Annotated in this window: 50 protein-coding genes (2 of these 50 cut by a window edge); 18 read left to right on the top strand and 32 right to left on the bottom strand. The window is 61.2% G+C overall.

Going from position 1 to position 57,671, the window contains the following annotated elements:
• The 8 genes from ACTJJ7_RS10275 to ACTJJ7_RS10310 all read right to left on the bottom strand — a co-directional run.
• Nucleotides 1-1,359, bottom strand: partial view of a hypothetical protein gene (locus tag ACTJJ7_RS10275; RefSeq protein ID WP_440966929.1) — the 5' portion only. The gene continues 885 nt to the left of window position 1, outside the view; the window shows 1,359 of its 2,244 coding nt (coding positions 1-1,359); its start codon is at nucleotides 1,357-1,359; its stop codon lies off the left edge, out of view.
• Between the two features lie 11 nt (nucleotides 1,360-1,370).
• Nucleotides 1,371-2,159 (bottom strand): hypothetical protein, encoded by a 789-nt coding sequence (locus ACTJJ7_RS10280; RefSeq protein WP_440966931.1) that lies wholly within the window; start codon nucleotides 2,157-2,159, stop codon nucleotides 1,371-1,373.
• A 21-nt stretch (nucleotides 2,160-2,180) separates the two neighbouring features.
• On the bottom strand, nucleotides 2,181-3,443 hold the full coding sequence (locus ACTJJ7_RS10285; protein WP_440967128.1) for a glycosyltransferase family 4 protein: 1,263 nt from the start codon (nucleotides 3,441-3,443) through the stop codon (nucleotides 2,181-2,183).
• Entirely contained in the window at nucleotides 3,440-4,282 is an 843-nt protein-coding gene (locus ACTJJ7_RS10290) for a class I SAM-dependent methyltransferase (RefSeq protein WP_245421145.1), read from the bottom strand. Before ACTJJ7_RS10290 ends, ACTJJ7_RS10285 begins: the two co-directional genes overlap by 4 nt.
• Nucleotides 4,279-6,540: a glycosyltransferase family 2 protein gene (locus tag ACTJJ7_RS10295; protein ID WP_105735097.1), complete on the bottom strand. Its 2,262-nt coding sequence runs from the start codon at nucleotides 6,538-6,540 to the stop codon at nucleotides 4,279-4,281. Before ACTJJ7_RS10295 ends, ACTJJ7_RS10290 begins: the two co-directional genes overlap by 4 nt.
• Nucleotides 6,541-6,616: 76 nt before the next feature.
• Entirely contained in the window at nucleotides 6,617-7,330 is a 714-nt protein-coding gene (locus tag ACTJJ7_RS10300) for a calcium-binding protein (protein WP_105735098.1), read from the bottom strand.
• Nucleotides 7,331-7,621: 291 nt separating this feature from the next.
• Entirely contained in the window at nucleotides 7,622-9,040 is a 1,419-nt protein-coding gene (locus ACTJJ7_RS10305) for an HlyD family type I secretion periplasmic adaptor subunit (RefSeq protein WP_130272184.1), read from the bottom strand.
• Nucleotides 9,037-10,806, bottom strand: a complete 1,770-nt coding sequence (locus tag ACTJJ7_RS10310; protein WP_130272185.1) for a type I secretion system permease/ATPase — start codon at nucleotides 10,804-10,806, stop codon at nucleotides 9,037-9,039. The genes ACTJJ7_RS10305 and ACTJJ7_RS10310 overlap by 4 nt, the downstream gene beginning before the upstream one ends.
• A gap of 199 nt (nucleotides 10,807-11,005) precedes the next feature.
• Here ACTJJ7_RS10310 and ACTJJ7_RS10315 point away from each other — a divergent pair, with 199 nt between their 5' ends.
• From ACTJJ7_RS10315 to ACTJJ7_RS10355, 9 genes are all read left to right on the top strand, one after another.
• Nucleotides 11,006-11,575 (top strand): MarR family transcriptional regulator, encoded by a 570-nt coding sequence (locus ACTJJ7_RS10315; protein WP_105735372.1) that lies wholly within the window; start codon nucleotides 11,006-11,008, stop codon nucleotides 11,573-11,575.
• A gap of 41 nt (nucleotides 11,576-11,616) precedes the next feature.
• Nucleotides 11,617-12,837: a glycosyltransferase family 4 protein gene (locus tag ACTJJ7_RS10320; protein WP_105735101.1), complete on the top strand. Its 1,221-nt coding sequence runs from the start codon at nucleotides 11,617-11,619 to the stop codon at nucleotides 12,835-12,837.
• A 263-nt stretch (nucleotides 12,838-13,100) separates the two neighbouring features.
• The gene (locus ACTJJ7_RS10325) at nucleotides 13,101-14,606 is read left to right on the top strand and encodes a DUF6212 domain-containing protein (RefSeq protein ID WP_440966934.1); all 1,506 of its coding nucleotides are present in this window, start codon (nucleotides 13,101-13,103) and stop codon (nucleotides 14,604-14,606) included.
• The gene (locus tag ACTJJ7_RS10330; protein WP_440966936.1) at nucleotides 14,596-17,283 is read left to right on the top strand and encodes a glycosyltransferase; all 2,688 of its coding nucleotides are present in this window, start codon (nucleotides 14,596-14,598) and stop codon (nucleotides 17,281-17,283) included. The genes ACTJJ7_RS10325 and ACTJJ7_RS10330 overlap by 11 nt, the downstream gene beginning before the upstream one ends.
• Before the next feature lie 28 nt (nucleotides 17,284-17,311).
• On the top strand, nucleotides 17,312-18,487 hold the full coding sequence (locus tag ACTJJ7_RS10335; RefSeq protein WP_440966937.1) for a polysaccharide pyruvyl transferase family protein: 1,176 nt from the start codon (nucleotides 17,312-17,314) through the stop codon (nucleotides 18,485-18,487).
• 46 nt (nucleotides 18,488-18,533) lie between these two features.
• Nucleotides 18,534-19,709 (top strand): polysaccharide pyruvyl transferase family protein, encoded by a 1,176-nt coding sequence (locus tag ACTJJ7_RS10340; RefSeq protein ID WP_105735103.1) that lies wholly within the window; start codon nucleotides 18,534-18,536, stop codon nucleotides 19,707-19,709.
• Nucleotides 19,710-19,771: 62 nt separating this feature from the next.
• Nucleotides 19,772-20,860, top strand: coding sequence for a glycoside hydrolase (locus ACTJJ7_RS10345; RefSeq protein ID WP_440966938.1), 1,089 nt, complete (start codon nucleotides 19,772-19,774; stop codon nucleotides 20,858-20,860).
• Nucleotides 20,857-22,041, top strand: coding sequence for an SGNH/GDSL hydrolase family protein (locus ACTJJ7_RS10350; RefSeq protein WP_440966939.1), 1,185 nt, complete (start codon nucleotides 20,857-20,859; stop codon nucleotides 22,039-22,041). The genes ACTJJ7_RS10345 and ACTJJ7_RS10350 overlap by 4 nt, the downstream gene beginning before the upstream one ends.
• A 73-nt stretch (nucleotides 22,042-22,114) precedes the next feature.
• Nucleotides 22,115-23,332 (top strand): adenylate/guanylate cyclase domain-containing protein, encoded by a 1,218-nt coding sequence (locus tag ACTJJ7_RS10355; protein ID WP_130272188.1) that lies wholly within the window; start codon nucleotides 22,115-22,117, stop codon nucleotides 23,330-23,332.
• A gap of 62 nt (nucleotides 23,333-23,394) precedes the next feature.
• Here ACTJJ7_RS10355 and ACTJJ7_RS10360 read toward each other — a convergent pair whose 3' ends face one another.
• From ACTJJ7_RS10360 to ACTJJ7_RS10380, 5 genes are all read right to left on the bottom strand, one after another.
• Entirely contained in the window at nucleotides 23,395-23,538 is a 144-nt protein-coding gene (locus tag ACTJJ7_RS10360) for a hypothetical protein (protein ID WP_158531308.1), read from the bottom strand.
• A gap of 155 nt (nucleotides 23,539-23,693) precedes the next feature.
• Nucleotides 23,694-24,530, bottom strand: coding sequence for an oxidoreductase (locus tag ACTJJ7_RS10365; protein ID WP_440966941.1), 837 nt, complete (start codon nucleotides 24,528-24,530; stop codon nucleotides 23,694-23,696).
• Between the two features lie 176 nt (nucleotides 24,531-24,706).
• The gene (locus ACTJJ7_RS10370; protein WP_440966943.1) at nucleotides 24,707-25,489 is read right to left on the bottom strand and encodes an SDR family oxidoreductase; all 783 of its coding nucleotides are present in this window, start codon (nucleotides 25,487-25,489) and stop codon (nucleotides 24,707-24,709) included.
• Between the two features lie 26 nt (nucleotides 25,490-25,515).
• Nucleotides 25,516-26,709, bottom strand: a complete 1,194-nt coding sequence (locus tag ACTJJ7_RS10375) for an aminotransferase class V-fold PLP-dependent enzyme (RefSeq protein WP_440966945.1) — start codon at nucleotides 26,707-26,709, stop codon at nucleotides 25,516-25,518.
• A 2-nt stretch (nucleotides 26,710-26,711) separates the two neighbouring features.
• Nucleotides 26,712-27,182 carry a RidA family protein gene (locus tag ACTJJ7_RS10380; RefSeq protein ID WP_440966947.1) on the bottom strand — a complete coding sequence of 157 codons (471 nt, stop codon included), beginning with the start codon at nucleotides 27,180-27,182 and terminating at the stop codon, nucleotides 26,712-26,714.
• Nucleotides 27,183-27,325: 143 nt separating this feature from the next.
• Here ACTJJ7_RS10380 and gcvA point away from each other — a divergent pair, with 143 nt between their 5' ends.
• Together gcvA and ACTJJ7_RS10390 are read left to right on the top strand one after the other, a co-directional pair.
• The gene (gcvA, locus tag ACTJJ7_RS10385) at nucleotides 27,326-28,255 is read left to right on the top strand and encodes a transcriptional regulator GcvA (protein ID WP_440966949.1); all 930 of its coding nucleotides are present in this window, start codon (nucleotides 27,326-27,328) and stop codon (nucleotides 28,253-28,255) included.
• Nucleotides 28,245-28,979, top strand: a complete 735-nt coding sequence (locus ACTJJ7_RS10390; RefSeq protein ID WP_440966951.1) for a glutathione S-transferase — start codon at nucleotides 28,245-28,247, stop codon at nucleotides 28,977-28,979. Before gcvA ends, ACTJJ7_RS10390 begins: the two co-directional genes overlap by 11 nt.
• Here ACTJJ7_RS10390 and ACTJJ7_RS10395 read toward each other — a convergent pair.
• From ACTJJ7_RS10395 to ACTJJ7_RS10450, 12 genes are all read right to left on the bottom strand, one after another.
• Entirely contained in the window at nucleotides 28,964-29,911 is a 948-nt protein-coding gene (locus tag ACTJJ7_RS10395) for an NAD(P)-dependent oxidoreductase (protein WP_440966953.1), read from the bottom strand. The two genes, ACTJJ7_RS10390 and ACTJJ7_RS10395, sit on opposite strands and share 16 nt — an antisense overlap.
• Nucleotides 29,883-32,537: a nitrate reductase gene (locus tag ACTJJ7_RS10400; RefSeq protein ID WP_440966955.1), complete on the bottom strand. Its 2,655-nt coding sequence runs from the start codon at nucleotides 32,535-32,537 to the stop codon at nucleotides 29,883-29,885. Before ACTJJ7_RS10400 ends, ACTJJ7_RS10395 begins: the two co-directional genes overlap by 29 nt.
• 6 nt (nucleotides 32,538-32,543) lie before the next feature.
• Nucleotides 32,544-32,873 (bottom strand): nitrite reductase small subunit NirD, encoded by a 330-nt coding sequence (nirD, locus tag ACTJJ7_RS10405; RefSeq protein WP_105735112.1) that lies wholly within the window; start codon nucleotides 32,871-32,873, stop codon nucleotides 32,544-32,546.
• Nucleotides 32,874-32,877: 4 nt separating this feature from the next.
• Nucleotides 32,878-35,343: a nitrite reductase large subunit NirB gene (gene nirB / locus ACTJJ7_RS10410; RefSeq protein ID WP_440966957.1), complete on the bottom strand. Its 2,466-nt coding sequence runs from the start codon at nucleotides 35,341-35,343 to the stop codon at nucleotides 32,878-32,880.
• Nucleotide 35,344: 1 nt separating this feature from the next.
• A complete protein-coding gene (locus ACTJJ7_RS10415; RefSeq protein ID WP_130272197.1) occupies nucleotides 35,345-36,142 on the bottom strand; it encodes an ABC transporter ATP-binding protein in 798 nt (265 codons plus the stop codon).
• A 10-nt stretch (nucleotides 36,143-36,152) separates the two neighbouring features.
• Complete coding sequence (gene ntrB, locus ACTJJ7_RS10420) at nucleotides 36,153-37,043, bottom strand: nitrate ABC transporter permease (RefSeq protein ID WP_440966959.1); 891 nt, start codon at nucleotides 37,041-37,043, stop codon at nucleotides 36,153-36,155.
• Nucleotides 37,044-37,053: 10 nt separating this feature from the next.
• The gene (locus ACTJJ7_RS10425; RefSeq protein WP_440966961.1) at nucleotides 37,054-38,352 is read right to left on the bottom strand and encodes a CmpA/NrtA family ABC transporter substrate-binding protein; all 1,299 of its coding nucleotides are present in this window, start codon (nucleotides 38,350-38,352) and stop codon (nucleotides 37,054-37,056) included.
• Between the two features lie 348 nt (nucleotides 38,353-38,700).
• Entirely contained in the window at nucleotides 38,701-39,975 is a 1,275-nt protein-coding gene (locus tag ACTJJ7_RS10430; RefSeq protein WP_440967131.1) for a CmpA/NrtA family ABC transporter substrate-binding protein, read from the bottom strand.
• Nucleotides 39,976-40,005: 30 nt separating this feature from the next.
• The gene (locus ACTJJ7_RS10435; RefSeq protein WP_105735117.1) at nucleotides 40,006-40,593 is read right to left on the bottom strand and encodes an ANTAR domain-containing response regulator; all 588 of its coding nucleotides are present in this window, start codon (nucleotides 40,591-40,593) and stop codon (nucleotides 40,006-40,008) included.
• Nucleotides 40,594-40,704: 111 nt separating this feature from the next.
• Entirely contained in the window at nucleotides 40,705-41,793 is a 1,089-nt protein-coding gene (locus ACTJJ7_RS10440) for a M24 family metallopeptidase (RefSeq protein ID WP_440966963.1), read from the bottom strand.
• 74 nt (nucleotides 41,794-41,867) lie between these two features.
• Nucleotides 41,868-43,457, bottom strand: coding sequence for an ABC transporter substrate-binding protein (locus tag ACTJJ7_RS10445; protein WP_130272200.1), 1,590 nt, complete (start codon nucleotides 43,455-43,457; stop codon nucleotides 41,868-41,870).
• A 51-nt stretch (nucleotides 43,458-43,508) separates the two neighbouring features.
• Nucleotides 43,509-44,090, bottom strand: coding sequence for a helix-turn-helix domain-containing protein (locus ACTJJ7_RS10450; RefSeq protein ID WP_440966966.1), 582 nt, complete (start codon nucleotides 44,088-44,090; stop codon nucleotides 43,509-43,511).
• A gap of 184 nt (nucleotides 44,091-44,274) precedes the next feature.
• Here ACTJJ7_RS10450 and ACTJJ7_RS10455 point away from each other — a divergent pair, with 184 nt between their 5' ends.
• Genes ACTJJ7_RS10455 through ACTJJ7_RS10475 form a run of 5 tightly spaced genes read left to right on the top strand, consistent with a single transcriptional unit; the run spans nucleotide 44,275 to nucleotide 48,372 of the window.
• Complete coding sequence (locus ACTJJ7_RS10455) at nucleotides 44,275-45,363, top strand: ABC transporter permease (protein WP_440966968.1); 1,089 nt, start codon at nucleotides 44,275-44,277, stop codon at nucleotides 45,361-45,363.
• Nucleotides 45,364-45,381: 18 nt separating this feature from the next.
• A complete protein-coding gene (locus tag ACTJJ7_RS10460; protein ID WP_425350484.1) occupies nucleotides 45,382-46,278 on the top strand; it encodes an ABC transporter permease in 897 nt (298 codons plus the stop codon).
• Nucleotides 46,275-47,111, top strand: a complete 837-nt coding sequence (locus ACTJJ7_RS10465; RefSeq protein WP_440966969.1) for an ABC transporter ATP-binding protein — start codon at nucleotides 46,275-46,277, stop codon at nucleotides 47,109-47,111. The genes ACTJJ7_RS10460 and ACTJJ7_RS10465 overlap by 4 nt, the downstream gene beginning before the upstream one ends.
• Entirely contained in the window at nucleotides 47,108-47,848 is a 741-nt protein-coding gene (locus ACTJJ7_RS10470; protein ID WP_440966971.1) for an ABC transporter ATP-binding protein, read from the top strand. The genes ACTJJ7_RS10465 and ACTJJ7_RS10470 overlap by 4 nt, the downstream gene beginning before the upstream one ends.
• A gap of 23 nt (nucleotides 47,849-47,871) precedes the next feature.
• Nucleotides 47,872-48,372 carry a GAF domain-containing protein gene (locus tag ACTJJ7_RS10475; RefSeq protein WP_105735386.1) on the top strand — a complete coding sequence of 167 codons (501 nt, stop codon included), beginning with the start codon at nucleotides 47,872-47,874 and terminating at the stop codon, nucleotides 48,370-48,372.
• A 23-nt stretch (nucleotides 48,373-48,395) separates the two neighbouring features.
• On the opposite strand, the gene ACTJJ7_RS10480 is transcribed toward ACTJJ7_RS10475, so the two are convergent.
• The 7 genes from ACTJJ7_RS10480 to ACTJJ7_RS10510 are packed head-to-tail and all read right to left on the bottom strand — an operon-like array spanning nucleotide 48,396 to nucleotide 55,978.
• Nucleotides 48,396-48,794, bottom strand: a complete 399-nt coding sequence (locus ACTJJ7_RS10480) for a RidA family protein (RefSeq protein ID WP_440966973.1) — start codon at nucleotides 48,792-48,794, stop codon at nucleotides 48,396-48,398.
• A 29-nt stretch (nucleotides 48,795-48,823) separates the two neighbouring features.
• On the bottom strand, nucleotides 48,824-50,449 hold the full coding sequence (locus ACTJJ7_RS10485) for an AMP-binding protein (RefSeq protein ID WP_440966975.1): 1,626 nt from the start codon (nucleotides 50,447-50,449) through the stop codon (nucleotides 48,824-48,826).
• A gap of 5 nt (nucleotides 50,450-50,454) precedes the next feature.
• Complete coding sequence (locus ACTJJ7_RS10490) at nucleotides 50,455-51,609, bottom strand: acyl-CoA dehydrogenase family protein (RefSeq protein WP_440966977.1); 1,155 nt, start codon at nucleotides 51,607-51,609, stop codon at nucleotides 50,455-50,457.
• Between the two features lies 1 nt (nucleotide 51,610).
• A complete protein-coding gene (locus ACTJJ7_RS10495) occupies nucleotides 51,611-52,423 on the bottom strand; it encodes an enoyl-CoA hydratase family protein (RefSeq protein ID WP_440966979.1) in 813 nt (270 codons plus the stop codon).
• On the bottom strand, nucleotides 52,416-52,919 hold the full coding sequence (locus tag ACTJJ7_RS10500) for a MarR family winged helix-turn-helix transcriptional regulator (protein WP_105735128.1): 504 nt from the start codon (nucleotides 52,917-52,919) through the stop codon (nucleotides 52,416-52,418). Before ACTJJ7_RS10500 ends, ACTJJ7_RS10495 begins: the two co-directional genes overlap by 8 nt.
• Complete coding sequence (locus ACTJJ7_RS10505) at nucleotides 52,916-53,680, bottom strand: SDR family NAD(P)-dependent oxidoreductase (RefSeq protein WP_440966981.1); 765 nt, start codon at nucleotides 53,678-53,680, stop codon at nucleotides 52,916-52,918. The genes ACTJJ7_RS10500 and ACTJJ7_RS10505 overlap by 4 nt, the downstream gene beginning before the upstream one ends.
• A complete protein-coding gene (locus ACTJJ7_RS10510) occupies nucleotides 53,681-55,978 on the bottom strand; it encodes a bifunctional salicylyl-CoA 5-hydroxylase/oxidoreductase (RefSeq protein ID WP_440966983.1) in 2,298 nt (765 codons plus the stop codon).
• Between the two features lie 137 nt (nucleotides 55,979-56,115).
• Here ACTJJ7_RS10510 and ACTJJ7_RS10515 point away from each other — a divergent pair, with 137 nt between their 5' ends.
• On the top strand, nucleotides 56,116-56,880 hold the full coding sequence (locus tag ACTJJ7_RS10515) for an enoyl-CoA hydratase-related protein (RefSeq protein WP_105735131.1): 765 nt from the start codon (nucleotides 56,116-56,118) through the stop codon (nucleotides 56,878-56,880).
• 1 nt (nucleotide 56,881) lies between these two features.
• On the top strand, nucleotides 56,882-57,671 hold the 5' portion of the coding sequence (locus ACTJJ7_RS10520; RefSeq protein WP_440966985.1) for a 3-hydroxyacyl-CoA dehydrogenase NAD-binding domain-containing protein. 629 nt of this gene lie beyond the right edge of the window; only the first 790 of its 1,419 coding nucleotides appear in the window; it begins with the start codon at nucleotides 56,882-56,884; its stop codon lies beyond the right edge, outside the window.

Genomic DNA, 57,671 nt, shown 5'->3' on the forward strand with positions numbered 1-57,671 from the left:
GTCAACGATGTGGCGCAGCGCCCAGGCGTTCGGATCGATGGCCCGAATCTGCCGGACAACCGCGTCGCGCGATGTGATCCGGGTCGGCGTCAAGGGCATGAAGGCTCGCCGGGAATCGCTCAGCTCCAATTCGATATAGAAGGGTGCCGTGCTGTCGCCCGCAAGCTCCGGGGCGAAGGCGACGAAGCCATGCGCATGGCGATTGGGGTCCAGCCCGGCATTGAATGGCGGCTGGTTGTCGAACTCCCGCGTCACATCCGCCCGGTCCACCCGGGTCCAGTTGCCGTCCAGCTGGATTTCGCCGCGATGGCGGCGCAGCTTGACCGACTGCACGTGATTATCGGGGTCGAGCAGCCAGCCGGAGACAAGCAGACCGCTGCCTTCGACACGAAACACATTGTCGATGCCCATGCGGACCGGAAAGGGAAGACTGGATATGGTTTCCGTGCCGTCGAAGCGGTTGGCGGCTGAACGCAGGCGAAGCAGAATCTCGGTCGAACTGCGCATGTTGGGCAGAATGGCCCGGACGTGGTTCGGGGTTTCCCGCGACCCGGCAAGCAGGCGGCGGTCATAAACCTCGATGAACCGCCAGCCGCGCCGGCCGCGAAACAACAGGCGCTCGATGTCATTGGGCGAAATGGGCTCGTTCGCCAGCAGCAGCCCGGCAAAACCGGATGCCTGCTCGCTCACATCGGGGCGTGCGAAAACGCCGATGGCGCATTCGGCGAGGGATGGCGTGCGGCCGCTGATCAACAGCCGCGTGACGGAGGGTGTCAGGTCCTGTGCCCAGCCCTGCACGAAAATCTCGCCCTCGTCGCTGCCGCCGATCAGCTCGATAACGCCATCGGAGCGCGCACCGGCCTGCAGCAGGATGGTAATGGCCGAAAGTTTCTTGCGGCTGATGGGACCGGAAATCAGCCCTTCGACCAGCCCGTCGATCGCACCCGGCAAATGCGCTCCGGCAAGATCGGCAATCATGGCCGCCAGATCGCCGATGGCGGCGGCACGCGCGGCAAACGAATAGCGGGATACCTTTGCCTTGTGCTGAAACATGATGGTCTTCAGCTGCACGCGGCGCAGCACGTTCGTCGGCACGATTGCGACAAATCCGTGCGTGCCGGCTGGCGACGGTGCCTTCAGCGGCCAATTGATGAAGGTCGCTTTGACGCTCATGGCGGGATCGCCGTTGAGAAAGACCGTGAGCTGTTCCGGCGTATGGCCGCCGATGCCCATGATGAGCACCAGCGTATCCTCGACCGGGCAGCCGACAACCATTTCGCCTTCCATGACAATGGAATTGCGCTCCGGTGCCTTGGCGGTCTTGGGGATAGGCAGCAGTTTTTTGTCGTCGCGAGTCATCTAGGCCGCCCTCAACGCAGAACCCCGACGGCCATGAGTGCACCCGCGGCAAACCCCACCAGGACGAACAGCAGCAGAAACAGCGGTCTGGCATCGCCGCCGGCGCGCTTGTGCAGAAGCTCCAGACGCTTCTCCAGTCCCGCCACGACACCGTCCATCCGCATCAGATGCACGTCGAGTTCCGTCATGCGCTGATTGAGGTCGCCGCGCAGCCCTTCGATCGAACCGGCGACACCGCCGAGATCGCCCGGCGTTGCCCCGCCCGTACCATCGATGGTGGCGGCGGGCCGCTGCAGCGAACGCTGGCTGACCTGCAGCTGCCGCTGGGCTGCCATCAGCATGTCGAGCTTGTCGAGAATGCGGGTCATCGGCGCGGCAATGAGCGCTTCGGCCGCCTGCTCATCCGGCTTCGGCACGCGCAAGGACTGCTCCACGCCCGCGCCGCTGATGGCCACGACAACCAGTTCACCGGCGCGCGCCGATGCAAACTGCGGCAACATCACGTCAAAGGCATGAATGCCGTCGCCGACGCCGTTGCGCTTGAGGTCAGGGCGTTCCTTGTCGGCCACCGCCTCGGCAATCGGCTTGCCATCCAGCAGGACCCGAATGGTCAGCCTTGCGCCCGGCGCCTGCGGATCGAAGGCCCAGCCATAGAGCCGGCCGGCATCGACGGCATCCACGCGGCCCTTCAGGAGTTCGCCGCGCACCGCCTCGGTTTTGGCAGGTCTGGCATTGTCCTGTTCCGGGATCGTGGTCGGCTTCACGGAGCCCTGCGTCGGTACTTTGGTCACTATGGACATGGAAGAGTCCTTTCTGATTGATCAGGCAGCCTCGACACGGTCAAGCCGCAGCGTCTCGATCAGATCGAGATACCGTCCGGCTGTCGTGTCGATGGTGTCGGGGTGGCGTGCCCCAAGGGAAAGATGCGCGCGCAGATCGGCATCTTCGGCGATACGCCGCATGGCAGCTGCCAGTGCCAGCGGATCGTTCGGGGGGACGGTCAGGCCATTGACGCCATTCTCGATCATTTCGGCCATACCGCCAATATTGCTGGTGATGACGGGACACTCCTGGCCCTGCGCCTCCTGAATCACCAGCGGCGCGTTCTCCCACCAGATTGACGGCATGATCGCACAATCGACGGCCGCAATGTGATTGCCGATATCCTCGCGCCGATAGGCACCGCGCCTCTGCACAAACGGTGCGGTTTCGGCAAAGAGCCTGTCAATATCGGCGACAAAGGTTTCACTCTGGAACGGCGCGGCACCATGGACACGCAGCTCGAAATCAAAGCCTTCGGCGATGAGCTGTTTCGCCGCCTCCAGAAGGACGATCGTGCCCTTCCACGGGTTGAGATTGCCGAAATAACCGAAGACCGGCTTGCTGCGGGCCGGCGCAGCGGGCTTCGTCACCAGCGCCCGCGCGGGCTGCCCGTTGGGGATGACATGGATCAGTTCTGCGGCAATCCCCCAATCCACATAGCGCTGCTTGAGAAATTCACTGGGGGAGACGAAGGCATCCACCACGCTTAGAAGCGATTTGAGATGACGTTCGCGCAAAACGAACTTGTCGAGTGCGATGTCCTTGAAACAGCTGTGGCAGCGGTCCGGACTGGCGCCATAGCAGAGTTCCTTGCCGCTTGTGCGCACCATCAGGCCATCGTGATGGCAGATGGGGTAATAATCGTGCAGGGTGAGGACAATGCGGCATTCCGGCAAGGTCTGGCGGACAATATGCGGGAATTCCGCGCCCAGCAGCAGCAGATGATGCAGGTGGACAACATCCGGCTTGAAATCCCTCAGCAGTTCGACAATGTCGGGGACAATGCCGTAGAGATCGACCTGACTCATGAAGAACCGGTCGAAATGGCCGGACCACAGCAGGATTTCATCGCCCTTGTCGCCGATGCTCTGAAAGCTCGTGCCAGGTCTGGCTTCCCGGTGAATGTGATTGGTCGCGCCGAGAAACAGGGCTTCACATCCCGCCCGCTGATAGGCGCGGAAAAGATCATGCGCGAAGATTTCCGTGCCGCCGGGATGCAGGGACGGATGATTGTGGGCCGCAACGAGAACACGGGCCATTATCTGTCGCCTCCGGGACCGGCAATGAAAACGTCCTGATAATGATCGGCGGCAACACCGCGCCAGTGCCCGAGCGACTTGCTGAAAACCTGCAGCCCGGCCCGCGCCAGCGCGCGATCCAGAAACCCGTCGTCGAAGCCGACCGCGGCGAGGGGCGGCAGTTCCGGCACGAACCAGCACGGCCCCTCATCATAGCGCTGGAAACCCAGGCGCCTGTCGCGCTTGCCCAGCGGATTGTCGGCAGCCGTCTTGTCGACCACGAACGCCGTCATGAACAGGCGCCCGCCGGGCGCAAGCACCCGCGCCACTTCCCGCAGGTAGACGCTGACTTCCTCGTCGGGAAGATGCGTGACAACGGAGGTCATGATGACGAAATCGAACTGCTTGTCCTCGAAGGGCAAGCGGAGCGTGAGACCGTCGATCGCCCCCTTCGGATTGTACAGGGAATGGGCAATATCCATGTAGCGGAATTCGAAATTCGGATAGACCGGCGTGATCTTCTGCTGGCACCAGTTGATGCCGCCGGACACCGGATCGATGCCGCAATAGCTGCCCTTGGCCGGATCGATATATTGCGTGAGCGGCACCGCCATGCGGCCGATGCCGCTGCCGATATCGAGCACGCGGCTGTCCGGCCGCAATCCGCCCTTGCGGATGAAATGGCCGAGAAACTCCGAGCCAACCGCCTGGAAATCGCCATCGCCGACAAACACGCTGTCCGGATCGGGACAGGGCAGGAACCGGTTGCGCCGGACGGCTTCCATCAGCCAGTCGACATACTCGTCGTGCACGGGGCTGATCGGCTCGGCCTGGGCGTTCTTGAGTGCGATAACTTCGGTCAAGCAGCGCTCCTTTCAGACTTTGCCGCGATGAAGGGCGCAACCGTGTCTTGCGCCGCTTCATCACGGTACGTCGTCATCAATTCCGTTATGTCGTCGTTCCAGCGCTGGGTGTGCAGCCATGAATTGTACTGGCTTGCCAGCCCCCGCATGTAATCGGCACTGCGGCGGATGGACCGCCGCTCGAAGTGATAGAGGGACACATCAGGCGCATAGGCGATGTGGAAGCCGATCTGACGAATTTTCAGGCACAGGTCGCTGTCTTCGTAGTCGCCGATAATGTAGTCCTCGGTAAAACCGCCGACGAGATCGTAGATGTCCTTGCGTGTCACCAGGCAGGCTCCGGTCACTCCCGGCACGGTGCGGGGGACCCGCGCCGGCGCATAGGCGCCCGGCATGCCTTTGTAGAAATGATGGTTGAGCCAGATACCTTTCTGGTCGCGGGCAAAGTAAAGCCCGGCGTGCTGCAGCGAACCATCCTCGAACAACAGGCGCGGTCCGATGGCACCCAGCTTCTTCTGGTCGAGCAGCGGCTGCGTCAGGGCCTGGAGCCAGCCATTGGCACAGGGCACCACATCGGAATTGAGCATGACCAGCATGGTCCCGTTGGCGAAACCCGCCCCGGCATTGCAGGCACGGGCATAGCCGCTGTTGCGGTTCATCGTCACCAGCCGGAAGGGCAGGCCGTGCAGGATGTGCAGCCCGCCCAGCATATGCTCCGTATCGTCCTGGATTTCCGGGGAATCGAGCACAAAGATCAGCTCGGCATTGGCAACGAGCCACGGATCGGTGGCCATCGCCGAAAACTGGAAGCGCAGGAAATCCAGGTTGCGATAGAGCGGAATGACAATCGACACGGCAGGCGCAGCGGGCAGGGCGCCATATTCCTTGGTGTCGGCCACCTTCACCGTCTTGCCGAGCCTGTGTTCGACCTCCTGCAGGGCAGGGGCGAGAATATTCTCGAAGACCTGATCGCGCGCGTGCTGCGGCGGCACCGCCCGCAGAATGCGGTTGCGCTGGGCGGATGCTTCGAATGGCTGCAACGGCGGCACCAGTGCGGCCGTTGCGCCGGACGCCAGCCGCATCTGGAAACGCGGCTGCAGCAGGGGGCCAAGGTTTTTGCTCTGGGGAAGCCAGGCGACAAAACCCGTTACATCCGCGCCGAATCCGTCTTCCCGTTCCCCTGTCTTGCCGGGAAACTTGTAGAAATTGGGCTGCAGCGGCAAAGCCCCGCTGCTGCCGGAAAGATATTCAACGCCCGACAGCATGGCGGAGGGATCGTGGCTCCAGCCGCCCACCAGCAGGCCGCCCTGAAGCGCGAGGGCAAGATCGATCTCGGCAGCCGGATGCGTTGCGGATTTTGCGATCTGGCGCACCGTCAATGGTGCGCGCGTCTGCATGTCGATGGCCGTGGCAAGCCCGGGGCCGGTCGCCTGCGCCATTTCCCGGATGAGAAACTCGCGCAGATCCATGTCCCCATGGCGCTTCGCCCACCACTTTTCAAAATCGGCGGGCTGGCCGTCCCCATCGGAGAGCCTGCGCACCGCAACGCCGTTCCTGCCGGAAAAGACCAGATGCAAGGACTGCGGCAGCGGACGGAGAGATTCAACCAGAAGGTGACACGGTTGCCCGCCGCGTTTCGACTGGGTTCCCATGACAAGCCGTGTCGGCAGGATCGTCACCGCGCTTGGACTGATGGCATAGATCGTGGTGATTTCGCCCAGGACCGGATCAATCGCCGTTTCCAGCAAATATTGACCGTCGATGGGTTGGCCGCACAGGCGCGCCGGGCGCGGCTCGGGTGCCAGCGCCAGCATGATTTCACGCGCTGCGCTGGCAAAGATCTGGTTTTGCGAAAGCCGGAACGTACTGCGCCACGTGCTCAGCACATTGTTGAGCAGCTTGATGTGCCCGGCAGCCGACAGATTGGCGACGGCGCTGTTGACGTCAAAGGATGCCAGCTCATCGGCGGGATACAGGATGGTCTGCGCCGTTGGCCCGAGCGATCCGGCAGACAGGGTCAGGCTCACGGGTTCATCCTTGGTGCGCATGGCCCAAAGAATGCGCTGGCCGCCGGTTTCGAGCGGAATGTTGAGGCTGACAAGGGGAACCAGCTGTTCCGGTGCCTCAAGCGTGCATTTTGTCGAGGCTCGTATCGTACCGGGGATGTCCCAGATCACGACAGCGACATCACCACACAGGCGCGAGATGGAAATATTCTCCGTATCGCCCGCAATATCCGTCGAATGGTCGAGGTTCAACACGTTGCCCTTTCATTCACAGCGGAAAGAAAAACGTGCCCGGCCGGAAAGCTGGGCACGCCAATTTTTGTAAAAATCAATGAACGACGAAGTACTGGTCGGGATGTGCCTGCACATCGTCGTAGCTGGTGTTTACGAGGGTGACGCTGTCGCCATGGCCGAGATCGACCACGACATTATTGCCAACCTGCGTAACACGATCGGCCAGATCCTCGGGAGAATGGATTTGGAGACCGTTGATATCCTTGGAAATCTGAAGGATGTCTTCACCAGGAGTAAAGTCCAGGATGACGTCGTTGCCGCCGCCGCCGCTGAAGTGGAAGATATCGTTGCCGGCACCGCCTGAGAGGATGTCGTTGCCAGCACCGCCGTCGAGATAGTCATTACCGGCACCGCCCTGAAGGACGTCATTGCCGGCACCGCCGAACAGAATGTCATTGCCATTTCCGCCCTGCAGAATGTCATTGCCAGCGTCGCCGAACAGAATATCGTTTCCGTCGCCGCCGCTCAGGATGTCATTGCCTGTGCCGCCGTGAAGGATGTCATCGCCTTCACCGCCATACAGGGTGTCATTGCCTTGATCGCCGAAAAGGATGTCATTACCCGTACCGCCGAACAGGGTGTCGTTACCGTGTCCACCGAAAAGGATGTCATTGCCCTCATCGCCGAAGATTATGTCGTTTCCGTTTCCGCCAAAGACGAGATCATCACCACCATGGGCGTGGATGAAATCGTCAAAACGCGAGCCAAACAAAACGTCGTCGTAGGCGCCGCCTTCTAAAGTGGCCATCTGCTTCTCCTTCTGTCTGCTTTGAGTTTCGATCAGCCGGACACGTTCCAGCCATCGATGCTTTGACGATTGTGCGCTGCACCAAATCGAAATGCAACCTAGACTAAGAGTATAAATGTGGCATTCGCGAGTAACAAATTATTACTGAAATGTATTACTCAACATTTTGGAAAAAGACTCTAATTTATATTTACCTATACAATAATTCATCAATAGTTGTTCTTTGATTGTAATTTATTTCAAAATTTGAAATATTGGTCAAAACCCTTTGTTTAAGGGAATTTATTCCAATTAATCCTCTCTGAATGCTCGATTTAAGCTGTCCGATATTGGCGAAATAATATAATCGATCGCCTTGCGCGCCTTGTGGACGATGATGACCTCGGCGGGCATTCCGGGATAAAGTTTGACCGACGGATTGGCCGCCAGCGACTTCGGCATGATTTCCGCGCGGGCAACGAAATAGGCGGTGTCGGTCTTTTCATCCAGCACCTGGTCAGCCGCGATATAGCTGATCTTGCCATCCAGCGGCGTCAGCGAACGCTGATTGTATGCCGTCAGGCGGATTTGCGCCTGTGATCCCATGGAAACGCTGTCCACATCGCGCGGGCTGATTTTCATTTCCACCACCAGGGGTTCGTTTTCAGGCACGATGTCCATCAGCGCCTCGCCGGCGGCCACGACGCCGCCTGGCGTCCTCAGGCGGATATTGGCGACGACGCCCGCCTGCGGCGATTTGATTTCCACGCGGCGCATGACATCCTTGGCTGCGACAATCCGCTCTTCCGTATCCGCAAGATCGGTCTGGTTGGTGGTAATCTCGCCGGCAATTTCGGATTGCAGGTCGCTTTCGATACCGATCAAGGCAAACTCCGCGCCGGCCTTGGCCTGCTCGGCCTTTGCCTTGTCTCCGGCATATTGACCGCGATTGCCCGCCAGCTCGCTCAGCTTGGTATCGATTTCGGTCAGTTTGGATTTTTGGGCAAACCCCTTGGCAACCAGCCCGGCGATGGCATTGCGCTGTTCGGTGATCAGCTCGATCTGCCGGTCCGTCGCGGCGACCTGCGCCGCGGATGATTTGGCCTGTTCGGTATATTGCTCGATGGTCTTCTTCTGCACGTCCGTGCGGCTCATTTTCTGCGCCGAGCGCTTCTGGAAGAATATGCGCTCCGCCTTGACCGCATTCTCGCCAGCCGCGTCACCGGGCCCGCCGAAATGCTCTGGGAACGTGATTTCCGCTGCCCCTGCCTGCTCGGCACGCAACCGGGCAAGCTTGGCGATCAGCCCCGTTCGGCGGGACTGCAGCGACTGCAATTCCGCCCGGGCTTTCGTATCGTCGAGCCGGATCAGGGGCTGCCCGACCTTGACCTCGTCGCCTTCCTGCACGAGCAGGCGATCGAGGATGCCGCCCTCCAGATGGCTGATCGTCTTGCGTTTCGAATCGACGATGACCGTGCCCAGGGCGACAGCCGCACTTCCCAATTCGGCGGAATAGGCCCAGCCGAAAAAGCCGCCGAACGCGATGGCGATCGTCGTGATCCCGGCAATGATAAGCCGGCGCAGCGGCGACTTTGCATCCTCATTCTCAAGATCGATGACCCATTCCGGGCGCACCGTTCCGAATTTGGTCAGGGCCTGCCTTTCACCCGATTCAGCGCGCGGCGCCAGCAGCTGGGTGAAACGTTTGGGAACAATCGATTTGCCGGTCATGATCCTGTCGCTCCCATTTTGGGACCTGTGGGTGTGATGGAAGCCACGACGTCGGTGCGCGGGCCAAACTGGGTGATTCGGCCGTTTTCCAGCACGAGCAGCTTGTCGGCCACCTGCATGATGGTCGGGCGATGTGCGATCATGACGACGATGGCGCCATCATCGCGCGCCTGCTCGATGGCGCGCATCAGGGCCCTTTCGCCGACGGCGTCGAGATTGGCATTGGGCTCGTCCAGCACGATCAGGCGAGGGCGGTTGTAGAGGCAGCGCGCGAGACCGATCCGCTGGCGCTGGCCGCCGGACAGTGTCAGACGGCCATCACCGACCGGCGTGTCGTAGCCCAGGGGCAGACGGCCGACCATCTCATGCACATCGGCAAGACGCGCTGCCTCCAGAACACGGTGCGGGTCGCTTTCGCCCATCCGGGCGATATTGTCCTTGATGGTGCCGTCGAGCAGGGCCACCGACTGGGGCAGATAGCCGGCGATTTCACCGAACGAGCTGCGCTCCCACAGATAAACGTTGTTGCCGTCGAGAAAGACCCCGCCCGAGGTTGGTTTGACGATACCGATCATCAGCCGCGCCAGCGTCGATTTGCCCGCCGCAGACGGTCCGACAATGCCAAGCACCTCCCCCGGCGAAAGGGAAAATGAAATGCCCTTGATGATCGGCATTTCGACGCCCGGAGCCGCGTAGACAAGCTTGTCGATGATCAGATCGCCATGCGGACGCGGCGTCGGCATGGTCTGGCGGACGGCGAGATTCTGCGCAAGCAGGGCCTGGATCCGCTGCCAGTTTCCGATGGCGTTGACCCATTGGCGCCATGTCTCCACCACGTGATCGAACGGTGCGAGAAGACGGCCGACGATGATGGTCGTGGCAATCATCGCACCGGCGGTGATTTCCTGCTGCATGGCCAGGTACGTCCCGGCACCCAGGGCGCCAATCTGGATCATGAACCGCAAGGTGCGGGCGATGGTCCCCATGGCCCGGCTGCGCATGCCGCCCGCATCCATCAGGTCCAGAGCGTTCATCTGCGCCGTGCGCCAGCGCCGCGCCAATGCGGGCAGCATGCCCATGGCCTCGATCACTTCCGCATGGCGCAACGTGCTGCCGATTTTCGAGACGGCCTCGATGTTCGCCTGATTCGCATCCTTCACCAGGCTGCGCGTCAAAATGTCCGTGATGACACCGCAGGCGACCAGCACGATGACCGAGACAACGCCGATAATGCCGAAAACCGGATGGAGAAGGAAAAGCACAGTGAGAAAGATCGGGGACCAGGCAGCATCCAGCGGCGCACTGACGGCCGATGAGGTGAGGAATGTCCGCAGTTCCGTCAGATCGCGCAGCGCCTGGGTGGCTTTGGGCAGCCCCTGATCCACCGACGCCTGAACCGCGGCTGTCAGAATCGGCAGATTGAGCCGGCGCACAAGCGCGCTGCCCATGGCCTGAAACGACAAGGCGCGGATGAATTCGAGAATGCCGAAAACGATCAGGGCACCCGCCGCCAGGATGCTCAGCATGACCAGCGTGTCCATGCTCCGGCTGTTCAAAACCCTGTCATGCACCTGAAGCATATACAGGGGTACCGTGAGCTGCAGCAGATTGATGCAGGCACTCAGCAGAACCGCATAAAGGAGGCCCGACAAGAACACCCGACGCGCACGGAGAATGAGGGCCCGAGGTGCCGGAACCGCATGCGCCGTCGCATTTTTTCCAACATTGCTCTTGCCATTTGCATGGTTTTGACGAGTATCACTCATGTGTAATCTGCCTTGGAAATGACACAGCTGCCCGTTAGCCCGATTGAACTTGGTCTATCGCAATAGACTAGTAAAGTAATACCGTGCAGAATGTGACAGAAAAAAGTTCATATGGTGGGGAAAAAGCAAAGGAGACCTTGGAATATACTTGTAACTTACTTCAAATTTTGAAGTAAAATTGATGATGGAGACAAAGATGATACAGAAACTTCTACACGAAGGAGTGGAAGTCGAAACATCTATTGACGGTTATGATGCCGCCGATTTTCCTGAAATTACAGCGGAAAAACAGGGACATAGACATCCAGTTCATACCGTTGTGGTGACACACTTCGAGCTGGCCAGAATGATTGAGAGAGTAAATCGCCGGTTCGCGAGCCTGCTGAGGAGCGAGCTGACGAAGCTGGGGATTGAAGACGTTGGCCCGGCCCAGGCGATGGTTCTCCTGGCCATTGGCGACGTCGAACTTTCAGTTGGAGAACTCTTGGACCGGGGTCATTATATCGGCTCCAATATCTCCTACTACCTGAAGCAGCTCGCCGATGGGGGATACATCGACAGGGTTGCCTCCCAGCGCGACAAGCGGTCCGCAAGGATCCGCTTGACTGACAAGGGCGAACAGCTTTGCGCCAATCTGCGCAATGCTGGCGGCGCGTACAACCGCGTGCTCGCCCGGGATGATGACGATCTTCGCAATCTGGAAATCGCATTCCAGACATTGCACAGGCTCGAACTGGTTTGGGGCAATGCCGCTCGTTACGGCATCTGAGCCCCTGTCAATTCGTGTTCTGATGTCTGGAAAGGACTGACATGCATGTGGCTTTCGTTCACAGGCGCGGCCTGGGGCAATTCGCGGCCCTTGCCGAACATCTTGCAGCAAGCGGGCATGATGTCAGCCTTATCTGTGAAACAGTGGACCGGCGCCTCCCATCGGTCCGCGTGATCAGACACAGAATGGAACCTGGCCCTCGGGCGGACAGCCAGATGGCCAGGTATCTCGGCATTCCCGACCACCACGTACGGATCGGGCACCGGGTTGCTGAAACACTCGATTCCATGACCCGTCAGGGCGAACGCCCCGACATTGTCATCGGCCATATCGGCTGGGGCAGCATGATGTTCGTCAAGGATGTCCTGCCGCAGGTTCCGGCCCTCGGCTATTGCGAATTCTTCTATCGGGCCGAAGGCGCCGATGTCGGGTTTGCGCCGGATGACAATCCGGACGCCGAAACCCGCAAAAGATTAAGGCTGCGCAACATTGCGCAGCTGATCTCCCTTGAGGCGATGAACGGCGGCATCAGCCCGACCCTCTGGCAGAAGAGCCTCTATCCGGCTGCCGCACAGAAACGCATTGCCGTCTGCCACGAAGGCGTCGATACCCGGATTTTCCGTCCCGACGCGAATGCATCGCTGAAACTGCCTGACGGGCGCATTCTCAAGGCAGGCGATCCGCCAATCATCACCTTTGTTGCCCGTGACCTCGAGCCCTATCGCGGCTTCCCGCAGGCACTCGAAGCAGCGGCAAAGGTCATCCGGAAAAATGACGACGCTCTGTTCATCTTTGTCGGCGGCGACGGGGTAAGCTATGGCACGCCGCCGCCCGGTGGGGGCTCGTGGAAGGACGCACTGCTTTCCAAATATGATTTGCCGCCCGACAGGATCTTGTTTCCAGGAGCGATTTCACACGATCTCCTGCGCCAGCTCTATCAGATATCGACCGCGCACATCTACCTGACCTATCCCTTTGTGCTGTCCTGGTCCGTCATCGAGGCCATGGCATGTGGCGCGCTGGTGATCGGCTCGGACACCAAGCCGGTTCAGGAAATCATCCGCTCGGGCCAAAATGGCTTGCTTGTTCCCTTCTATGATACGGACGCGCTCGCCGGCACCATTCTGCGCGTGCTTTCCGGGCCGAATGATTTCATGCCGCTGCGTGCGGCAGCACGCCGCACAATCGAGCACCGTTTCCGGCTTTCCGATTGTCTTGCGCGGCAAAAATCTCTGATCGACGCGGTTTTGAGAGCCGCATAAGCGCACCACCCCAGCACTTCAATTCCCCCCGCACCGCGGGCCTACTCCGGCGCAATCCGCGGGAAATGCTGGGGTTTTACCTCACTATCAAAAGTATAAATAAAATAATTCGATTTTTGAAACAATTATAATCTATATCTGTATTACATTTTACTATAGATCGAGAAGATATTCTGTTGACATTACTCGGTTGATATTTTCTCATGATGGGAGACGCGGTTCCCATCCGCACAATCGACCAACTGCACTGCCAAAGACACGGGATGTCCATTTTGAACACATTACTGCCCGCAGCCGTTCATCGACAGCCTCGCCGAAGCCGCTATGCCGTTGCTTCCAGCCATGACCAGCCGCTGCTCGAATCCTCGCCCCTGGCCGATTTCATTGTTTTCGTTGAACCGGACGCGGATCAGCTCCGGCTGCTCAATGCCTTTCCGCTGATCGGCGTGGCCGTATCGGATGAGGGGGCGGCGGAACTGCAGAATGCCTTGAAGCGCATCTACCGGTTCAGGACCGTTCCCGAAGTGCCGGTTGTCCGCCTGGATGCATCGACGCTTGCCACGCAGGCCGCGCTTGTCGCGCAAGTGCTCGAATGCGGGCTGGATCGCCTCACCAGCCACGTGACCAAGGTGCACAGCGAGCTTGTCATGCTGCGGCGCGAGCGGGAAACGCTCTTCGAAAACTACCGCGCCATCGAAAATGCCTTTCACGCCAGGAACTGGGATGCCGTGACCGAGGTTTTCGGGCACACACCCTGCATCGACCCGAAGGATGAGGGCTTTGCCAATCTGTTGCGGGAATCGGAAATCGAGCAGCTTTTCCCGGTATCGAGCTATGCGGTGTCCGGCTTTGCGCTGCATTTCCGCGGCCTGCCATCGGGGCGGTCCGGCCAGCTGATCGTCACGCTCGATTACGTTGAAAACGGCGAAGGCGTGGCGGAATGGCTCATCCCCTATGCCAGCGTGGTTGCGGGCTGGAACTTCTTCTCCCTGCCCAAGGCCTGCGACGGCGGCCACCGCACGCTGCGGCTTCGGGTCTCGGCAACAGGCGGCATCCCGCCGGAGCTTTCGCTTGGCAACGCCATCACCAATGAACGCTATGCGGCCAGGGCACGCATACCGCATGCCGATCTCGACATGCGCCCATTGGCGTTTCGCGTCTTTACGGGCCTGCCGGGGGTACGCCCGACCTCTCTGAGCAACGTCTTCGTGCCGACATCGCTGATCGCTGGACGGCGCGTCGAAGATTACCGCCTGCCGGTGGAAATGCTGCGCAGCGTCGCCAATGTTTCGGTCCATACCGTCGAGCCCGATTTCCCCACCGTGCGTTTTCTTGAGCATGAAGACGCCATTGTCTGCCATCCCCTCAGCGAGGGCATAACGGCCGGTGCGATCCGCCGTGTCGTATCACCCGGGACGGTACGCATCTCGGCACGCGCCATCATCGATCATCCCGAGGGCCAGCCCGGCGCGGTCGGCTTCCTGCTGACAAACCTGTCGGCGGATATCAAGGGCGAGGTCGGCGCATTGGGCCGCGCCACGGAAAAGCGGCCGGCAGCGCTGTTCAGCGGCTGGACCGACATCACCGCGGCACAGCCCGTGGACATCAATTTCATGCTCGACACGGCAACCACCCGCGCCATGGACCTCGTCGTTCTCAGCAAGGCGACCACCGGTTCGGTCGACTTCTCCTGGCTCAAGGTGTTCAACTTCAGGCTTGTCAAGCATATCGAGGCGCGCCCGGCCCAGGAGATGGCCAATGCCCGATAAATCGCAGGACCTGATCGCCATCGCCATGCCGCTTTACGGCCATGCGGCCCTCGTTCCCGAGGCGCTGGAATCGGCACTGGCATCGATAACGAAATTCCGTGTTGCCATCATTGTCTCGGTCGATGGCGATCCGCGCCATGAGGTGTTCGATCAATTGGCGCTCTATGCGGCCGCCCATCCCGCCATACACGTGATCTTCGGCGCGAATGCCGGACCGGGCGGCGCGCGCAACCGGGCGATCGAATACATTCTCGAAGAATTACCCGAAGCAAAGGCAGTATATTTTCTGGATGCCGACAATCGCGTCCAACCCTATACTGTCGATACACTTTACCGCCGTCTTGCCGCCGGCAAGGCCGGGTGGATTTATACCAACATCGATACATTCTCGGTGAACTGGCGCGCCCATTACGGCGACAGCTATTCGCGGCTGATCCACTGCATCACGGACAATATCTGCGACACGGGATCGATGATTGCGATCGACGTCTTCAAAAGCGGCGTGCGCTTCGACGAAGACCGCCAGAATGGCTTCGAGGACTGGGAATTCTGGTTGTCGGCAATCGAGGCCGGTTTTGCCGGGCAGCCATGCCACGACACCGGCTTCGAATACCGCCTGCGCGCGGAAAGCCGCTTCAAGGAAGCCAACCGCGACCGGTCATCATCGATCAACTTCCTGCGTAAACGGCATAAGGCCCTGTTCCGGCGCCCGACCCTGGTCGGCTTCGAACATGAGGAATGCCCCCGCTACGCACTGATCCGGACAGGCGAGGGGACGCTCAGCACCTTCACCGATCCCACCCGTACACCGGGTGAGATCGGCTTTGACGACGCCATCCGCGCCTATTGGGGCAGCGTCGGCGAACCCGACAATTTCCACTTCCCGCCGTTTGTTGCCGCATGCAGCAACGAAACCTTGAAGTTGTTGAACCGGTCACGGCTGTTTCCGAACATTCTCTGCCATCTCGAGCGCCTGGCGGAAAAGTCCAATATCGTCTTCGTCGAGTTCGGCAATGTGGATTCGGAGCGGCGCATCGAGTCCGAGATCATGCCATCCGGCACGCATCAAGGACCGGCCGACCTGATCTTCGTTTCCACCAAGCTCATCCAGAACGTCATCGACAACGATGCACTCGACTGGTTTTCGTCCATCGGCAGCCAGCAGCTCTGGCCGACATCGTCACGCCTGAAAGTCCGCTTTCCGTTCCCCAAGGCACGCCAGCGCCGCTCGCTGGCACGGCCGGAGCAGGCCCTCCTCAATCTCGTCACGGCCATTGCAACCAGCCCGCTCAAGCAGACGGCATCCACGCGCTGGACATGGCGCCCGCGCCGCCTGCCTGCCCTGTCGGACATGTATCAGGTCTTGAGGAAGGAACTGGGCGGATCGCCGGTGCTTCCGCTCGCCCACAACACCGCCGGGAAGAAGACGGCGGCCGTGCTCGTTCCCAATGCTTCGTTCGGCGGCGCCGAGAAGGTTGCCTATGCGGCGGGCCGTGAATTGAAACAGGAAGGGTTTGAAACCCATCTGTTCGTGCTCGGTTCAAGCCGCATGGATGTGCTCGATGAATTCGACCAGGCCTTCGACTACATCCATTTCTGGAAGGACGGCATACCGGCCTGGGGAGACACCAACCGTTTCCTTGGCCAGGATTTCATCACCGAAGATCATCCGCTCGACTGGGAAGGGCTGCGCGGACAGCTCTCCGGCTTCGATCTGATCGTCAACAACCACGTCATGGCCGCCCATCCGCTGATGGGGAAGCTTCGCTCGGAAGGCACGCGCACTGCCTGCTACCTCCATGTCGTGGATGAAACCGTCTTCCGCCGCCGCGCCGGTCAGCCCTATGCCGCCATTGCATTCGAACATGCCTATGACGCGTTTCTCACCTGTTCCGAGCAGCTGAAAACTTACCTGCATAGCTTCGGCGTACCGTTTGAGAAAATCTTTGCCGTCCCGAACGCCGCCAGCTTTTCCATCGATGCAAAGCTGCGCACCCAGGTCACCGGCGCCCGCAAGACGCAGCAGCCGGATGAACCGCTGCGCATCCTCTACATGGGGCGCCTGGACCGGCAGAAGGGCATTGACCGCTTGCACGATGCCATCATCAAACTGCGCGAGCGCGGCATCGCCTTCGAAGCCCAGGCCATCGGCGGCGAGATTCTCTCCGACGATCCGAGTTCCTCATGGATGGCGCGCCTCAAGGAGGCCGGTGTCCGCGTTTCGCCGCCGGTTTTCAGCGGCAAGGATATCGCAACCCAGCTCGCCTGGGCCGACGTGCTGCTGATGCCGTCACGCTGGGAAGGGGCGCCATTGATGATTGCCGAGGCGCAGCAGCTTGGTTGCGTTCCCGTGGCAACCGCCGTCGGTGCGGTCGATGAGCTGATCGTCCATGGCCAGGACGGCATCCTGATCAAGAATGGCAATGATGCGCAGATCGTGTCGGATATCGCCCGGCTGCTCACCATCCTTGCCCAGGACCGCGCGGCACTTGCCCGCACCGCGCAGGGCGCGCTTGCCACCGCTGCCGGGCGTTCCTGGACGTCCTCCTTTGCCAGCTTCATTCACTGGAGCAACACCATCGAACCGGCTGTTCCTCTCGAGCGGAATGCCGGTGCGCCGGAAATCACCCCAGAATTCGATGCCACCGCCGTGCTTCCCGGTCGTGCAGTCGCGTGACGATCACCAGAAAGGTTTTGTGACCCCCATGAGCCCCAGAATTCTCCTTACAGGCATCCCAGGCCACGTAACACGCCTCATCCAGCGCGCTGAAGACGCCCGTGTGTTTTACTCGGAGAAACAACCGCAGCCGGAAAGCAAGGATGCTTACCTGCGTGAACTCAAGAACATCAGCAACACGGGCAATTATCTGATCGGGGAGGGCGCCTTGCGCGCATTGTCGCCGGATGCCACCCATATTCCGTTCTGGCATCTCTACAATGCCGTCAACAATGGCACCGGCCTTGATTCCATCAACAAGCAGTTTGATATCTGCGTGTTCACCTGCGCCAACCTCCTGCGCAAAAGCCTGTCGGCCGATGCGGAAGCACAGGTCCTGTCCAAGCTCGACATGCCCGTGGTCATGCTGGGCATCGGCATTCAGAACCGCCCGGACCTTGAAGAGTCCTTGCCGGAAGGCACCCAGTGCCTGCTGCAGGTACTGAAGGAAAAGGAACATTATTTCCTCACCCGCGGCGATGAAACCGCCTCCTATCTCAAGGACCAGGGCTTTTCGTTCGTGCGGCCCGTCGGCTGCCCGTCGATGTATTTCATGCCCGCCAATGTGCGCAAGGCCATTCGCCGCCTGCCCGATGTGAAGGTGGGCGAGGGGCGAACCGTGTTCACCGGCTATATGGGCGCCGCGCTGGATACGATCGGCGACATGAATGCGCTGTCGTCGGATGACGGCCGGTCGGCCTATGTCATCCAGGACGAGCCCCTGCATTTCGACATGCAGGTCGAGCCCAACGAGGATGGCCGCGTCTACGATTCAACCTCGGGCGAGATGATCGGCGACCTCACGTTCAAGGGCTCCGGCGAACTGAAGAAAAAGATCAAGGTTCACACATTTTTCGACACCAACCAGTGGCGGGCCTGGACGTCCTCGATGGACTTCTCGTTCGGCCGGCGGTTTCACGGCAACATCATTGCGCTCCAGTCCGGGGTGCCGAGCCTGATCGTTGCCGTCGACGACCGCATGCGCGAAATGCTGAACTTTTCCGGATTGCCGAAAGTCGAGGCCAATGACCTCAATTCTGCAAATGACCGCTCGGCTTTCATCTCCGACCATCTGGCGCAGATGAACATTCCGCAGGTCATCGAAAAATACTCTGACCGTGAACGCAGCTTCCGCTCGGTCCTGACCGAGATCGGCATCGGATAACTCCCATATCCGGTGCGCCGGAAGCTCCAACCCAAGATGGACGAACATGCGAATAATGATCACAGGCATCCCATCATATCTGATGCGGACCGTCGAAAGCGTTTCCGGGGCAACGGTCAAGCACCGTCCCTATTTCGAGAACATCCGCACGAAGAAGGATGTCATCGACCAGGTCAAGCGGATTGCCAATACTGGCAATTATCTCATCGGTGAAGGCGCCGCCAACAGCGTGCGCGGCCACGACGTCACCTATATTCCATTCTGGCACCTGGCCAACAGCATCCATTCGCCCGAAACCTATGCACGGCTGAACGAGAGCTTTGATCTGTGCCTGTTCGCATCGGCCAACCTGCTTCGGCCCGGCTATGCCGCGGCGACGGAATCCCATGTGTTCGAGCGTCTCAACATGCCGATCGTCATCATGGGCATCGGCATCCAGAAGAAGGAAAATTTGAAAGCCGAACTGCCGGAAGGCACGCAGCGCTTTCTCAACGTCTTGAAGAAAAAGGAAACCTTCTTCCTCACCCGCGGGCACTTCACGGCAGAATTCCTGAAAGCCGAGGGCATGAAATATGTGCGCCCGACCGGCTGTCCCTCGCTCTATTACGATCCGGCCCAGATGAAGCGCTCGCTCAGCCGCCTCGCCGATCCGGGTCTGGCGGACTCGCAGAAGATCGCCTTTGGCGGTTATCTCGGCAGCGTTCCCGACACCATCGTCGATGCCCATGCGCTCCTGCACAAGGACAGCACGGCAAGCTACGTCATCCAGGACGAGGTCATCGTCTACAACATGAACATGGTGGGCGACGAAGGCAGCGAAGCCTATGATCCGGCGGCCAGCCGCATCACCGCGGCCACCGAGTACAAGCATGCGGAGAAATGGCAGCGCAAGCGCGACTATCTCGTATTCTTTGACACGCATAAGTGGCGCAGCTGGGTCTCCGGCCAGGATTTCTGCTTTGGCCGCCGGTTCCATGGCTCCATCATCGGCATGCAGTCGGGCATTCCGGCGCTGATGATCGCCGTCGACGACCGGATGCGCGAAATGCTCGACTTTGTCGGTTTCCCCCATATCGAGGCATCGGTATGGAACCGCGAGCCGCAAAAGAAGGCTTTCTTGCAGGATTTCCTGTCGAAGATCGACGTTCCCGCCGCCATTCACCGCTATTCCGACTGCGAGGCCAATTTCAACGCCGCGTTGAAAGATATTGGAATCCGGTGACCGGTGTTTGTCCCGGCGTCCACCTTATGAGGAGGCATGAAACCATGGGTTGGAAAGTGCAAATGCGTAAGTTGGCCGCCGGCGCTGCCGGTATCATTGCAGCAATGGCTGTCGGTGCCCTGCCAGCCCATGCGGCTGGCGATACGCGCTTTGGCGTCAACCGGGTCAATCTGGCCTGGCTTTCGCCCGCCGAACGGGAGAAGGTTCTTGATCTCATGGTCAAGAACGGCGTCGTTGCGGTGCGGTTGTCGCTGACCAAACCGATCGACCAGAGCATTGATGCGGTGCGCGTCGCCCACGCCAAGGGCCTCGCCATCCTTCTGGAAATATCGCTCAACAATCCGGCGTTCTACCCCGAAGGCACGAAACCCCGTCCCGGTCTTGGCCGGATATGGGACATGTACCGGCTTTCCGATATTTCGCCGGATCAGTTCCGTTCCGTCGTCGGCGACGCCCTGCGCAAGATCGATGCGCTCAAGATTCCGCTTGTGGCCGTGGAGGCCGGAAACGAGATCAACTGGGGCGCCTATAATGGCGATCTCGAAGTGAAGACAAAGGCCAAAAGCCGTACCGCCCGCTCGCTGGCGGATCTCGACAACTTGCCGGCCGTCGAGCAGGGCGCGGCCCGCTACGTCCAGCTTGCCGCGGTGGTCCGTAAGGAATTGCAATCAACCCAATACAGCCGCACCGCCAAGGTCGTTTCGGCGGGACTGTCCGATATCCCCGTGGCCGACGCCGACCGGCGCGGCATCGACAGCATCGATCCCGCAAGCTTTACCAATCTCATGCGCAAGCATGGGCTGGACAAGGTTGTGGATGGCTACGGCATCCATATCTATCCCGGCAGCAACGGCACGGCGGCGGCCCGCGCGGCGCATGTCAGCCAGGCGCTGTCCATCTGCCGCTCGGAGCCGGACGGCAAACCCTGCTGGATCACCGAATGGGGCTTTTCCAACACCTCGACCACATGCCCGGCCAATGACGGCTCGCGCGAACAGCTGGTCGAAGCGGCGCGCAGCCGCTTCGCCGAACTGATGGGAACGGGCCGCGTGGCGGCCGCCTACTACTTCGATTGGGATGCAAAGGGATATGGGGTCTGGCGCTGCGGGGGACTTTCTCCGGCGGGCCGGGCAGCAGTGGTGACACCATGAAACTGAAAACCGTTATCATCGGCGGCTCCAACACCGTCATGCTGCCCGGCTACCTGCCGTCGCTTCTGGCAACCATGGCCCGGCGCGGCATCGACCTCGACATTGCCGCGGACCTCGCCGTGGGCGGGACGACCAGCGCCTTCGGCCTCTACCAGCTCAAGACCTATGAAGCGCTTGCCGATTGCGATCTGCTGCTGATCGAGTACGCACTCAATGATGCTTTCGTCTATGGCGACGAGCGGCGGCCTTTTCGCCACTGGGCACGGTTTTATGAGGGGATCATCCGTTATGCTCGTGAGCAGAACCCCAACCTGCGCATCGCCACCCTTGTCTTCGGCGCCCGCAACGGCTCCTTCCTCAGCGCCGTGCCATCCATCGATGCGGGGATCAATTACATCTCGCAGTGGTACGGCACCATCTGCGTCGACGTTTCGCGCCACCTGATGCAGCGGCTGGGCCGCGATGTGGTCGGCCACCCCAGCTTCTATTCCGATCAGGGGCATTATGCCCGGCCGGTCGCAACGACCATCGTTGCCAACCTCATTGCCGATGAACTGGAACCGGCATTGCTGCGCCCGCACAAGGCGGCTGCCCTGCAACCGCCCATCGACCCCGATCATTTTGCCGGCGCGCGCGCACTCGACGGCGTACAACTGGGCAAAAGGCTTGGACGATTGCCGGTCGAGTACAGCAACCGGCGTTTCTCCGTCTCGGCCCTTGATCTTGGCCGCGACCGTTTGAAATTCGAGGTGGACAAGGGGCAGCTCCTGGCCATGGCCTATGTCTGCGAGCCGCGCATTCCGCCGCTCGATGTGCACATGGGCGAAGAGACGCACCGCGCGGCCCTGCTCAAGGGCGGCGTGCGCGACGGCACCTACAAATTTCTGGTGTCGATGCTGAGCTTCGAATTCCTCTACGGCGTGACGCTCCTGCAGACCCAGCCATCCCTCGCGCTCACGCTCGGGGGCGGCGGCGAAGGCGGTGAACACAAGCTGCATGTGCCCAAGGACAGCATCCGGCATGAAACATTCCCGGCCGAACCGGCGCTGCCGATCAGCGGCATTCTCTTCACCGGCAACCTGAAGGTCTGCGCCATCGAGAAGGCCGGAAGCGCGGTCAACGGTTCTGCCGCTGCCGCACAACCGGTGACCACAGTGGAAGTGCCAGCGCCAAGCGCCTGACGTCCGGCTGCTGCCATCTTTGTCAAACGGCGCGGACGTGATACCCGTTCAGACGGACAAGTGAGCGGGAATCATGACCGAAGCCGACATAGTTGCGATTGAAGAATGGCTCGATGCACAAGGACTGGCCGGCGCCAGCGAAACCGAGCTGCTGAACGGTTTCTGCGTGCGGTGCTGCGGGCTTGGCATGACACTTGAGCGTGCCCTGACCTTTGTCGATACGCTGCATCCCATTTACGAGGGCAGGGCATTCCACTGGCGCCAGCGCGAAGAGGTGGAAAAGCCGGTGATCGAGTATGGATCGAGCACCCAGGGCGCCGGTGCGGAAAGCTGGCAGCGGACCACGTTTTACCACCTGCTGCAGTCGGGCGAGGATTCGCTGCGCCGCCGCATAGGCGAAATGGACGAACCGGGCTTTCTGCATCTGGAAAACCTCAAGGCGGAAGGGCTTACCGATTATCTCGCGCTGGTCCACCGGTTTTCGACCCAGGGCAGCATCGGCGAAATGGACTGTTTCTATTCGCAATGGTCGACGGCACATGCCGACGGCTTTACGGATCGCGATATCGCAACCCTGAAACGTCTGGTGCGGGGGCTGGCGCTTGCGATCAAGTGCTCCTCGCTGGCGCGGATCGTGCGCACGGTGGCCGAGGTCTATCTCGGGCATGATGCGGGCGAACGCGTGCTGGCCGGGCGCATCAATCGCGGTGCCGCCGACCGGATCGAAGCGGTTCTCTGGTATTCGGATCTGCGCGACTATACGCGTATTTCCGATGCGGCCGGACCGGATGCCATTATCCCGATGCTGAACGATTATGCCGATGCGGTCATCTCGTCGATCCAGGAAGCGGGCGGCGATGTGCTGAAGCTCATTGGCGACGGCACGCTGGCCATCTTCACCGATGGCGGGCCGCAGACGGCCTGCGCCGCGGCACTGAAGGCCGAGGCTCTCCTGCGCAAGCGGCTGGTCATGCTGAATGAACGGCGCGCCGCCGAGAGGCAGCCCATCACCAATGTCTATCTCGGCGTGCATGTGGGTGAAGTGTTCTTTGGCAATATCGGCAGCGACACGCGTCTGGATTTTACCGTGGTCGGCCCGGCCGTCAACGAAGTCAGCCGCATCGCATCCATGTGCCGTTCCGTCGATCAGGATGTCCTGATTTCCGACCGCTTCGCCGCATTCCTGCCGGAGGAGCTTCGTTCCAAACTGGTTTGCGTCGGGCGGTTCGCCTTGCGCGGTGTCGGGCGGGCGCAGGAATTGTTCACCCTCGATCCCGCCGAAAAACGCTGAAACCCGCAATGCCGGGCATTGCGGGTTTCCTCTGCTTTCACAAGCGCATCAAAAGGCGCTGATTATCCGTTTAAATATCGCTTTGCCAGTTCCGCCATATCGCGATCCTTCTTGGTCTTGATCGGATGCAGCACGCGTGAAAGAAGTTTCAGCGTTGAAAAACTCGGCTTGAGATACGGTGAAAGGGTGGGGAGTTGGATGTTCATTGCAAATATCCCTTTCTCTTAAGTGATTTGAATAGCGGGGGTTTATTCCCAGTCTGAATATCGCATGGCGGAAGGGCGAGGCGGTATACCGATCCACCGAGGTGATTGCCTATTTCTCCGGGAAGATCGTGTTGATCTCTGGGCAGAAAAGCGGCTCAAAAATTACCATCCGTGGAAATCGACAGAGATCGCCATTTGTTGATCTCCGCGTGAACCGAATCCAGCTTCGTCGCAATGCCCTGGACCGCATCGGAACCAGCGGCGTAACGCAGCGGCGGCTCCTGTGAGGTGGCCAGCTCGATCAGTGCCGATCCAAGCTTTGCCGGATCACCCGCCTGCTTGTAGCTGTACCCGTCATAGGTCGTGCGTGTTTCGCGCGAGGCTTCGGCATAGTCCTCAATGCTTTTGTTGCCATAGCGGACCGAACTCTGGTCGAGGAAATCCGTGCGGAAGAACCCCGGTTCGACGATGGTCACATGGATGCCGAAACGGGCCACTTCCATGGCCAGCGATTCGGAGAAGCCTTCGACCGCAAACTTCGTCGAACAATAGACGGAAGCACCGGCATACCCGACCATGCCGCCTATGGAGGACAGATTGAAGATGCGGCCCGCTCTCTGCCAGCGCATCACAGGCAGGACCGCACGGGTCACATGCAACAGGCCGAATACATTGGTGGCGAACTGCCGTTCGATGTCGTCGGCACCGTTTTCCTCGAAGGGGCCTAGCTGGCCATAGCCGGCATTGTTGACGAGAACGTCGATGCCGCCGAAATGGGTGACGGCAGCGTCCACCGCCTGATCCGCCTGATCCGGCTTGGTCACGTCCAGCTCAACAATCAGCAATTGCCCCTCAACGCCCGCGAACGCCTCTTGCACCTGCTTGCGATTGCGGCCGGTCGCGACCACATTGTCACCGGCTGCCAGCGCAGCCTTGGCAACTTCCGCGCCGATACCCCGTCCGGCACCGGTGATAAACCATGTCTTGCTCATCCTGCATTTCCTTGTCGTGCTAAAACAGAGCCCCTTAGGGCCACGACGTGAAAATAGGACGGGAGCGGAAAAACACGTAGACCGGAACTCCGGATGGATTGCCTGATCCTCCAGATTTCACGATGCCGACAGTTGCATAAGTTTAATTATGGAACTCACGGCATCGACGTCGGCTTTCATCCCAGCGTCGAATTGAAGGCGCCGCCATCAAGCAGAAGGTTCTGCCCGACGATAAAGCCTGCATACTGGCTGCACAGGAAGGCGGCGGCTGCGCCAAACTCCTCCTTGGTGCCGAAGCGGCCGGTCGGATTGGCAGCATGGGCTTCAGCGCGCGCCTGTTCGATGGAGATGCCCTTGGTTTCCGAAGTCTTTTCCAAAAATCCCTTGATCCGGTCGGTCTCGTGCGAGCCCGGCAGCAGGTTGTTGATGATCACGCCGTGGCGCGCCACCTGCCGCGCGGTTCCGGCGACAAAGCCGGTCAGGCCGCTGCGCGCGGCATTCGACAGGCCGAGTTGGGCAATGGGAGATTTCACCGAACCGGACGTGATGTTGACCACGCGGCCCCATTTGCGCTCGATCATGCCGGGCAGGATTGCGTTCATCAGATAGATCGGCGTCAGCATATTGGCATTGACCGCCTTCAGCCATTCTTCCTCGTGCCAGTCGGACCAGAGGCCGGCGGGCGGTCCGCCGGCATTGTTGACGAGGATATCCGGCTGCGGTTCGGCCGCCAGTAGTTCTTTGCGGCCGTCCTCCGTCGTCACATCTGCCGCAACGATCTGCACCTTGACGCCGTAGGTATCGGCAATCTCCTTTGCCGTCTCGCGCAGCACTGCTTCTGTGCGGGCGTTCAATGTGAGGTCGACGCCTGCTTCCGCCAGCTTTTCCGCAACGCCGCGGCCCAGTCCCTTCGAACTCGCGCAGACGATTGCCCGCTTGCCCTTGATTCCCAGATCCATCCTGTCCTCACCTGTCCTTCATTCCGTCACGCGGCCTGCCGTGCAATCACAGCGACATTTCCGCAAAGATGGTCAATTTCGTCCGTTGTGTTCAGATAGCTCACTGACGCACGCGCAATCTCGCTGAGACCGCGCGCCGTCATGTCGAGCGGCGTGTAGGGTATCCCATTTGCCGCGATTGTAATCCGTTTTTCCGCAAGTTTGCCGCGAAGCGCCTGCGGCGCAATGCCTGCCACCGTAAACGAGACCAATCCGGATTTCTCCGTGCCGAGGTCGTGAACCGCAACACCGGGAATGGCAGCCAGCTGATCGCGCAATTGCCCGGAAAGTTCCCTGATCCGCTGGCGGATTGCATCCACGCCGAGGCTGCGCGCCTGTTTCAGCGCCGCTCCCAATCCGAGCAGCAGGGCAATGGGTTTTTCACTCGTCTCGAAGCGCTGCGCATCGGTCCGCACATGCGGACCGTCCTCACCCCATGCCGACGACAGGACATCGAGATAGGCCGGTTCCAGCGTTTCAAGAAAGGCTTTGCGCAGATAGAGGATGGCCGCGCCGCGCGGACCGCGCAGAAACTTCCGGCCCGATCCCTTCAGCATGTCGCAGCCGATGGCGGCGACATCCACGGGAAGCTGGCCGAGCGCCTGCGCCGCATCGATGAAATAGGGAATGCCCGCCGCACGCGTGACCTTGCCAATGGCGGCGGCATCGTTGATAAGCCCGCCATTGGCCGGAAGCCAGGTCAAGGCAACAAGGCGAACACGGTCGTCGATCATGGCGGCCAGCGCATTGGCATTCACGCTGCCGTCCTCATTCACGGGGATGGTCTCGATGCGCGCACCCGCCCTTTTGGCCGCCGCCTGCATCGTCGACAGATTGCCGCCCCATTCCTGACGGCCGACCAGAATGCGATCCCCTGCCGCAAGCGGCGGCAGGGCAGCAAAGGCCAGTCCCCAGGCGGCGGAACCACTGCTGGAGAAAGCGATCTCGGCAGGCGTTGCACCGATCAGACCGGCGGCATCCGCCCGCGCTTCGTCGACCAGGCCCGCCGCATTGGCCGCAGCTTCCATGGGGCCGTAGAGCGATTCGCGCTGCAGATGTTCTGTCACCGCCGCCAGCACCGCATTTGACGGCAGCGACGAGCCGGAATGGTTGAAGTGGGTGCTGATGGCACAGCCCGGCGTCTGCGCGCGCAGCTGTTCAATATCAAGCGTTTGGATCACGGTCAGTCCTCCAGCTCGACCAGCGCATCCACCTCGACGGCAACACCGCGCGGTAGCGAGCTGACGCCCACGGCGGCGCGGCTGTGGCGCCCGGCATCGCCGAACACCGCAACCATCAGATCCGATGCGCCATTGGCCACCTGCGGATGCTGGGTAAAATCCGGTGTCGCCGCCACAAAAACACCGAGGCGGACAATACGGCGCACGCTGGCAATGGTCCCGTCGGTGGCCGCTGCAATCTGCGACAGCACATTGAGTGCCGCGATCTCGGCGGCTCTGCGGCCTTCCTCCGGCGAAACGGATGCACCGGCGACGCCAAGGACGACATTCGCGTCATCGATGCGGCTGATCTGGCCCGATATGCTCAACAGGGTGCCGACGCGGACGACCGATACGTAATTGGCAACGGGGACGGACGCGACCGGCAGGTCGTGACCGAGACGTGCAAGTTTCTCTGCTATAGTGGCTGACATCATCATCTCCGGCTGACTATTCCGGCATCATCGGCCGCCCTGCCCGGCAGGTCCAATTCAAAACAGCGGCGTCACTGATCGATCTGGCTAATGTCTGAAAACCCGGATAAGCTGCTCGTAGGCTATCGAAAGCATGAGGCGAAATGCGCTCCTCCACCACCTTGCCGCCGTTGCAGGCGCTGCGGGCCTTCGAGGCCGTCGCCCGGCTGATGAGTTTTCGCCGGGCAGGCGAAGAACTGCTCATCACGCAAAGCGCCGTCAGCCATCACATCCGCCAGCTGGAAGCGTTTCTCGGCCTGCCGCTGTTTGTGCGCAAGGCACGCAGCATCACCCTGACACCCGAGGGCGAAGACTATCGCGCCCGCACCGCCGACGCGTTCCGCCTCATCGCCGCCGCCACTGCGGATCTACGCGGCAGGAGCAGGCGCAGCACCGTCCGCGTCAGCCTGCTGCCCTCCTTTGCCGCCAACTGGCTCGTATCGCGCCTGCATGGGTTTCAATCGCAGCATCCCGGCATCGATCTTGAGCTTGATCCCACCCTGCGCAGTGCGGACATTGCCGCCGGGGAGGCCGATATCGCCATCCGCTATGGCGACGGAAACTGGCCCGGGGTCGATGCGCGCCTGCTCATGGCCGAAGAGCTCAGCCCCGTTATCAGCCCGGCGCTTCTGCAATCGGACAAAGCCATCACCGCGCCGGAGGATTTGCTGCGCCACACATTGCTGTTCGCCAGAAAGCCGGTGGACTGGCAGGTCTGGGCCGATGCCATGGGCCTTGATCTGGCCGGCGCCCGCACCATCCAGCTGACCGATTACAACATCACCCTGCAGGCGGCGCTGGACGGCCAGGGCATTGCCATCGGCCGTATGCTGCTGATCCGCGACCATGTGCGGACCGGACGCCTGATGCAGCCGTTTGCACGGACGATCACCTCCACCAGAACCGCCCATTGGCTGGTGACACCCCAAAAAGGCCGGATCACACCGGCCGCCCAGACGTTTATCAATTGGCTGATCACGGAAACCCAAGCCGTGTCCGCCCACCACCATGGAGAAACCGGCAATGGCCTATGAACTCTATTACTGGGACGGCATACAGGGACGCGGCGAGTTCATCCGGCTGGCGCTCGAAGAAGCCGGCGCCGCCTATATCGACATCACCCGCGAAACCGGCAGCGGACGCGGCACGGCGGCGATGATGCAGAAGCTCAAGGGTATGGGCGGTCTGCACACACCATTCGCCCCGCCCTTTGTGAAAGACGGGGAACTGCTTGTCTCGCATGTCGCCAACATCCTCTTTTATCTCGGCCCCAAACTCGGCCTGGCGCCGGAGGATGAGGGATTGCGCTATGCCGCCAATGGCCTGCAACTGACCATCACCGACTTTGTCTGCGAGGTGCACGACACGCATCACCCCATCGCAACCGACCTCTATTATGAAGACCAGAAAGAAGCGGCGAAGGCGCGCTCAGTCAGCTTCATCGATCATCGCATCCCGAAATATCTCGGCTATTTCGAGCGCAATCTTGCCAATAATCCCGGCGGTGACAGGCACAGCGTCGGCAACAGGCTCAGCTATGTCGACCTTTCGCTGTTTCAGGTGATCGAGGGGCTGAGATATGCCTTTCCCCGCGCCACGCGGTTATTCGATCGCCAGTATCCCCTGCTGATGGCATTGCACGACCGGGTGCGGGAGCGGCCCAACATTGCCCGCTATCTCGCCTCGCCGCGGCGTATTCCCTTCAACGAGTCAGGCATTTTCCGCCACTACCCGGAACTCGATCAGGACGCAGCGTAAGACCGCCGGAGAACGGCCACCTGTTTTCCCTCGGCGCAAAGACGTTCCGTCATGGCATCATGAAACGTTTCATCACTCAATAAAATGCGCCTGGCTTCACGCCGCGCCATCTGCAGAATCGCGGGTGGAACATCTCTGCCGTAAAATACGACATCGGCCATTTGCAGCAGGCGCATGGCCTTGAGTGTCAGAAGCTCGGGGTCATCGCTCCCGACCGGGATGACAGTCACGGTGCCCGTGCGTGTATTGCCATCATTGGCTATATCCACTGCCCGTGCCTGCAGCTTGGCCTCTTCGTCGGGCAATGGGTCCACGCCAAAGGCGCGATTGACAAAATCCTCCCAGAACAGCCTTCGCTGGCAGCCGGGCTGAAGCACGTCCACGATACGGCTGCGCAATTGATGCGCCAGCCGTGCCCATACCGCCAATGATACGGGCAGGATCGTCTCGATCCGCCGCCGGATTGCCTGCCCCAGAATGGGCGCGGCGCCATCGGTGGAAATGCCGATCACCACGGGCGAGCGGTTGACGATAGCGCCGAACTGAAACCCGCAGAATGCCGGTTTGTCGATGACATTGCACGGCACACCGGCTTGCGTGGACGCATGCAGAAATGCTTCAGCCTCCTGTTCCGTTGCAGCATCGGCGACGGCAATGGCAGCACCGTGCAAATCCACCGCTGCCCACCGGCGCGCGTGATGAATGAACGGTCCCGCCGCAATCAGCGCGGACATTTCCTCGCTCATGGCTTCGGCGTAGACATGCACCTCGGCGCCCGAAGCGGCCAGCAGTTCGGCTTTCCACGCGGCGGCAGCGGTTCCGCCCGCAACGACACCGCGCTTGCCCTGAAGGCTGAAAAACACCGGCAGCACCGCCAGCTGCCCGATACCGCCGGGGCGCGGACTATTCTGCGGCCTGGAGACGATTTGCATCGACAATCCCCCTGATCTCGGCGCGGCACGAACCGCAATTCGTTCCGGCCTGCAAAGCCTCGCCAATGGCGGCGACGGTCTGGCAGCCGCCGCGTGCGGCACTGGCGATCTCGTTGCGGCCGACGGAAAAACACGAACAGACAATCGCGCCCTTGTCGGGCATATCTCCGCCGGGCCGTCCCGCCAGAAGCTGGAAGCGGTTCTGCGCCGCGGGAAAGCGCTGCGACAGCTGATCACTGGCCCAACTGCGCGACACGGCGACGGGCTGGCGGGCGATATAGAGCGCGCCGGTCAGGGCATCGCCTGAAAAAGCGGCCAAGCGCTGCTGGCCATTCCTTGCATCGTGGTAACGCAGCAGCGGCGCATCATCGCCGCAGCCAAAAAGTTCTCCGGCAAACACCGCCCAGTCATCCGGCTCGTGAAGACCGGCCAATTCGATCCGGTATCCGCCATGCGCCTTGGCGAGTGCCCAGTAATCCGTGGCAATCGCCGGGGGCTTGTTGCGCAACACAGCAAAGCCGTACCAGGCCGCCGCAAAAGGCTGGATATCCACCCTTGCCATCTTCAGCGCGGGCTGGCCGGAGACCGGATCGGTCCGGGATGCCACCAGGCTGCCGACACGCGCACGGCCGGAAAACTGGTTGGTCCAGTGCATGGGCACGAACACGCTGCCGCGCGCCTGCCTGTCGGTCAGCAGGGCTCGGACGACGATATCGCCATGCGCGTTGTGCAACCGGACAAGGCTCGCATCGGCAATCCCCAGTTCCACGGCATCGAGCGGATGTATCTCCGCAAAGGGTTCGGCGAAATGCGCAGACAGGCGCGCGCTCTTTCCAGTGCGCGTCATCGTGTGCCAGTGATCGCGCACTCGCCCGGTGTTCAGCGTGAATCGTTGATCGATCGCACCGGTATCGGCCGGAGGCACCGCAACGAACCGTGCCCGGCGATCGGGGGTGAAGAAGCCTCCATCCGCAAAAAACCGCCCGCCACCTGTCGCCGCGTGCTGGCTCTGCGGCCATTGGAATGGGGAAAGCCTGTCATAGGCGCGCGCGGATATGCTGGCATGGGCCGCGATATCGAAATCGCGGCTGCCCTTGTTCTCCACTCCCGACAAAGCGGCGTGTTCGGCAAAGATCTGCGCGGGATTCTGATAGGCGAATGCGGCGGCAAAGCCCATGCGTCTTGCCACTTCGGTGATGATCCACCAGTCCGGTTTGGCCTTATCAGGCAGGGGCAAGAACGGCCGCTGCCGGCTGATGCGCCGTTCCGAATTGGTGACCGTTCCGTCTTTCTCGCCCCATCCGGCCGCGGGCAGAAGCACATGGGCATAAGCGGTCGTGTCGGTTTCCGCATTGATGTCGGAGACCACCACAAACGGGCAGGCTTTCAGCGCCTTCGCCACGTGATCGGCTTCCGGCATGGAATCGGCCGGGTTGGTCGCCATGATCCACAGGGCCTTGATCCGGCCATCGCCAACCGCCTTGAACAGATCGACCGCCTTCAGCCCCGGCCGCGCCGCGATAGCCGGAGAAGCCCAGAAATCCTGCACCAGCCGCCGGTGCCCGGCATTCTCGATCTGCATGTGGCTTGCCAGCATATTGGCAAGCCCGCCCACCTCGCGCCCGCCCATGGCATTGGGCTGTCCGGTGACCGAGAACGGACCCATGCCGGGGCGGCCGATGCGGCCCGTTGCCAGATGGCAGTTGATGATGGCATTGACCTTGTCCGTACCAGATGCCGACTGGTTGACACCCTGGCTGTAGACCGTCACGCAACGCTCCGTCCGGGCAAACAGCGTGAAAAAGGCAAGCAATTGGTCCGGCGCTATGCCGGTGTGCTGCGAAATCACGTCCAGATCGCAGAAACTGGCTAGGGCCAGCGCCGCCTCAAAACCTGACGTGTGCCGCTCGATATAGGCATGGTCCAAGGCCCCCTCTTTGGCGAGAAATCCGAGCAAGCCCACGAACAGCGCCGTATCCCCGTCGGCGCGGATCGGCAGGTGCATGTCGGCGATATCGGCGGTCATGGTGCGGCGCGGATCGATAAGGACAACACGCATCTGCGGACGCCTGACCTTGGCCGCGGCGATCCGCTGATAGAGCACCGGATGGCACCAGGCGAGATTGGACCCGGTCAGCACGATGAGATCGGCAAGCTCCAGGTCTTCATAGGTCCCCGGAACGGTATCCGACCCGAAGGCCCGCATATGCCCCGCCACCGACGACGACATGCACAGCCGCGAATTGGTATCGATGTTCGCCGAACCGATGAAACCTTTCATCAGTTTGTTGGCGACGTAATAATCCTCCGTCAGAAGCTGCCCCGAAACATAGAAAGCAACACTGTCCGGACCATGCTCCGTGATTGCAGCGTTGAAACGGCTGGCAACGAGATCCAGCGCCTTGTCCCAGCTCGCCGCCTTGCCGCCGATCTGCGGTTCGAGCAGCCGGCCATCCAGATGAACCGTTTCACCGAGCGCCGACCCTTTGGAACAGAGCCGTCCGAAATTGGCGGGATGCTCCGGGTCCCCGGCAATGGCAACCGTCCCGTCATCACCGGGTGTTGCGAGCACGCCGCATCCGACGCCGCAATAGGGACAGGTGGTGCGAACCGCCGGGGTGTCCATGCCGCTCTACTCCGCCGCCATGGCGGTGACCGCCAGCCGGGCCAGAATGCGGTCGCCGTCCAGCCGGATCGCGATGGTTTTCACGCTGCCCTCGTCTGCGCCAAGTGCCTTGCCCGTCTCCAGCGAAATGACCCAATTGTGCAAGGGACAGGTCACCGCCGCGCCATGGACGATGCCCTGGCTGAGCGGTCCGCCCTTGTGCGGGCACTGATCGTCAATGGCAAAAATCTGGTCTTCCATGGTGCGGAAAACCGCGATCCTGCCATCGGGCGTGTTCACGCAGCGGGCACCACGGCGCGGAATGTCGTTGATTGTTCCAATCTCAACCCAGTTCATCACTTTACTCCGCTGCCTGCTGGTAACCGATTTTGGCCATGGGCTGGAATTCATGCTTGTCGACGCCGGAAACACGCTCCGACCACGGATCGACCTGCGCAAAAGTCTGGCTGAAGACAAAGCGGTCGAAATAACCGCGGCGCTTCACCGCGTCCTGCATGATCTGGCGGCGGATTTCCTCGAGACCGACGCGCTTGGCCCATTTGTAGATGCGTTCGAGATAGCGGCCCTGCTCGCGGTACATCTGCGTCAGCGCCACCACATGTTCGAGCGCCTCATCCTCGGTCTTGACCAGCCCCAGAACTTCCGTCCCCTTGATGTCGAGGCCCGCCGCCCCGGCGAAATGAATCTCGTATCCGGAATCGACACAGATGATGCCGACATCCTTGCAGGTGGCTTCGGCGCAATTGCGCGGACAGCCCGACACCGCCATCTTGACCTTGGCGGGCGTCCACGATCCCCACATGAATTTTTCGATGCGAATGCCAAGCCCGGTCGAATCCTGCGTGCCGAAGCGGCACCAGTCGGTCCCGACACAGGTTTTTACCGTGCGCAGCCCCTTGGCATAGGCTTGCCCCGAGACAAATCCCGCCTTGCCGAGATCGGCCCAGACGGCCGGCAAGTCTTCCTTCTTGACGCCCAGCATGTCGATGCGCTGGCCGCCGGTGACTTTGACAGCCGGAATGGCGAATTTGTCGACCACATCGGCGATGGCCCGCAATTCCTTCGCATTGGTGACGCCGCCCCACATGCGCGGCACGACGGAATAGGTCCCGTCCTTCTGGATATTGGCATGCACCCGTTCATTGATGAAGCGCGACTGGTAGTCGTCGGCATATTCATCCGGCCAGTCGGCAACGAGATAATAGTTCAAGGCCGGGCGGCACTTGGCGCAACCGCACGACGTCTTCCATTCCAGTTCCTGCATCACGGCCGGAATGGATTTCAGCTTCTTCGCCTTGATCAGCCGCCTGATATCGTCATGGCCAAGATCGGTGCAACTGCACATGGGCGTCACGGCCGATGGGTTGTAGGATTCGCCCAGCGTCAGGGCCAGCAGCTGTTCGACCAGCCCGGTGCAGCTGCCGCAGGAGGCGGAGGCCTTGGTATGAGACCGCACATCATCCAGCGAGGTCAGCCCCTTGCCGGATATGGCACCGGTGATCTTGCCCTTGCATATGCCGTTGCAGCCGCAGATTTCCGCATCATCTGGCAAGGCTGCAACGGCCGCCATAGGGTCCAGCGGGGACCCTCCCTGGTAGGACTGGCCGAAAATCAATGTGTCGCGCATCTGCGAAATGTCGGTGCGTTTTTTGGTCAGGTCATGGAACCAGGCGCCGTCGGATGTCTCGCCGTAGAGCACCGTGCCGATGATGCGGTCATCCCTGAGCACCAGCCGCTTGTAAACACCGGCGGCGGCATCGCGCAGGACGATCTCCTGCCGGTCGTCGCCCTCGCCAAGATCACCGACCGAGAACAGGTTGATGCCCGTCACCTTCAGCTTGGTCGGCGTCTCGCTGTGCACGAATTTCGCCTCCGCATCATCGGCCAGTTGTGCCGACACCACCCGCGCCATTTCATAAAGCGGCGCGACCAGCCCGTAGCATTGTCCGCCCACCTCGGCGCACTCGCCGATGGCGAAAATATCGGGATCGGAGGTCCGCATGCCGGCGTCGACAACGATGCCGCGATTGGTTTCAAGCCCGGCTTCCCTGGCAAGCAGGGCGTTGGGGCGGATACCCGCCGCCATGACCACCAGATCGGCGGGAAGTGTCGTGCCATCGGCCAGCAGGACGCCTTCCACCCTGTTCTGGCCGGTGATCTCCTTGGTGCTGGCTTTGGTCATCACGCGGATGCCGCGCGCTTCCACCGCCTGTTCGAGCAGATAGCCCGCAGCGGGGTCGAGCTGGCGCTCCATCAGCGTCGGCATGATGTGGAGAACCGTCACATCCATGCCGCGTGATTTCAGGCCGGCGGCGGCTTCCAGACCCAGCAGCCCGCCGCCGATGACCACGGCGCGCGCGCGGGACTGGGCGGCAAGCAGCATGGCGTTCACATCGTCGAGATCGCGATAGGTCAGGACACCCGGCAGGTTGTTGCCGGGAACAGGCAGGACGAAGGGAACCGAACCCGTTGCGATCAAAAGCTTGTCGTAGCTTTCGGTCGTCCCGGCATCGGAGGTGACCGTCTTGGCCTCCCGATCGATCCCGATGATCCTGTGACCCTTGTAGAGCGTGATGCCGTGCTTGATGTACCAGCCATCGCCATGGATGATGATTTCCTCGAATTCCTTCTCACCTGACAGCACCGGCGACAGCATGATCCGGTCATAATTGACGCGCGGCTCGGCATTGAAAATGGTGACGTCATAGCTATCGGGCGCCATCTCGAAGAGATGTTCGAGCGCCCTGCCCGGCGCCATGCCATTGCCGATGACGACGAGTTTCTGCTTTTTCGCGGCTGTTTGCATCTTACGCGGCCTCCACAAGACGGTGCCGCTCGTAGAGGAATTTCAGCACGGACGAACGGCAGCGGATATAGGTGGCATCGGCGGCAAGCTCGATGCGGCGGCGCGGGCGATCCAGTGGAACGTCGAGGATTTCGCCTATTCTGGCGGAAGGACCATTGGTCATCATGACGATGCGGTCGGAGAGCAGCACGGCTTCATCCACATCGTGGGTGATCATCAAGACCGTATTGGCAAGCTCCGTGTGGATCTGCATGACCTGATCCTGCAGGTGCGCACGGGTGAGCGCATCCAGCGCACCGAACGGCTCGTCCAGCAGCAGCACCTTGGGTTCCATGGCCAGCGCCCGGGCAATGCCGACGCGCTGCTTCATGCCGCCGGAGACTTCCGAGGGGCGCTTGTCCCTCGCATGCACCATCTGCACCAGTTCCAGATTGCGCATGGTCCATTCATGCCGTTCCGCCCGGCTTTTGCTGGCGGAAAAGACCTTGTCGACCGCCAGCTTGACGTTTTCATAGACCGTCAGCCAGGGCAGCAGCGAATGGTTCTGGAACACCACGGCACGGTCGGGTCCCGGTGTGTCGACGACAGTGCCTTCGAGAAACACCACGCCGCGCGTCGCCTGTGTCAGCCCGGCAACGATGTTGAGCAGTGTGGATTTTCCGCAGCCGGAATGGCCGATGATCGAGATGAATTCGCCTTTTTCAACGCTCAGCGAGACCTGATTGAGAACCTGTGTGCTGGCACCGCCACGGCTGAACACCATGTCGATCTGTTCGAGGGAGAGATAGGGTTTCGACATGATGGCTTCCTCAAGCGCTTGCAGTGTTGCGGGTGACGGTCCGGGCGACGAAGGCGATGGCGCGGTCGAGCAGATAGCCGACGACGCCGACATAGATCAGAGCCAGGATGATGTCGCTGATGCGCGACGAGTTCCACGCGTCCCAGATGAAGAACCCGATGCCGACGCCGCCGATCAGCATCTCGGCGGCGACGATGGCCAGCCACGACAGGCCGATGCCGATGCGCAGACCGGTGAAGATGTAGGGCGCGGCGGCGGGGATCATGATCTTGGTGAAATATTCGAACTGGTTGAGACGCAGCACCCGCGCGACATTCTGGTAATCCTGCGGAATGTTCCTGATGCCCACGGCGGTGTTGATGATGATTGGCCAGATCGCCGTGATGAAAATCACGAAAATCGCAGAGGGGTTGCCGTCCTTGAAGGCAGCCAGGGAGAGCGGCAGCCAGGCCAGCGGCGGCACCGTGCGCAGCACCTGAAAGATCGGGTCAAGCCCGCGCATCGCCCATTCGCTCTGGCCGACAAGGGTGCCGAGCGCAATGCCCGCAACCGCCGCAAGACAATACCCCAGTGCCACACGCTTCAGACTGGCGAGGATATGCCAGAACAGCCCCTGATCGACACCCTGTCCGGCATAGAACGGATGGACGATCAGCTCCCATGTTTCCGAGACCACCCGTGAGGGCGGCGGCACGCTTGCCGTCGGCGAGGAACAGAGGATTTCCCACAGCACCAGCAGGAAGACCAGCGTGATGACGGGCGGCACCACATGCGCCGCCAGCGAGGTCAGCCATGGCGGCAGACGGCGGGGTGAACCTGTCTTCGGCGGGAGGGAAAGGGTCATGATTTTGGCCGCCTGGGGCTTTTCGGTCGGACGGATGGGAACAGGGCTGGCTGTCATGCCGGTTTCCTCACGCAAAACGTTTGATTTCAAGACTGGCGAGATAGGTTTGCGGGGCGTCCGGATCGAACACCTTGCCATCGAAGAAAGTCTCCGGACCGCGCGACGGCGACGCCGGAATATCGGCGGCGGCAACGCCAAGCTCCCTGGCGGCTTCGCGCCAGATGTCCTCGCGGTTCACCTTGCCGACCAGCGCTGAAATATCGGTGTCGGGCGCAAATTTGCCCCAGCGGATATTCTCGGTCAGGAACCATTTTTCGTGGCTCTGGAAGGGATAGGATGTGTGATCGCGCCAGAACTTCATCAGATGCGGGCTGGCCGTTTCGACCCGGCCGGAACCGTAGTCGTAGTCGCCTTTCAACCGCCCAGCGATATCGGTTGCGGGCACATTGAACCAGGCGCGCTTGCCGACCATGGCCGCCAGCTCGTCCTTGTTGGCGATATCATCAGCCCATTGCTGCGCTTCCATCACCGCCATCAGCAGGGCCTTGGTGGCATTCGGGTTCTTCTCCACCCAGTCCGCCCGCATGGCGAAGGATTTTTCCGGGTGTTTGGCCCAGATTTCGGCGGTGTTGACGGCGGTGTAGCCGATGCCCTGATTGACGAGCTGGGCATTCCACGGCTCGCCGACACAGAAGCAGTCCATGGTGCCGACCTTCATGTTGGCCACCATCTGCGGTGGTGGAACCACGATGGTTTCCACGTCCTTGTCCGGGTCGATCCCGCCGGCGGCCAGCCAATAGCGGATCCACAGATCGTGCGTGCCGCCGGGGAAGGTCATCGCCGCCTTTGCCGCATTGCCTTCCGCCTTCTTCCGGGCAAAAGCCTCCTTGAGCACACCCGCATTGACCCCGGCTTTCAGACCGGCATAGGCCGAACCCACCGAAATGCCCTGCGCATCGAGATTGAGGCGCGCGAGGATGACCATCGGCAGGGGCTGGTTGTTCTGGGTGACCTTGCCGGTGCTGATCAGGTACGGCATCGGTGTCAGGATATGCGCGCCGTCAATGCCGTTGCCCGCCGAACCGAGCACCAGATTGTCGCGCGTCGTGCCCCACGACGCCTGCTTGACCACCTCGACATCGGGCATGCCGTGCTTGGCAAAAAGGCCCCTTTCCTTGGCAACGATCAGCGGCGCGGCGTCGGTCAGCGCAATGAACCCGAGCGTCGCCTTGGTGGTCTCGGGTCCGGCAGCGGCCGCATGGGCGCCGCCGGGAAGCGCGGCCTTTGCCGCCGCCAGCAGCGCCAGCGTGCCCCCTGCCCGCAAAAGCGTTCGTCTCGTCAAGCCTGTCGGCAAAATCACCTTCATCGCAATTCCCCTTTGCAGCGCTGCTTCTGGTGCAGCTTGAGCCATAAAAAAACGCCGCCGGATGAAGTGCATTCACCCGATCCGGTGAATGAACTCGCCCAAGCGACGTCTGTGTCTTTGAAAGCATCCGATGGCGATGCTCGCGGTTCCTGTCTTCGTTGACGGAACGGTTTTATAAAAGCAATAAGCGTGCCAACCGGGTATTATATTTATAAGATATTGTAATTAATGTATATTTTTATAGCCCAGATATTTTTCGTTGCAGGCAATCGAAGGGCAGCGCAGGCGAAATGAGCAGAACGGACATCAAATCCGCTCATTTATTGTGCAGAGCACAAATTCTGCCCATTAGGCCTCGTCCGGGGTTGCGGCGGGATTTTCAAGATTGTGGACATCAAAGCCCTTGACATAGGCGGGAATGTCCTGGGGATCGAACACGGCGCCGTCGATGAACCCGTCCTGGCGCTGGCCGCCCTCCACGCGCGCATCCGCCACGGGAATACCGGCGCGAGGTCCGAGCGCATGACGGTAGAGATCTGGACGGAAGGCGGTCGCGACCTTCGCCTGCTTGTCCGGCGAATGATCCACCTGCCCCCACCGCACCATCTGGCTGAATATCCATTGAGCCTGGCTGACCCAAGGGAAGTTTGCGCCGTCGCGGTGGAAGGTGAAGTAGTCGGAGACCGTCCGCTCGTGCCCGTCGGGGTCGGTGGTGAACCTGCCCATGAGAACCCGGTGCAGGATGTCCACCGGCGCATCGATGTAACGCGGCTCGGCCAGAACCTCGGCAAGCACGCGGCGATTGTCCGGCACATCGCACCACGCAGCCGCGCGATCCAGCGCAACGATCAGCCGCGCCAATGTTTCAGGATTGGCATCCGCCCATTCCGGCCGCACGCCGATGACCTTTTCCGGGCTGGACGGCCAGATGTCCTCCTTGACGGCAACAATGCGTCCGACCTCGCGCGCGACAGCCACCATATTCCAAGGCGCGCCGACGCAGAAACCGTCAATGGCCCCCGCCGACAGGGCATCGGATGTCATGGGCGGCGGCACGACCACCAGTTTGACGTCGCGGTCCGGATGGATGCCGCCTGCCGCCAGCCAATAGCGCAGCTCATAATTGTGCGATGAAAACGGATAGGTCGTGCCCAGCACCGGCAATGGCTCGCTGCGCTCTTTCATATCGTCGATCACGCGCTTGAGAGCCTCGGCATTGGCAAGCGCGCCCTCGTCTCCGGCCAGATCTGCCAGCGCCTGCATGCGGCGATACAGCTTCACCGACAGGGTAATGGCATTGCCGCCGCGCCCCAGCGTGAACGGCGTGATGACCGCTGACGGATTGGAACCGAGCCCCAGGGCGGAGGCGACCGGCATGGGCGCCAGCATGTGGGCGGCATCGAACTGCCGGAAGGCCAGCCGATCCCGGATATTGGCCCAGGACACGTCTTTCACCAGTTCAAGCTGAATGCCTTCACGCGCGGCGAAACCAAATTCGGCCGCCGCGATCAGAACCGAAGCATCGACAAGCGGAATGAAGCCCGCGCGAACGACACGGACGCCCTCGCGGCGGACCGCTGCCGGTGCTGCGAGGCCGCCGCCCATATCCTGGCCATTGTCCATCCGGATAAAACTCACGGCCAACCTCTCTTTCTAACTTCCCAGCATGGCAGCCGCCATGACGACGCTCTGTGCGATATCGGCGAGCTTCTTCTTCTCGTTCATGGCCGCCTGCCGCAGCAGCGCATAGGCCTCGTCTTCCGATATTGTGCGCGATTTCATCAAAATACCCTTGGCGCGCTCGACGACCTTGCGCTCTTCCAGGGCGCTTTTTGCCTCGGCCAGTTCCTGCTGCAGCCGGCTGAAAGCCTTGAAGCGGCTGACCGCCATGTCGAGAATGGGCTTGACGCGCTCCTTCTTCAGGCCATCGACCACATAGGCGGACACGCCGGCATCCACCGCAGCCTCGATCGACGCGGTATCGGAGCTGTCGACAAACATGGCGATCGGCTTGCGCACGGAGCGGCTGAGCTGGAACAGATGCTCCAGCATGTCGCGATTGGGGGTTTCGATATCGATGACGATGACATCGGGCGCGATCCGCTCGATCTGGCGGGCAAGCCCGACAATGTCATGCAGAACAACGACGCGGTCATGACCCGCCTCCCGCAAGCCTTCCTCGATAATGGAAGCGCGGATGCGGTTTTCGTCGAAGACCATGATGGTGAGCGCAGCGGACATGCCTTAATTTTGCGCATGCACCAAAATTGTGCAATGCTACATTAGGACACATCGGCAAAGGCAGGGATAGGAGGCCATTTCCCGGCGGAAACAGCCTCCCATTGCGATTGATCAGGCCTTGAAAGCAGTCCTTGGCAGTTCGGACAGCACTTCCGCCCTGTTGCCGCGCATGATGACGATCTCCTCGAGGCGGATGCCGAATTTGCCGTTGAGATAAATTCCCGGCTCGATCGAGAACACATGCCCGTCCTCGAGAATGGCCTCGGACGTCGCGGTGATATAGGGCGGCTCGTGAATGTCGATGCCCATGCCATGGCCGGTGCGGTGCAGGAAATATGCGCCGTAACCCGCCTGGGTGATCACATCGCGCGCCGCCTTGTCGACCTCCTTGGCGACGACACCCGGCTTGGCCGCAGCCAGCGCCGCCTTGACGGCCGCATCGAGAACCGCATGCACCTTGTCGAAATCTTCAGGCGTTTCACCGCAGACGGCAACGCGGGTCATGTCGCTGGGATAGCCGTCACTGCGCCCGCCAATGTCGATCAGCACGGCTTCATTGGCCTTCAGCACCCGCTCGCCGGTGTGATGGTGCGGAAACGCCCCATTCTCGCCGAAACAGACGCTGGTGAATTCCGGCTTTGCATTGTTTGCCTTGTAGTAGTCCCGGACAACACCGGCAATCTCAAGCTCCGTCACACCGGGCTTCAACGCGGCAAATGCCGCACGCATCGCGCCATCATTGATGAGCGCATTGGCCTTGAGCGCGGCATATTCCGCATCATCCTTGCGGGCGCGCAAATAGCCGACGGTGTCGCTCAGGAAGGTGCGTTTGGCACCCGGCAGCGCATCGATCACCAGCAGGGCGAAATCCGCCCGCATCGTTTCATCCAGCGCGATCCTGATATCCTGCTTTGTCCCGACGACGTCTTTCAAAACGGCGGCCAGCGCCGCATCGGGACCCTCGCCGTCCGTCCATGGATAGAACGGAAGGTCGGTGTGCTGGCGCGAGCTGTCGGCATTGAGCGCCGGCATCAAAATCCCGGCGCGATCCCTGCCGACAAACAGCATGACCGGCCGCTCGTCGCCATGCGGCGAGAGCCCGGCAAGCCAGACCATGTGCGAGGAAGGACCGACAACCACCAGGTCGGTTGCGGTTTCAGCCATGCGCTCCCGCAGGCGCGCCATCCGAAGTTCAGACATTTTACTATTCCCGTTGTTATGGATGCCAGATACCGGCCGCCCGGCGATCCGGGCAGCCTTTTGAGGAGTTCAGGTCAGTTCTTCTTCACGAGACGGTAGAAGACGAAGTCCGAGGTCGCGCCGTTGACATAGCCCGAAACAGTCTTGGCAAGCGCAACCTGCGTTGCCGCCTGGAACATGACGATGATCGGCGATTTCGCCTGCACCTGCTTCTGCAGATCGACATACATCTGGTTGCGCTTGGACGGATCGGCTTCCGCCCGCGCCGCCTTCGTTGCGGCATTGAGTTCGGCGGGCACCGCCCAGCCATTGCGCCACGTGGTGGTCGACTGGTAGTTGCCGTCGGAATTGTCCTCATTGAAGGCAAATGCCTTGGCGTTCGAATCCGGGTCCATGAAATCCGGGCCCCAATAGAGCAGCATGGCTTCATGCGTGCGGGCACGGTATTTGGTGATGACCTGGCTGCCCGTCCCCGGAATGATGTTGAAGTTGATCCCGGCTTCGGCAAAGCCCGCCTGCAGCGACTGCGCCATGTCGGTGAACGGCGTCGAGTTGATCACGTCGAGCGTCACCTTGATCGGGGTTTTCACACCGGCATCGGCAAGGATCTTCTTCGCCTTGGCCGGATCATAGGCATAGGGTGTCTCATCGAGCGATCCGGGGAAACCCGCCGGCCAGAATGCCTGATGCACCTGCATCTGGCCCTTGAGGAACGAGTCCGTCATGCCCTTGTAGTTGACGAGATAGCGCGCGGCTTCCCAGATGGCCGGATTGGTCAGCGCCTCGTCCTTCTGGTTCAGGCTGAGGAAATGCACGGCGGCCTGCGGATAGGTCTCCACATTGACCGTGCCCTTGGTCGAAAGGCTGGCGACCTGATCCGGCGTCAGGTTCTTGGCAATATCCACATCGCCGGATTCGAGCAGCAATTGCTGCGTCGCGGCTTCCGCCACATGGCGGATGATGACCGACTTCATGGCCGGAGCGCCGGCGAAATAGTTGGGATTGCCGGCGAGGTTGATGATCTCGGCCGGACGGAAAGCTTTGAGGACAAAGGGGCCTGTCCCGGCGGAATTCGCCTTGAGCCAGGCATTGCCCATGTCGCCATTGGCTGCGTGGCCCTGTACCGTGACGGCATCGATGATCGAGGCCGGGCGGGCGGCGAGAACATTGAGCACAAAGGCGGACGAGAAATCGCCATCATATTTGACGACGACCGTATTGCCCGACGCCGTGACCATCTTGTCATAGTTTTCTGGGGTCCAGCCCAGCTGCGCCAGGATGAAGGCAGGCGCCTTGTTCAGCGCGATGACGCGTTTCCAGGAATAAACCACATCTTCCGCGCGCAGCGGATTGCCGGATGTGAATTTCACCCCGTCCCGCAGGGTGAAGGTGATGGTCTTGGCGGCATCATCCGCCGTCCATGCCGTTGCCAGGCCCGGTGCCAGCGTCTTCACATCGGGTGCATCATACTGCACCAGACGGTCATAGGTCTGGGTCACATATTCGCCCGAGGTGAACTCATAGGCCTCGGCCGGATCGATGCTGACGATATCGTCGATGTTCTGGGCCACGACAAGCGCATTGCCGGGCGTTGCCGCATGGGCAAACGGCGCTGCCGGTATGATCATGGAAGCGGCCAGCAGTGCCGCCTTGAACAGTTTCATTGTACATTCTCCTCTGGATTGTTCTTGTTGTTGGGTTGTTTATGGAAGGTTTTAAAGCCGGGGCCGGAATACGGGCAATGTCCCGGTCCACAGAACCCGCGCCGTCTTGCCGGTGTCGTTCCACCAGGCATGGGGCCGGTTGCCGCGAAAATGCAGGCTGTCGCCCGCGGAGATCACCACCTCCTCGTCATCGAGCCTGTGGGTGATGACACCTTCGAGCACGTAGAGGATTTCTTCGCCTTCGTGGCTGACCGTTTCGGAACGATAACCCGCTGGTATGTGCATGATGACGGATGAGAGGACGTTCCCGGCAAAATCCGCGGCGATCTGCTCATAGACAATGGAGGAACCGTCGACCGAGAATTTCTGCCGCTCGCCCTGGCGCGTCAGCGCATCTTCCGCCGTGGGCGTGGCAATAAAATAATCCACCCCGACGTCGAGACTGCGCGCAATCTGCGCAAGCGTTCCCAGCGACGGTGTGGCATGATCGCGCTCGACCTGGCTGAGATAGCCGACCGAAATGCCCGCGGCGTCGCAGATTTCCTGCAATGTCAGCTGCAGTTGCCGCCGGCGTGCCCGGATCATGGCCCCTACCTTAAGCTGTGGCGCAGCGTTGCGAAATTCGGACGTCATGGGCGATTCCAATCCCAGTAAAATTTCTTTGATCTAAGCAAAAATTTTTGTATGGTCCAAGCAGAATCTTCGGCATGGTCAGGGAAAGTGTCATCGCACCCCCGGCGTTCAGACCGGGATCGACGGGAACAATCGACACGAACGGGCCAGCCCAATGGCCCAAAATGGGGGAAGGCTGCGGCTTTTGGCATTTGAATCCGAAACAGTGGCAGATAGTGCCGCCAAGCCGGCCAGGCGGCCTGGTTTTCACAGGAGCCGTGGCGCCCGCCTGCTGGTTGGGCTCGCCGGGTTCATCGTATCGGTGCTCATCACCTTTCTCGGGCTCCTGGCAATCACCTTCTTCATTGGCCGCCTGGTCCCGATCGATCCGGTTCTCGCCGTCGTGGGCGACCGGGCGCCACGCGCTGTCTATGAGGCGGCGCGGCTGCAGATGGGCCTGGACCAGCCGGTGCCCATCCAGTTCATCCGCTATGTCGGCTCGGTCCTCTCGGGCGACCTCGGCACATCCGTGTCGACGGGCAAACTCGTTCTTGATGACCTGAAGCGCGTCTTTCCGGCAACGCTGGAAATGGCGACGCTCGGCATCATCATCGGCGTCCTGCTCGGCGTGCCCATGGGCGTCTATGCGGCGAGCCGCAGGGGCAGCCTCGTCGACCAGATCATCCGCGTCATCGGGCTTTTGGGCTACGCGGTGCCCGCCTTCTGGCTTGGCCTCGTCGGCCTTGCCGTCTTCTATGCGCGGCTGAAATGGGTCGCAGGGCCCGGCCGCCTCGACATCTTCTATGACGGCCTCATCGATCCCGTCACCGGCATCGTGCTGATCGACAGCCTGCTTGCCGGTGAAACCGATATCTTCTTCAATGCGCTCTGGCACCTGGCATTGCCCGCATCGGTGCTCGGGTTCTTCAGCCTTGCCTATATCGCGCGCATGACGCGCTCCTTCATGCTCGACCAGCTGTCGCAGGAATATGTAACCACGGCGCGCGTCAAGGGCGTCTCGGAGCGGCTGGTGATCTGGCGCCATGCCTTCCGCCCCATTCTGGTTCCCCTGATCACCGTGATCGGCCTTTCCTATGCCGGTCTCTTGGAGGGCTCGGTGATGATCGAGACGATCTTCTCCTGGCCGGGCATCGGTAACTATCTCACCGTGGCGCTGCTCAATGCCGACATGTCCGCCGTTCTCGGCGCCACGCTGGTGATCGGCGCCGTCTTCATCGGCATCAACAAGATTTCCGACGTGCTCTACCGCGTCCTCGATCCCCGTGCGCGTTAGGAGACGGCGATGACAACCATGCACAGCTGGCTGATCGATGACAGCCCCGCCTCCCGCCTGCAGGCCCGGCTTGGCCGCCTCTACCGCATATGCGGCGCCCTGTCGCGCAATCCGCTTGCCGCCGTCGGCGCAATCATCATTCTGCTGCTCATCCTCACAGCGATCTTCGCGCCGCTGATCGCCACCCATGATCCGCTGAAGCAGGATCTGGCGCAGCGCCTGCTGCCGCCCGGCAGCATCTACTGGATGGGTACCGACGAGCTTGGCCGGGATATCTGGTCGCGCGTCGTCTATGGCGCGCGTATCACCCTTGTCATCGTCGTGCTGGTCGCGGTGCTGGCAGCGCCCGCCGGACTGATCATCGGCGCCATATCAGGATATTTCGGCGGATGGATCGACCGCGTTCTCATGGGCGTCACCGATATTTTCCTGTCCATGCCGAAACTCATCCTGGCGCTGGCCCTTGTCGCGGCGCTCGGGCCCGGCATCGAGAACGCCATCATCGCCATCGCCATCACCTCATGGCCCGGTTATGCGCGCATCGCCCGAGCGGAAACACTGACCTTCAAGAATGCGGAGTTCATTGCCGCCATCCGCCTGCAGGGGGCGTCGTCGCTGCGGGTCATTCTCGGCCATGTGCTGCCGCTGTGCACCTCCTCGATGATCGTGCGCGTCACGCTCGACATGGCCGGCATCATCCTGACCGCCGCGGGCCTCGGCTTTATCGGGCTCGGAGCGCAGCCACCCCTGCCCGAATGGGGCGCCATGATTGCGCGCGGCCGTTCCTTCATCCTCGACCAGTGGTGGGTTGCCACCATGCCGGGCTTCGCCATCATCATCGTCAGCCTCGGCTTCTGCTTCCTCGGCGATGGCCTGCGTGACGTCCTTGATCCCAAGAGCGGAGAACAGCATTGAGCGCGCCCCCGCTTGAGATCGAAAACCTGCGTGTCTCCTTCCCCACGCAGAAGGGTATCATCGACGTGGTGCGCGGCGTCTCCTTCACCCTTGGCCGCGAACGGCTGGGGATTGTCGGCGAAAGCGGCTCGGGCAAATCGATGACCGGGCGCGCCATCCTCAAACTCATCCGCGCGCCCGGCACCATCCGTGCGGACACGTTCCGTTTCGATGGTATCGACCTGCTCAAACAGACAGAGAAGGCAATGCGCCGCATCCGTGGCGCCCGCATTTCCATGGTCATGCAGGACCCGAAATTCTCACTTAATCCGGTCATGACCGTGGGCGAGCAGATTGCGGAAGCCCTGCAAACCCACCAGCGCCTGTCCCGCCGGGAAACCCAAAAGCGCGTACTCACGATGCTCGAAGCGGTGCGCATCGATGATCCCGAACGGGTCGCCGGCCTTTACCCGCATGAGATTTCCGGCGGCATGGGCCAGCGGGTGATGATCGCCATGATGCTCATCCCCGAGCCCGATCTGCTGATTGCCGACGAGCCGACCTCGGCGCTCGACGTTTCGGTGCAGGCGCAGGTTCTCGACATCATCGACGAACAGGTCAGACGCAAGGGTATGGGCCTGATCTTCATCAGCCACGATCTCAACCTCGTCTCCAGCTATTGCGACCGCATACTGGTGATGAACACCGGCGAGATTGTCGAGGAATGCCAGGCGGGCGAATTGCGCAATGCCGTGCATCCCTATACGCGCGGGCTGATTGCCGCCATTCCGCGGCTCGATGAAACGCGTGACGAACTGCCCGTTCTCGACCGCAGCGCATGGGTGGCCAAATGACCGCACTCTCCCTGAAGCACCTCGACATCTCCTATGGCGAGACGCAGATCACCCACGGCATCAGCCTCGACATCGCCGAAGGCGAAAGCTTCGCGCTGGTTGGCGAAAGCGGTTCCGGCAAATCGACGGTGCTGAAGGCGGTTGCCGGTCTCGCACCGCAATGGACCGGCTCGATCACCGCTTTCGGCCAGCCGCGCAGCCACGGCATCGACCAGCATTTCGCCCGGCATTGCCAGATGGTGTTCCAGGACCCCTACGGTTCGCTGCATCCGCGCAAGACCATCGATGCCATCCTCAGTGAACCGCTGGCCATTCACGGCATCGGCAACCAGAACAGCCGGGTCGAGGACATGCTGGTCGCGGTCGGTCTCGACCGCAAATTCCGCTTCCGCTATCCCCATCAATTGTCCGGCGGCCAGCGCCAGCGCGTCGCCATCGCCCGCGCCCTGATGCTGGAACCCAAGCTGCTGCTTTTGGACGAGCCGACCTCGGCGCTTGATGTCTCGGTGCAGGCCGAGATTCTCAACCTTCTGAAGCGTCTGCGCCGCCAACAGAACCTCACCTTTCTCATGGTGACCCACAATCTGCCGGTCGTGTCCTTCCTCTGCGACCGTCTGGCGGTGATGCGCCACGGACGGATCGTCGAGATCGCCGATGTGGCCGACCTCAAGCGCGGCGCGCTCCAGGAACCCTATTCGCGTGAACTGATGGATATCAGCGTCGCGCATGCCGGTTGAACAATGACCCCAAGGAAATGAAAATGACACAGGATGAAGTCGCAACGGCCCTGGCCGAATTTGACGCCGGTATCGCCAATGGCACCCATGACGAAGCGCCGTGGCAGGCATTGCAGACGCTGTCGCAAAAGATCATCGGCGCCAAGCTGTTCACCATCATGACCGTCGACATGAAGAACGAGCTGGCCCGCCGTGAATACACATCCGACGCCGAAAGCTATCCAGTGTCCGGCACCAAGCCGATCCACTATGACCGCTGGTTCGACACGGTGCACAAGGACAGGCAGTCCTTCGTTGCCAACACTATCGCCGATATCGCGACGGTGTTTTCCGACCATGAAACGATCTGGGCGCTCGGCTGCGGTTCGGTCATCAATATTCCCGTGGTGATTGCGGGCGAGCTGCTCGGCACGGTCAATTGCCTCGATGTCGAGCACCACTACACGCCCGAACGGGTCGAGCGCTCAAAACTGCTGGCCATTCCGGCCAAGCTGGCGTTTCTGGCGGCCAGCAAGGCCGCCTAGACAGTACTCTCCTGCCCGTGCAATCAGCGGGCAGGAATGACGGCTGTCGCTTCGATTTCAACCAAAGCGCGATCTTCCAGAAGAGCTACGACCTGCACCAGGGTCATTGCCGGATAGTGCCGGCCGAAAACGCGGCGATAGGCTTCGCCCAGCCGCTTCTGTTCGGCCACATAGACCTTCTTGTCGGTGATGAACCAGGTCAGCCGCACGAGATCGGTTGTCTCGGCACCCGCGCTTGCCAGCACGTCGACAATGTTGCGCATGGCCTGCTCGGCCTGCCCGACGAAATCATCGGTCTCGAATGTCTGGTCCTTGGTCCAGCCGATCTGGCCGCCGACAAAGATGACCTTCCCCTCGGCTGCCATGCCGTTGGAGTATCCCTTTGCCGCCGGCCAGCCCTGCGGATGTATGATCTCTGCCATTCGAATGTCCTGCCTGATTATTGTATGGGTTATTGCTGATATGCCTTGCGCAATTGAAAGCGCTGTATTTTCCCGGTCGCCGTCTTGGGCAGCGCATCGAGGAATTTGATCGAACGCGGATATTTGTACGGCGCTATGACCTGTTTGACGTGGTCCTGCAAGCGCTTGACCGTTTCGCCGCTGGCGGAAACACCCGGCCGCAGCACCACATGCGCCTGGACGATCTGGCCGCGTTCCGCGTCGGGCGCACCGATGACGGCGCATTCGCTGACGTCGGGATGGGCGAGCAGTGCCGCCTCCACTTCCGGCCCGGCAATGTTGTAACCGGCGGAGATGATCATGTCGTCGGAGCGGGCGGCAAAATGGAAATAGCCGTCTTCGTCCTGAAAGAAGGAATCGCCGGTCAAATTCCAGCCGTCGCGCACATAATTCTTCTGGCGCTTGTCGGCGAGATAGCGGCAGCCGATGGGCCCGCGCACCGCCAGCCTGCCGATCTCGCCGCGCGGCACTTCGCGCATCGCCTCATCGACAATAACCGCCTGGTAGCCGCTGACGGGCTTGCCCGTCTTGCCGGGCCCGGAATCCTCCAGCCGGTTGCTGATGAAGATGTGCAGCATTTCCGTGGCGCCGATACCATCGAGCAGCGGCTTGCCGGTTTTTTGCATCCAGGCCTCATAGATCGGCGCCGGCAGCGTCTCGCCCGCCGAAACCGCGATGCGTAGCGAGGAAAGGTCCGCCCCCTCGTTCATTGCCTGCAGCATGACCCGGTAGGCGGTCGGCGCGGTAAAGCTGATGGTTGCCTTGTACGTCTCGATGAAGTCGATCATCTTTGGCGGCGTGGCCTGTTCCAGAAGGGTTGCCGCCGCGCCGAACCGCAGGGGAAAGATCGCCAGCCCGCCAAGACCGAAGGTGAAGGCAAGCGGCGGCGATCCCACGAAAATATCGTCGGGGCGAACGTCCAGAACTTCCTTCGCATAGCCGTCGGCGATGATGAGAATATCCCGATGAAAGTGCATCGTTGCCTTCGGCTCGCCCGTTGTGCCCGATGTGAAACCGAGCAGCGCGACATCGTCGCGGCCGGTTTTCACCGCCTCGAAACGCACGGATTTGTCGAGCGCGATCCGGTCCAGTTCCGCTTCGTGATTGGCTGTGCCGTCAAAGCCGACAACGCGCTTCAGGAACCGGCTGGTCTTCGCGCAGGTCTCCATGTCTTCGAGCAGTCGCGTATCGCACAGCGCCAGGGATATCTGCGCCTTGTCGACGATCTGTGTGAGTTCGCCCGCCCGCAGCATCGGCATCGTATTGACGACGACGGCCCCCACCTTGGTTGCCGCCAGCCAGCAGGCGACCATGGCCGGATTGTTGGCCGAGCGGATGAGAATGCGGTTGCCCGGCTCGACGCCGTAATTTTCGACCAGCGCATGGGCGATGCGGTTGGTCCAGTCGGTCAGTTCCTTGTAGGTGCGGCGGCGGCCATTGCCGATCAGCGCCGTATTGTCGCCAAACCCCTTGGCCACCATCGCGTCGGTCAGTTCCACGGCGGCGTTCAGCCATTCCGGATACTGGAAGTTCTCCATCAGCAGTTCCGGCCATTCCTCGAACGGAGGAAGATTATCCCGCGTAAAGTGATCCGTATGCGCCGATGGTCCCAACATTCGCTTTATCCCCTTGCAAGTTCATGCCTTGCGATGATTATTTTTTGTACGTCCGACGCACCTTCATAGATGCGCAATGCCCTGATTTCGCGGTAGAGGCGCTCGACAACACTGCCTTTGCGCACGCCGTCGCCGCCGTGAATCTGAACCGCCTTGTCGATCACGCTCTGCGCGCGGTCGGTAGCATAGAGCTTGGCCATGGCGGCTTCCCGGCTGACCCGTTCGGCGCCGCTGTCCTTCAGCCACGCCGCCCGGTAGACGAGCAGCGCCGCCGCATCGATATCCAGCGCCATATCGGCGATATGCCCCTGCACCATCTGCAGCTCGGACATGGGCGCGCCGAAGAGATGGCGGCCATTGGCACGTTTGACCGATTCCTCAAGCGCCCGGCGGGCAAAGCCCAGCGCGGCCGCCGCTACGGTCGAGCGGAAGACATCAAGCACCGACATGGCAATGCGAAAACCCTGCCCGGGCGAACCAATGAGAGCGGATGCCGGTATGCGGCAATTATCGAAGACCAGCCGCGCCAGCGGATGCGGGGCGATCACCTCAAGCCGTTCGGCGATGATCAGGCCCGGCGTGTCTGCAGGCACGATGAAGGCAGAAATGCCCTTGGCTCCATCCCCCTCGCCGGTGCGGGCAAACACCGTATAGACATCGGCGATGCCGCCGTTGGAAATCCAGGTCTTTTCACCATTGAGGACAAAGCTGTCGCCATCGCGCACGGCCGACAGTTCAAGATTGGCAACGTCGGATCCCGATTGCGGTTCGCTGAGGGCGAAGGCCGAGAGCGCCTTGCCTGCCCGCGTTCGCGTCAGCCATTCCCGCTTCTGCGCATCGGTCCCGAACAGGGAGAGCGCGCCGGTGCCGAGCCCCTGCATGGCAAAGGCGAAATCCGCCAGACCGTCATGCCGCGCCAGCGTTTCGCGGATGATGCAAAGGCTGCGCACGTCAAGCCTGCCGCCGGCGGCGGGATCAACTGCCGTGTGTTGGAGAAGACCGGCCGCTCCGAGCCCGGCAACCAGGTTCCGGCAGGCATCGTCGACATTTTCGTGGTCGATGTGGCCGGTGTTTTCCGTGGCCCAGCGTTCCACCTCATCGGCAAGACGGCGATGCACATCGTCGAAGAACGGCCATGACAGGAAGCTGCGGTCCATCATCTCAATCGCCCTTGAATACCGGGGTCTGATGCGCAACAAAGGCATCGTAGGCCCGCTGGAAATCCTGCGTCTGCATGCACAAGGCCTGTGCCTGCGCCTCCGCTTCGATGGCCTGGTCGATGGACATGGACCATTCCTGATTGAGCATGGTCTTGGTCATCATATGGCCGAATGTCGGCCCTTCGGCGAGACGCCTTGCCAGTTTGAGCGCCTCATCGTCCAATACATCCGGCACGACAATGCGGTTGTAAAAGCCCCAGCGCTCGCCCTCTTCGGCGGACATGCTGCGCCCGGTATAAAGCAGTTCGGCCGCGCGGCCCTGACCGATGATCCTTGGCAGGATGGCGCAGGCGCCCATGTCGCAACCGGCAAGCCCAACCCGCGTGAACAGGAAGGCGGTTTTGGCGGCCGGTGTCGCCAGACGCAGGTCGGAGGCCATGGCGATGATCGCGCCTGCACCCACGCACACGCCATCCACGGCGGCGATGACCGGCTTGCCGCAATGCATGATGGCCTTGACCAGATCGCCCGTCATGCGCGTGAATTCCAGCAGGCTTTTCATGTCCATCTTCAACAGCGGTCCGATGATGTCGTGTACATCGCCGCCCGAGCAGAAATTGCCACCATTGGAGCCGAAAACCACGGCCTTGATGTCGTCGGCATAGACGAGCGCGCGAAAACAGTCGCGCAGTTCGGCATAGCTGTCGAAGGTCAGCGGGTTCTTGCGCTCCGGCCGGTCAAGCGAGATGACCGCAATGCCATCGGTGACATGCCATTTGAAATGGGTCGCCGTGTAATGTGCCATCTCACGCATCGTGTTCCCCCTCGCTGTACAGTCCCTGCGCATGTTCAATCGTATCCAGCGTGGCGAGCAGCCCGGCTGTCACATCCACCGGCAGGCTGCCGAAAATCTCGTTGATCCACAGTTCATGCGCGGCGGCCATCCGGGCGAATTCATCCCGTCCCCGCTGCGTCAGCCGGACCAGCATGGCGCGTTTGTCACCCGCAACGGGCACACGCAGCACCGACCCGTCCGACACGAGCCGCTCGATAATGCCGGTGACATTGCCGTTGGAAACCCGCAGCGCCGAGGAGAGCTCGCTCATCTTCAGCCCCTCCTCGAACCGGTAGAGCGCGGCCATGACATCGAAACGCGGCAGGGTCGTATCGAACTCGACCCGCAGGTTTTCGCGCACCACCGCCTCGACATGCTTGGTCGCCTTGAGCATTTTCAGCCAGACGCGCAGGCTCTGCTTTACCTGCTCGGGCCCGGCTTTGCGGGCGGCGGACGGGCTGGTCTTGCTGCTCATACTTCGCCTCCTGAAATGGATATGGCCTGACCGGTGACGGAGCCGGAATGCGCGCCGCACAGCCACAGCACCGCCTGCGCGATCTCCTCCGGCTGGATCAGACGTTTCTGCGGATTGGACGCGACAAGGGCTGCAACAGCGTCCGCATGGCTCTTGCCGGTTTTCTGCATGATCGTGCCGATGGAACGCTCGAGCATCGGCGTCTCGGTGAAGCCGGGACAGACGGCATTGACGGTGACCCCGGTCTTCGCCAGTTCCAGCGCCAGCGACTGCACCAGCCCGATCACGCCGTGCTTGGCCGCGGCATAGGCGGCCACATAGGGATAGCCTTTCAGGCCCGCCGTCGAGGCAATGGCAATCAGCCGCCCGTCGTTTTTCGCCAGCATGTCAGGCAATCCGTGCTGGAAGGTCAGGAACACCCCGGTCAGATTGAGGTCGATCTGGCTTTGCCATGTCGCGAGATCAAGCTTCTGGAATGGTGTGCTGACGGCCGATCCGGCATTGGCAATGGCGATATCGAGCGGGCCAACATCGCTGCGGATGCGCTCGAACAGACGGCGGGACGAGCCCTCATCCGTGACATCGGCAGCGATGGAAACAATGCGCTCGGACTGTGCAGCGATGGCGCTCAGCGCTTCCATCCGGCGGCCCGCGATCACCACCTTTACCCCCTCGCCCGCCAGGGCAAGCGCAATGGCAGCGCCAACGCCGGAACCGCCGCCAGTGACCAATGCGACCTTGCCTTGGAGGGATTGTGTCATCTACGCGCCCTCGATGGGCGTGACGATTTCGGCCCGCTCCGCCAGCCGGTACATCTGATCCCGGCCGGGATAATAGGGTTTGGGCCAGTCCACGCCCTTGTCACCCAGCCCCACGGCCGCGTGCAGGGTCCAGTAGGGATCGGCCAGATGCGGGCGTGCAAGACACACCAGATCAGCGCGCCCGGCCAGCAGAATGGAATTGGCATGGTCCGGCTCGTAGATATTGCCGACGGCCATGGTCGCCATCCCGGTCTCGTTGCGGATGCGGTCGGAGAAAGGCGTCTGGAACATGCGGCCATAGACCGGCTTTGCCTCTATCGAGGTCTGGCCTGCCGACACGTCGCAGATATCGACACCCGCCTCCTGCAACAGCCGCGCGATCTCGACAGCATCCTGCGGCGTGATGCCTTTCTCGCCCACCCAGTCATTGGCGGAAATGCGCATGGAGATCGGCTTTCCCGATGGCCAGACGAGACGCACCGCACGGAAAATCTCCAGGGGATAGCGCATGCGGTTTTCCAGCGAACCGCCATAGGCGTCGGTGCGGTTGTTCATGACAGGCGTTATGAAGGACGACAGGAGATAGCCGTGCGCCGCATGGATTTCCAGCATGTCGAACCCGGCCCGGTCAGCCATTTCGGCTGAAGCAACGAACTGGTCCCGCACCCGGTCCATATCGGCGCGGGTCATGGCGATGGGGGTCTGGTTGTCCGGCGACCACGGCAGATCGGAAGCGGACAGAACCGGCCAGTTGCCATCAGGCAAGGGCACATCCGTTCCCTCCCAGCCGAGGCGTGTCGAGCCCTTCGCGCCGGAATGGCCAAGCTGGCAGCTGACCTTCGCCCCCGTCTCCGCATGGATGAAACCGACTATCCGTTTCCACGCCGCTTCGTGTTCCGGCGCATACATGCCGGTGCAGCCGGGCGTGATCCGCCCCTCGGGGCTGACGCAGGTCATCTCGATGGTCACCAGACCCGCCCCGCCCTTGGCACGCTCGCCGTAGTGGACGAGATGCCAATCGGTGGGCGTTCCGTCGATAGCCTTGTACTGCGCCATCGGCGAGACCACGATGCGGTTCTTCAGGGTCATGTCGCGCAGCCTGAACGGCGCAAACATCGGCGCGCGCTGCGTTCCCTTTTTTGCGCCGGCCTTTTCCTGAAACCACGCTTCGGCACTTCCCAGCCATGTCCTGTCGCGCAGCCGCAGGTTTTCATGGCTGATGCGCTGGGAGCGGGTCAGAAGCGAATAGTTGAACTGGACGGGATCAAGATCGAAATAACGCTCGACCTCCTCGAACCATTCGAGTGAATTGCGCGCCGCCGATTGCAGCCGCAGCACCTGCAGCCGCCGTTCATCCTCGTATTTGGCAAAGGCATCCGCGACGGACTTTTCCGAGTGGAGATAATTGGCAAGGGCAATCGCGCTTTCCAGCGCCAGCTTGGTGCCGGAACCGATGGAGAAATGCGCAGTCGCCGCCGCGTCGCCGAGCAGCACCACATTGTCGTGGGACCACTTTTCGCACAGCACGCGCGGGAAACTGATCCAGGCGGAACCTCTGATGTGATTGGCATTGGTCATCAGCGCATGACCACCGAGATATTTGGCGAAAATCCGCTCACAGACCGCAATCGACTCCTGCTGGCTCATGCCGCCAAAGCCGAACTTATCCCAGGTCTCCTGGCTGCATTCGACGATGAAGGTCGCCGTATCGGCATCGAACTGGTAGGCATGCGCCCAGACCCAGCCGTGCTCCGTCTCCTCGAAAATGAAGGTGAAGGCATCGTCGAATTTCTGGTGCGTGCCAAGCCAGACGAACTTGCACTTGCGCGTGTCGATTTCCGGCTTGAAATGTGCGGCAAACGTCGAACGGGCACGGGAATTCAATCCGTCGGCGGCAACGACCAGATCGTAATCCCTGGCGAGGGCGGCGATGTCTTCAACAGGTGTTTCAAACTGCAGCTTGACGCCGAGTTCACGCGCCCGCTCCTGCAGCAGCATCAGCAGCGTCTTGCGCCCGATGCCGCAAAAGCCATGGCCGGTCGATACCGTCTCGGTCTGCTTGAAATGAACGGCGATATCGTCCCAATAGGCGAAATGGTCGCGGATCGCATCGGCACTAACGGGATCGTTGGCGGCAAGATTGGACAGGGTTTCGCTCGACAGCACCACGCCCCAGCCGAACGTGTCATCGGCCCGGTTGCGCTCGATCACCGTGATGTCGTGGCCGGGATCGCGCAGCTTCATGCTGATCGCGAAATAGAGACCGGCGGGCCCTCCTCCAAGACAGGCGATCTTCATCAGGCATACTCCCGTTTGACCTTGCGCATCGTGTCATCGCATCAAAATAATTTCAAGCATGAAATTTCAAGCTTGAATAATTTCCGATTTATAGGGATAGTCAGGTCAAGCAGAGCAAACTGCAGGGGGGATGCGATATGGAAAACTATATCCAAACCGACGTGAAGGATGGTTATGCCATCCTGACATTGACACGCCCCGAGGCGCGCAATGCGCTGAACACCAGCATGCTCAGGCAGTTGGCCGACAGCCTCGCCCGCTTTGACCGCGACCCCGAAATCCGCACCATCATCCTCACCGGCGCCGAAGGCAATTTCGCCTCGGGCGCCGATATCGGCGAGATCGCCGACAAGACATCCGTCGATGGCGTGCACGATCTGCGCCTGCATGCCTGGGACGCCATCGCCAGGGTGCGCAAACCGCTGATCGCGGCGGTCGAGGGCTATTGTCTCGGCGGCGGATTTGAACTGGCGCAGCGCTGCGACCTGATCGTTGCGGCCGGCAATGCCACTTTCGGACAGCCGGAAATCCGGCTCGGCCTCATTCCCGGTGCGGGCGGCATTCAGCGGTTGACAGCGCTTCTCGGCAAATCCCGGGCGATGCGGCTGCTGCTGACCGGCGAAACGATCAGCGGCACCGATGCGTTCGACTGGGGTATTGCCTCGCACGGCACCCCTGCCGGGGAAAGCCTTGCGGCGGCTGAAGACCTTGCCGCCAAACTCGCCAGGGGCGCACCGCTGGCCCAGCAATTCGTCAAGCAGGCGGTGCTGACCGCGCTGGACGATCAGAATGCCCTGGCGCTGGAACGCCGGTCGTTCGAGCTGCTTTTATCCACCGACGACAAGGCCGAGGGCATCGCCGCCTTCCGCGCCAAGCGCCAGCCTGAATTCCGGGGGCGCTAGCATGGGGCAGCCGGTCGATATCGCAGGCGTCGCCGGTGCAGGCACCATGGGCCGGGGCATCGCGCATCTGCTGGCACGATCCGGAATAAGAACGATCCTCTACGATACGCAGGACGGCATGGCCGAGAGGGCGAAGGCGACAATCCTTGCCGATATCGGCCAGCGCATCGCCCGCGGCAAATCAACGGAAGCCGAGCGCGACGCCTGCGCCAGGAATATCATCATTGCCGGCACCGTGCAGGATATGGCACCGGCGCACCTCGTCATCGAAGCCATCATCGAGACGCTGGAGGCCAAGGCCGAGCTGTTTCAGGCACTGGAAGCGGTCTGCGCCGCAAATTGCCTTTTTGCCACCAACACCTCTTCCCTTTCCGTCGAAGCGATTGCACGCACGATCCAACGCCCGCAGCGCTTCGCAGGACTGCATTTCTTCAACCCCGCCCCGCTGATGAAGCTGGTCGAGGTCGTCGCCGGGCCACAAACGGAAGCAGGCGTGACGGAGCGGCTGTCCGGTCTCGTCAAGACCCTGGGCAAGCAGCCCGTCGAGGTGGGCGACAGCCCCGGCTTCCTCGTCAATCGCTGTGCCCGGCCTTTTTACGGCGAAGCGCTCCAACTGCTCGAAGACGGCGTTACCGATGCCGCAACCATCGACATGTGCCTTACATCGTCAGGCGGTTTTCCGCTTGGGCCGTTCGAGCTGATCGATCTTGTCGGCGTGGACATCAACCTCGCCGCGACGACCTCCGTATGGCAGGGGTTCGACCAGTCGCCGCGCTTCAAGCCATCGCCGC

It is taken from the genome of Phyllobacterium sp. 22229 (genome assembly GCF_052056495.1).
GTDB lineage: Bacteria > Pseudomonadota > Alphaproteobacteria > Rhizobiales > Rhizobiaceae > Phyllobacterium > Phyllobacterium myrsinacearum.

Excerpts from the sequence above, each read along its gene's own strand:
- ACTJJ7_RS10280 (WP_440966931.1), bottom strand. The coding sequence starts at position 2,159 with ATGTCCATAGTGACCAAAGTACCGACGCAGGGCTCCGTGAAGCCGACC.
- ACTJJ7_RS10300 (WP_105735098.1), bottom strand. The coding sequence starts at position 7,330 with ATGGCCACTTTAGAAGGCGGCGCCTACGACGACGTTTTGTTTGGCTCG.
- ACTJJ7_RS10305 (WP_130272184.1), bottom strand. The coding sequence starts at position 9,040 with ATGACCGGCAAATCGATTGTTCCCAAACGTTTCACCCAGCTGCTGGCG.
- ACTJJ7_RS10310 (WP_130272185.1), bottom strand. The coding sequence starts at position 10,806 with ATGAGTGATACTCGTCAAAACCATGCAAATGGCAAGAGCAATGTTGGA.
- ACTJJ7_RS10320 (WP_105735101.1), top strand. The coding sequence starts at position 11,617 with ATGCATGTGGCTTTCGTTCACAGGCGCGGCCTGGGGCAATTCGCGGCC.
- ACTJJ7_RS10325 (WP_440966934.1), top strand. The coding sequence starts at position 13,101 with ATGTCCATTTTGAACACATTACTGCCCGCAGCCGTTCATCGACAGCCT.
- ACTJJ7_RS10330 (WP_440966936.1), top strand. The coding sequence starts at position 14,596 with ATGCCCGATAAATCGCAGGACCTGATCGCCATCGCCATGCCGCTTTAC.
- ACTJJ7_RS10335 (WP_440966937.1), top strand. The coding sequence starts at position 17,312 with ATGAGCCCCAGAATTCTCCTTACAGGCATCCCAGGCCACGTAACACGC.
- ACTJJ7_RS10340 (WP_105735103.1), top strand. The coding sequence starts at position 18,534 with ATGCGAATAATGATCACAGGCATCCCATCATATCTGATGCGGACCGTC.
- ACTJJ7_RS10345 (WP_440966938.1), top strand. The coding sequence starts at position 19,772 with ATGCGTAAGTTGGCCGCCGGCGCTGCCGGTATCATTGCAGCAATGGCT.
- ACTJJ7_RS10350 (WP_440966939.1), top strand. The coding sequence starts at position 20,857 with ATGAAACTGAAAACCGTTATCATCGGCGGCTCCAACACCGTCATGCTG.
- ACTJJ7_RS10355 (WP_130272188.1), top strand. The coding sequence starts at position 22,115 with ATGACCGAAGCCGACATAGTTGCGATTGAAGAATGGCTCGATGCACAA.
- ACTJJ7_RS10360 (WP_158531308.1), bottom strand. The coding sequence starts at position 23,538 with ATGAACATCCAACTCCCCACCCTTTCACCGTATCTCAAGCCGAGTTTT.
- ACTJJ7_RS10365 (WP_440966941.1), bottom strand. The coding sequence starts at position 24,530 with ATGAGCAAGACATGGTTTATCACCGGTGCCGGACGGGGTATCGGCGCG.
- ACTJJ7_RS10370 (WP_440966943.1), bottom strand. The coding sequence starts at position 25,489 with ATGGATCTGGGAATCAAGGGCAAGCGGGCAATCGTCTGCGCGAGTTCG.
- ACTJJ7_RS10380 (WP_440966947.1), bottom strand. The coding sequence starts at position 27,182 with ATGTCAGCCACTATAGCAGAGAAACTTGCACGTCTCGGTCACGACCTG.
- gcvA (WP_440966949.1), top strand. The coding sequence starts at position 27,326 with ATGCGCTCCTCCACCACCTTGCCGCCGTTGCAGGCGCTGCGGGCCTTC.
- ACTJJ7_RS10390 (WP_440966951.1), top strand. The coding sequence starts at position 28,245 with ATGGCCTATGAACTCTATTACTGGGACGGCATACAGGGACGCGGCGAG.
- ACTJJ7_RS10395 (WP_440966953.1), bottom strand. The coding sequence starts at position 29,911 with ATGCAAATCGTCTCCAGGCCGCAGAATAGTCCGCGCCCCGGCGGTATC.
- ACTJJ7_RS10400 (WP_440966955.1), bottom strand. The coding sequence starts at position 32,537 with ATGGACACCCCGGCGGTTCGCACCACCTGTCCCTATTGCGGCGTCGGA.
- nirD (WP_105735112.1), bottom strand. The coding sequence starts at position 32,873 with ATGAACTGGGTTGAGATTGGAACAATCAACGACATTCCGCGCCGTGGT.
- nirB (WP_440966957.1), bottom strand. The coding sequence starts at position 35,343 with ATGCAAACAGCCGCGAAAAAGCAGAAACTCGTCGTCATCGGCAATGGC.
- ACTJJ7_RS10415 (WP_130272197.1), bottom strand. The coding sequence starts at position 36,142 with ATGTCGAAACCCTATCTCTCCCTCGAACAGATCGACATGGTGTTCAGC.
- ntrB (WP_440966959.1), bottom strand. The coding sequence starts at position 37,043 with ATGACAGCCAGCCCTGTTCCCATCCGTCCGACCGAAAAGCCCCAGGCG.
- ACTJJ7_RS10425 (WP_440966961.1), bottom strand. The coding sequence starts at position 38,352 with ATGAAGGTGATTTTGCCGACAGGCTTGACGAGACGAACGCTTTTGCGG.
- ACTJJ7_RS10430 (WP_440967131.1), bottom strand. The coding sequence starts at position 39,975 with ATGGACAATGGCCAGGATATGGGCGGCGGCCTCGCAGCACCGGCAGCG.
- ACTJJ7_RS10435 (WP_105735117.1), bottom strand. The coding sequence starts at position 40,593 with ATGTCCGCTGCGCTCACCATCATGGTCTTCGACGAAAACCGCATCCGC.
- ACTJJ7_RS10440 (WP_440966963.1), bottom strand. The coding sequence starts at position 41,793 with ATGTCTGAACTTCGGATGGCGCGCCTGCGGGAGCGCATGGCTGAAACC.
- ACTJJ7_RS10445 (WP_130272200.1), bottom strand. The coding sequence starts at position 43,457 with ATGAAACTGTTCAAGGCGGCACTGCTGGCCGCTTCCATGATCATACCG.
- ACTJJ7_RS10450 (WP_440966966.1), bottom strand. The coding sequence starts at position 44,090 with ATGACGTCCGAATTTCGCAACGCTGCGCCACAGCTTAAGGTAGGGGCC.
- ACTJJ7_RS10460 (WP_425350484.1), top strand. The coding sequence starts at position 45,382 with ATGCACAGCTGGCTGATCGATGACAGCCCCGCCTCCCGCCTGCAGGCC.
- ACTJJ7_RS10470 (WP_440966971.1), top strand. The coding sequence starts at position 47,108 with ATGACCGCACTCTCCCTGAAGCACCTCGACATCTCCTATGGCGAGACG.
- ACTJJ7_RS10475 (WP_105735386.1), top strand. The coding sequence starts at position 47,872 with ATGACACAGGATGAAGTCGCAACGGCCCTGGCCGAATTTGACGCCGGT.
- ACTJJ7_RS10480 (WP_440966973.1), bottom strand. The coding sequence starts at position 48,794 with ATGGCAGAGATCATACATCCGCAGGGCTGGCCGGCGGCAAAGGGATAC.
- ACTJJ7_RS10485 (WP_440966975.1), bottom strand. The coding sequence starts at position 50,449 with ATGTTGGGACCATCGGCGCATACGGATCACTTTACGCGGGATAATCTT.
- ACTJJ7_RS10490 (WP_440966977.1), bottom strand. The coding sequence starts at position 51,609 with ATGATGGACCGCAGCTTCCTGTCATGGCCGTTCTTCGACGATGTGCAT.
- ACTJJ7_RS10495 (WP_440966979.1), bottom strand. The coding sequence starts at position 52,423 with ATGCGTGAGATGGCACATTACACGGCGACCCATTTCAAATGGCATGTC.
- ACTJJ7_RS10500 (WP_105735128.1), bottom strand. The coding sequence starts at position 52,919 with ATGAGCAGCAAGACCAGCCCGTCCGCCGCCCGCAAAGCCGGGCCCGAG.
- ACTJJ7_RS10505 (WP_440966981.1), bottom strand. The coding sequence starts at position 53,680 with ATGACACAATCCCTCCAAGGCAAGGTCGCATTGGTCACTGGCGGCGGT.
- ACTJJ7_RS10510 (WP_440966983.1), bottom strand. The coding sequence starts at position 55,978 with ATGAAGATCGCCTGTCTTGGAGGAGGGCCCGCCGGTCTCTATTTCGCG.
- ACTJJ7_RS10515 (WP_105735131.1), top strand. The coding sequence starts at position 56,116 with ATGGAAAACTATATCCAAACCGACGTGAAGGATGGTTATGCCATCCTG.